This window comes from Halomonas sp. DP5N14-9 (assembly GCF_019802175.1).
Taxonomy (GTDB): Bacteria; Pseudomonadota; Gammaproteobacteria; order Pseudomonadales; family Halomonadaceae; genus Halomonas; species Halomonas litopenaei.
In genome coordinates this window covers 56,182-112,875 of the sequence record NZ_JAHVHR010000001.1, presented here as the reverse complement: position 1 = coordinate 112,875, position 56,694 = coordinate 56,182, and the positions used below count along the sequence as shown (strand labels likewise).

General features: G+C 63.8%; 52 protein-coding genes (2 of these 52 cut by a window edge). 37 read left to right on the top strand and 15 right to left on the bottom strand.

Going from position 1 to position 56,694, the window contains the following annotated elements; translation table 11 throughout:
- The 17 genes from atpB to KUW00_RS00460 all read left to right on the top strand — a co-directional run.
- Window positions 1-861, top strand: the 3' portion of a protein-coding gene (gene atpB / locus KUW00_RS00540) for a F0F1 ATP synthase subunit A (protein WP_045992713.1). The gene continues 3 nt to the left of window position 1, outside the view; the window shows 861 of its 864 coding nt (coding positions 4-864); its start codon lies off the left edge, out of view; the stop codon is at window positions 859-861.
- Window positions 862-940: 79 nt separating this feature from the next.
- Entirely contained in the window at window positions 941-1,189 is a 249-nt protein-coding gene (atpE, locus tag KUW00_RS00535) for a F0F1 ATP synthase subunit C (RefSeq protein WP_045992712.1), read from the top strand.
- Window positions 1,190-1,255: 66 nt separating this feature from the next.
- The gene (locus KUW00_RS00530; protein ID WP_045992711.1) at window positions 1,256-1,726 is read left to right on the top strand and encodes a F0F1 ATP synthase subunit B; all 471 of its coding nucleotides are present in this window, start codon (window positions 1,256-1,258) and stop codon (window positions 1,724-1,726) included.
- An 11-nt stretch (window positions 1,727-1,737) separates the two neighbouring features.
- Window positions 1,738-2,277, top strand: a complete 540-nt coding sequence (locus KUW00_RS00525; protein WP_045992710.1) for a F0F1 ATP synthase subunit delta — start codon at window positions 1,738-1,740, stop codon at window positions 2,275-2,277.
- A gap of 16 nt (window positions 2,278-2,293) precedes the next feature.
- The gene (gene atpA, locus KUW00_RS00520) at window positions 2,294-3,838 is read left to right on the top strand and encodes a F0F1 ATP synthase subunit alpha (RefSeq protein WP_045992709.1); all 1,545 of its coding nucleotides are present in this window, start codon (window positions 2,294-2,296) and stop codon (window positions 3,836-3,838) included.
- A gap of 77 nt (window positions 3,839-3,915) precedes the next feature.
- Window positions 3,916-4,797 carry a F0F1 ATP synthase subunit gamma gene (gene atpG / locus KUW00_RS00515; RefSeq protein WP_045992708.1) on the top strand — a complete coding sequence of 294 codons (882 nt, stop codon included), beginning with the start codon at window positions 3,916-3,918 and terminating at the stop codon, window positions 4,795-4,797.
- 41 nt (window positions 4,798-4,838) lie between these two features.
- On the top strand, window positions 4,839-6,215 hold the full coding sequence (gene atpD, locus KUW00_RS00510; RefSeq protein WP_045992707.1) for a F0F1 ATP synthase subunit beta: 1,377 nt from the start codon (window positions 4,839-4,841) through the stop codon (window positions 6,213-6,215).
- Window positions 6,216-6,239: 24 nt separating this feature from the next.
- Window positions 6,240-6,665 (top strand): F0F1 ATP synthase subunit epsilon, encoded by a 426-nt coding sequence (locus KUW00_RS00505; RefSeq protein ID WP_045992706.1) that lies wholly within the window; start codon window positions 6,240-6,242, stop codon window positions 6,663-6,665.
- 233 nt (window positions 6,666-6,898) lie between these two features.
- The gene (mgtE, locus tag KUW00_RS00500; RefSeq protein WP_108131960.1) at window positions 6,899-8,272 is read left to right on the top strand and encodes a magnesium transporter; all 1,374 of its coding nucleotides are present in this window, start codon (window positions 6,899-6,901) and stop codon (window positions 8,270-8,272) included.
- A 110-nt stretch (window positions 8,273-8,382) separates the two neighbouring features.
- Window positions 8,383-9,180: an undecaprenyl-diphosphate phosphatase gene (locus KUW00_RS00495; protein ID WP_124804536.1), complete on the top strand. Its 798-nt coding sequence runs from the start codon at window positions 8,383-8,385 to the stop codon at window positions 9,178-9,180.
- A gap of 20 nt (window positions 9,181-9,200) precedes the next feature.
- On the top strand, window positions 9,201-10,310 hold the full coding sequence (locus tag KUW00_RS00490) for an FAD:protein FMN transferase (protein ID WP_222516268.1): 1,110 nt from the start codon (window positions 9,201-9,203) through the stop codon (window positions 10,308-10,310).
- Between the two features lie 97 nt (window positions 10,311-10,407).
- Window positions 10,408-11,772, top strand: coding sequence for a bifunctional UDP-N-acetylglucosamine diphosphorylase/glucosamine-1-phosphate N-acetyltransferase GlmU (gene glmU, locus KUW00_RS00485; RefSeq protein WP_222567989.1), 1,365 nt, complete (start codon window positions 10,408-10,410; stop codon window positions 11,770-11,772).
- A gap of 90 nt (window positions 11,773-11,862) precedes the next feature.
- Window positions 11,863-13,701 carry a glutamine--fructose-6-phosphate transaminase (isomerizing) gene (gene glmS / locus KUW00_RS00480; RefSeq protein WP_222516270.1) on the top strand — a complete coding sequence of 613 codons (1,839 nt, stop codon included), beginning with the start codon at window positions 11,863-11,865 and terminating at the stop codon, window positions 13,699-13,701.
- A 567-nt stretch (window positions 13,702-14,268) separates the two neighbouring features.
- Window positions 14,269-15,918, top strand: coding sequence for a BCCT family transporter (locus KUW00_RS00475; RefSeq protein WP_108131965.1), 1,650 nt, complete (start codon window positions 14,269-14,271; stop codon window positions 15,916-15,918).
- A gap of 1,048 nt (window positions 15,919-16,966) precedes the next feature.
- Window positions 16,967-18,271 (top strand): DcaP family trimeric outer membrane transporter, encoded by a 1,305-nt coding sequence (locus KUW00_RS00470; protein ID WP_185696434.1) that lies wholly within the window; start codon window positions 16,967-16,969, stop codon window positions 18,269-18,271.
- A 194-nt stretch (window positions 18,272-18,465) separates the two neighbouring features.
- Complete coding sequence (locus tag KUW00_RS00465) at window positions 18,466-19,314, top strand: DUF72 domain-containing protein (RefSeq protein WP_108131967.1); 849 nt, start codon at window positions 18,466-18,468, stop codon at window positions 19,312-19,314.
- Between the two features lie 306 nt (window positions 19,315-19,620).
- Complete coding sequence (locus KUW00_RS00460; RefSeq protein ID WP_222567988.1) at window positions 19,621-20,961, top strand: sodium-dependent transporter; 1,341 nt, start codon at window positions 19,621-19,623, stop codon at window positions 20,959-20,961.
- Between the two features lie 446 nt (window positions 20,962-21,407).
- On the opposite strand, the gene KUW00_RS00455 is transcribed toward KUW00_RS00460, so the two are convergent.
- A complete protein-coding gene (locus KUW00_RS00455; protein WP_045994480.1) occupies window positions 21,408-21,620 on the bottom strand; it encodes a PA3496 family putative envelope integrity protein in 213 nt (70 codons plus the stop codon).
- 298 nt (window positions 21,621-21,918) lie between these two features.
- Here KUW00_RS00455 and hexR point away from each other — a divergent pair, with 298 nt between their 5' ends.
- The 4 genes from hexR to KUW00_RS00435 all read left to right on the top strand — a co-directional run bounded on the left by hexR (window position 21,919) and on the right by KUW00_RS00435 (window position 26,614).
- Window positions 21,919-22,779, top strand: coding sequence for a transcriptional regulator HexR (hexR, locus tag KUW00_RS00450; RefSeq protein ID WP_045994481.1), 861 nt, complete (start codon window positions 21,919-21,921; stop codon window positions 22,777-22,779).
- An 84-nt stretch (window positions 22,780-22,863) separates the two neighbouring features.
- A complete protein-coding gene (gene uvrD, locus KUW00_RS00445; RefSeq protein WP_222567987.1) occupies window positions 22,864-25,068 on the top strand; it encodes a DNA helicase II in 2,205 nt (734 codons plus the stop codon).
- Window positions 25,069-25,107: 39 nt separating this feature from the next.
- Window positions 25,108-25,323, top strand: a complete 216-nt coding sequence (locus KUW00_RS00440; RefSeq protein ID WP_261391914.1) for an aquaporin — start codon at window positions 25,108-25,110, stop codon at window positions 25,321-25,323.
- Between the two features lie 190 nt (window positions 25,324-25,513).
- The gene (locus KUW00_RS00435) at window positions 25,514-26,614 is read left to right on the top strand and encodes a TRAP transporter substrate-binding protein (RefSeq protein ID WP_045994484.1); all 1,101 of its coding nucleotides are present in this window, start codon (window positions 25,514-25,516) and stop codon (window positions 26,612-26,614) included.
- Window positions 26,615-26,822: 208 nt separating this feature from the next.
- On the opposite strand, the gene KUW00_RS00430 is transcribed toward KUW00_RS00435, so the two are convergent.
- Window positions 26,823-27,230: an acyl-CoA thioesterase gene (locus KUW00_RS00430; RefSeq protein WP_124804648.1), complete on the bottom strand. Its 408-nt coding sequence runs from the start codon at window positions 27,228-27,230 to the stop codon at window positions 26,823-26,825.
- Window positions 27,231-27,333: 103 nt separating this feature from the next.
- Here KUW00_RS00430 and KUW00_RS00425 point away from each other — a divergent pair, with 103 nt between their 5' ends.
- From KUW00_RS00425 to KUW00_RS00395, 7 genes are all read left to right on the top strand, one after another.
- Window positions 27,334-28,440: a PstS family phosphate ABC transporter substrate-binding protein gene (locus tag KUW00_RS00425; RefSeq protein ID WP_261391913.1), complete on the top strand. Its 1,107-nt coding sequence runs from the start codon at window positions 27,334-27,336 to the stop codon at window positions 28,438-28,440.
- 84 nt (window positions 28,441-28,524) lie between these two features.
- Window positions 28,525-29,733: an ABC transporter permease subunit gene (locus KUW00_RS00420; protein WP_222567986.1), complete on the top strand. Its 1,209-nt coding sequence runs from the start codon at window positions 28,525-28,527 to the stop codon at window positions 29,731-29,733.
- The gene (gene pstA, locus KUW00_RS00415) at window positions 29,730-31,295 is read left to right on the top strand and encodes a phosphate ABC transporter permease PstA (protein ID WP_261391911.1); all 1,566 of its coding nucleotides are present in this window, start codon (window positions 29,730-29,732) and stop codon (window positions 31,293-31,295) included. The genes KUW00_RS00420 and pstA overlap by 4 nt, the downstream gene beginning before the upstream one ends.
- An 86-nt stretch (window positions 31,296-31,381) precedes the next feature.
- A complete protein-coding gene (gene pstB / locus KUW00_RS00410; RefSeq protein ID WP_045994491.1) occupies window positions 31,382-32,155 on the top strand; it encodes a phosphate ABC transporter ATP-binding protein PstB in 774 nt (257 codons plus the stop codon).
- Between the two features lie 32 nt (window positions 32,156-32,187).
- Window positions 32,188-32,922, top strand: a complete 735-nt coding sequence (gene phoU / locus KUW00_RS00405) for a phosphate signaling complex protein PhoU (protein WP_108131973.1) — start codon at window positions 32,188-32,190, stop codon at window positions 32,920-32,922.
- Window positions 32,923-33,061: 139 nt separating this feature from the next.
- Window positions 33,062-33,790 carry a sulfate transporter CysZ gene (cysZ, locus tag KUW00_RS00400; RefSeq protein WP_222567985.1) on the top strand — a complete coding sequence of 243 codons (729 nt, stop codon included), beginning with the start codon at window positions 33,062-33,064 and terminating at the stop codon, window positions 33,788-33,790.
- Window positions 33,791-33,863: 73 nt separating this feature from the next.
- Entirely contained in the window at window positions 33,864-34,199 is a 336-nt protein-coding gene (locus tag KUW00_RS00395) for a YnfA family protein (RefSeq protein WP_222567984.1), read from the top strand.
- 174 nt (window positions 34,200-34,373) lie between these two features.
- Here the strand turns inward: KUW00_RS00395 and phoR are convergent, their stop codons facing one another.
- The 4 genes from phoR to KUW00_RS00375 all read right to left on the bottom strand — a co-directional run bounded on the left by phoR (window position 34,374) and on the right by KUW00_RS00375 (window position 38,362).
- Window positions 34,374-35,702 (bottom strand): phosphate regulon sensor histidine kinase PhoR, encoded by a 1,329-nt coding sequence (gene phoR / locus KUW00_RS00390; RefSeq protein WP_045991648.1) that lies wholly within the window; start codon window positions 35,700-35,702, stop codon window positions 34,374-34,376.
- A gap of 60 nt (window positions 35,703-35,762) precedes the next feature.
- Complete coding sequence (gene phoB, locus KUW00_RS00385) at window positions 35,763-36,452, bottom strand: phosphate regulon transcriptional regulator PhoB (RefSeq protein ID WP_045991649.1); 690 nt, start codon at window positions 36,450-36,452, stop codon at window positions 35,763-35,765.
- Between the two features lie 114 nt (window positions 36,453-36,566).
- Complete coding sequence (gene ubiA, locus KUW00_RS00380; RefSeq protein ID WP_108131975.1) at window positions 36,567-37,460, bottom strand: 4-hydroxybenzoate octaprenyltransferase; 894 nt, start codon at window positions 37,458-37,460, stop codon at window positions 36,567-36,569.
- A 263-nt stretch (window positions 37,461-37,723) separates the two neighbouring features.
- Entirely contained in the window at window positions 37,724-38,362 is a 639-nt protein-coding gene (locus KUW00_RS00375; RefSeq protein WP_222567983.1) for a chorismate--pyruvate lyase family protein, read from the bottom strand.
- A gap of 161 nt (window positions 38,363-38,523) precedes the next feature.
- On the opposite strand from KUW00_RS00375, the gene KUW00_RS00370 reads away from it, so the two are divergent.
- From KUW00_RS00370 to KUW00_RS00360, 3 genes are all read left to right on the top strand, one after another.
- The gene (locus KUW00_RS00370) at window positions 38,524-39,684 is read left to right on the top strand and encodes an FAD-dependent oxidoreductase (protein WP_222567982.1); all 1,161 of its coding nucleotides are present in this window, start codon (window positions 38,524-38,526) and stop codon (window positions 39,682-39,684) included.
- A gap of 342 nt (window positions 39,685-40,026) precedes the next feature.
- On the top strand, window positions 40,027-40,302 hold the full coding sequence (locus KUW00_RS00365) for an HU family DNA-binding protein (protein ID WP_045991652.1): 276 nt from the start codon (window positions 40,027-40,029) through the stop codon (window positions 40,300-40,302).
- Window positions 40,303-40,393: 91 nt separating this feature from the next.
- Window positions 40,394-40,750, top strand: coding sequence for a hypothetical protein (locus tag KUW00_RS00360; RefSeq protein WP_045991653.1), 357 nt, complete (start codon window positions 40,394-40,396; stop codon window positions 40,748-40,750).
- A 45-nt stretch (window positions 40,751-40,795) separates the two neighbouring features.
- Here KUW00_RS00360 and recG read toward each other — a convergent pair whose 3' ends face one another.
- On the bottom strand, window positions 40,796-42,877 hold the full coding sequence (gene recG / locus KUW00_RS00355; protein WP_222567981.1) for an ATP-dependent DNA helicase RecG: 2,082 nt from the start codon (window positions 42,875-42,877) through the stop codon (window positions 40,796-40,798).
- Entirely contained in the window at window positions 42,874-43,791 is a 918-nt protein-coding gene (locus KUW00_RS00350) for a hydrogen peroxide-inducible genes activator (RefSeq protein WP_108132191.1), read from the bottom strand. The genes recG and KUW00_RS00350 overlap by 4 nt, the downstream gene beginning before the upstream one ends.
- Before the next feature lie 116 nt (window positions 43,792-43,907).
- On the opposite strand from KUW00_RS00350, the gene KUW00_RS00345 reads away from it, so the two are divergent.
- Window positions 43,908-44,786 (top strand): SDR family oxidoreductase, encoded by an 879-nt coding sequence (locus KUW00_RS00345; protein WP_222567980.1) that lies wholly within the window; start codon window positions 43,908-43,910, stop codon window positions 44,784-44,786.
- 382 nt (window positions 44,787-45,168) lie between these two features.
- Here KUW00_RS00345 and KUW00_RS00340 read toward each other — a convergent pair whose 3' ends face one another.
- The 6 genes from KUW00_RS00340 to gmk form a co-directional block, all read right to left on the bottom strand.
- The gene (locus KUW00_RS00340; RefSeq protein WP_052704262.1) at window positions 45,169-45,663 is read right to left on the bottom strand and encodes an acyloxyacyl hydrolase; all 495 of its coding nucleotides are present in this window, start codon (window positions 45,661-45,663) and stop codon (window positions 45,169-45,171) included.
- 383 nt (window positions 45,664-46,046) lie between these two features.
- Window positions 46,047-46,556 carry an RNA 2',3'-cyclic phosphodiesterase gene (gene thpR, locus KUW00_RS00335; protein ID WP_124804546.1) on the bottom strand — a complete coding sequence of 170 codons (510 nt, stop codon included), beginning with the start codon at window positions 46,554-46,556 and terminating at the stop codon, window positions 46,047-46,049.
- Between the two features lie 72 nt (window positions 46,557-46,628).
- Window positions 46,629-47,018 carry a RidA family protein gene (locus tag KUW00_RS00330; protein WP_108131980.1) on the bottom strand — a complete coding sequence of 130 codons (390 nt, stop codon included), beginning with the start codon at window positions 47,016-47,018 and terminating at the stop codon, window positions 46,629-46,631.
- An 84-nt stretch (window positions 47,019-47,102) separates the two neighbouring features.
- The gene (locus tag KUW00_RS00325) at window positions 47,103-49,235 is read right to left on the bottom strand and encodes a RelA/SpoT family protein (protein WP_222567979.1); all 2,133 of its coding nucleotides are present in this window, start codon (window positions 49,233-49,235) and stop codon (window positions 47,103-47,105) included.
- A gap of 63 nt (window positions 49,236-49,298) precedes the next feature.
- Window positions 49,299-49,556, bottom strand: a complete 258-nt coding sequence (gene rpoZ / locus KUW00_RS00320) for a DNA-directed RNA polymerase subunit omega (RefSeq protein WP_045991658.1) — start codon at window positions 49,554-49,556, stop codon at window positions 49,299-49,301.
- A 243-nt stretch (window positions 49,557-49,799) separates the two neighbouring features.
- The gene (gmk, locus tag KUW00_RS00315; protein WP_045991659.1) at window positions 49,800-50,417 is read right to left on the bottom strand and encodes a guanylate kinase; all 618 of its coding nucleotides are present in this window, start codon (window positions 50,415-50,417) and stop codon (window positions 49,800-49,802) included.
- Between the two features lie 331 nt (window positions 50,418-50,748).
- Here gmk and KUW00_RS00310 point away from each other — a divergent pair, with 331 nt between their 5' ends.
- Entirely contained in the window at window positions 50,749-51,537 is a 789-nt protein-coding gene (locus KUW00_RS00310; protein WP_222567978.1) for a lysophospholipid acyltransferase family protein, read from the top strand.
- Window positions 51,530-52,486, top strand: a complete 957-nt coding sequence (locus KUW00_RS00305; protein ID WP_108131982.1) for a phosphatidate cytidylyltransferase — start codon at window positions 51,530-51,532, stop codon at window positions 52,484-52,486. Before KUW00_RS00310 ends, KUW00_RS00305 begins: the two co-directional genes overlap by 8 nt.
- 140 nt (window positions 52,487-52,626) lie before the next feature.
- Here the strand turns inward: KUW00_RS00305 and KUW00_RS00300 are convergent, their stop codons facing one another.
- Complete coding sequence (locus KUW00_RS00300) at window positions 52,627-53,847, bottom strand: MFS transporter (RefSeq protein ID WP_045991661.1); 1,221 nt, start codon at window positions 53,845-53,847, stop codon at window positions 52,627-52,629.
- 576 nt (window positions 53,848-54,423) lie between these two features.
- Here KUW00_RS00300 and KUW00_RS00295 point away from each other — a divergent pair.
- From KUW00_RS00295 to KUW00_RS00285, 3 genes are all read left to right on the top strand, one after another.
- The gene (locus tag KUW00_RS00295) at window positions 54,424-55,917 is read left to right on the top strand and encodes a M28 family metallopeptidase (RefSeq protein WP_222567977.1); all 1,494 of its coding nucleotides are present in this window, start codon (window positions 54,424-54,426) and stop codon (window positions 55,915-55,917) included.
- Window positions 55,918-56,055: 138 nt separating this feature from the next.
- Entirely contained in the window at window positions 56,056-56,361 is a 306-nt protein-coding gene (locus KUW00_RS00290; RefSeq protein WP_222567976.1) for a hypothetical protein, read from the top strand.
- A 108-nt stretch (window positions 56,362-56,469) separates the two neighbouring features.
- A protein-coding gene (locus KUW00_RS00285; RefSeq protein ID WP_222567975.1) for a zinc metalloprotease crosses the window boundary here: on the top strand, window positions 56,470-56,694 show its 5' portion. Its footprint extends 1,386 nt past the window's final position; 225 of the gene's 1,611 nt are visible here — the first part of the coding sequence; its start codon is at window positions 56,470-56,472; its stop codon lies off the right edge, out of view.

Here is a 56,694-nt window from a genome sequence, read left to right as displayed (position 1 = left end):
GCAGGCACGAATCCGACTCCGACGGAATATATCCAGCACCACCTGCAGAACCTGACCTTCGGGCTGCACCCGGACAATGGCTGGTCGATCGCCCATTCCGCCCAGGAAGCTTCCGATATGGGCTTCTGGGCCGTTCACCTCGATACCCTCGGCTGGTCCGTCGGTCTCGGTCTGATCTTCCTGTGGCTGTTCAAGAAGGCGGCCAACACCGCTACCACCGGCGTGCCTGGTGCGCTGCAGAACTTTGTCGAGCTGATGGTCGAGTTCGTCGACAACTCGGTCAAGGACACCTTCCACGGCAAGAGCAAGCTGATCGCGCCGCTGGCGCTGACCATCTTCTGCTGGGTCTTCCTGATGAACCTGATGGACCTGGTGCCGGTGGACTTCCTGCCGCTGCTGGCGGCCAAGATCGGCGCCCTGTTCGGCGCGGACCCGGCCCACGTCTACTTCAAGGTGGTGCCGACCACCGACGTCAATGCCACCCTCGGCATGGCGCTGTCCGTGTTCGGCCTGATCATCTTCTACACCATTCGTGCCAAGGGCTTCTCCGGCTTCATCGGTGAGCTTACCCTGCACCCGTTCAACTCACCCAACAAGCTGGTCCAGGCGCTGTTCATCCCGGTCAACTTCCTGCTCGAGACCGTGACCCTGATCGCCAAGCCGATCTCCCTGGCCCTGCGACTGTTCGGCAACCTCTACGCCGGTGAGCTGATCTTCATCCTGATCGCGATGATCGGCCTGTGGCAGCTGCCGCTGCACTTCACCTGGGCGGTGTTCCATATCCTGGTCATCACCCTGCAGGCCTTCATCTTCATGATGCTGACCATCGTCTACATGAGCATGGCGGTGGAGAAGCACTGACGGTTTCGCTTCAACCCTAAACCCTTAACCCTAACCCACTGATAAACCTTAGTTTCAACTAAAAACTGGAGAGACCACCATGGAAGCACAAGTTCTGGGTATGACCGCCATCGCCGTGTCCCTGCTGATCGGCCTGGGTGCACTCGGCACCGCCATCGGCTTCGGTATCCTCGGCGGCAAGTTCCTGGAAGGCGCTGCACGTCAGCCGGAAATGGTTCCGATGCTGCAGGTCAAGATGTTCATCGTCGCCGGCCTGCTGGACGCCGTGACCATGATCGGTGTTGGTATCGCGCTGTTCTTCACCTTCGCTAACCCGTTTGTCGGTTAATGTCCGACCGCTCGTCCCGAGCCGTCGATCCGTTAACCCCAAACCCGTAACGCGAGAGGTGCTGGCGTGAACCTGAACCTTACCCTAGTCGGCCAGGCTATCGCCTTTGCGTTCTTCGTCTGGTTCTGCATGAAGTTTATATGGCCGCCGGTCATGCAAGCTCTGCAGGAACGCCAGAAGAAGATCGCCGATGGTCTGGATGCTGCCAGCCGTGCGGCGCGTGATCTCGAGGTGGCCGAGAAAGAGGCCGACGAGACCCTGCGCAAGAGCAAGCAAGAGGCGGCCGAGATCCTGGAACAGGCCCAGAAACAGGCCAACCAGAAGCTCGAGCAGGCACGCGAAGACGCCCGCCTTGAAGGCGAGCGCATGATTGCCAAGGCCAAGTCCGAGATCGAGCAGGAAGTGGCACGCGCGAAGGAAGACTTGCGCGCACAGGTGTCCCGTCTGGCGGTCCTGGGCGCTGAGCGAATCCTGGAGTCCTCCATCGACGAGAAGCAGCACGCTGCCATCGTCGACAAACTCGCCAAAGAGCTCTGAGGAGGTGCCCCATGGCGGAAACGTCAACTATCGCTCGCCCGTACGCCAAGGCTGCATTTGAGCACGCCGTGGCCAAGGACGCGCTCGACGAATGGTCCGGCATGCTGGCCAGGGTCGCGCAGGTCGTCGGCGACGACGACATGCGCGCCCGGGTGCTCGGCAATCCCAAGCTGTCCAGCGCACAGAAGGCTGATGTTGTCGTCGACGTCTGTGGTGACGCCGTCAATGACGACCTCAAGAACTTCGTTCGCCTGGTCGGCCAGAAGGGTCGCCTGGCGGCGCTCGGCGCCATCGCCGAGCAGTTCGAGGTGCTCAAGGCCCAGCAGGAAAAGCGGGTAGAGGTGGAAATCGTTTCTGCCTTCCCGCTGGCCGAAGCCCAGGAACAATCGCTCGCGAGTGCACTGGCCAAGCGTCTGAACCGCGAAATCTCCATTACCACTCAGGTGGACAAGACGCTCCTGGGCGGCGTGATCCTGCGTGCCGGCGACACCGTCATCGACGGTTCGGTACGTGGTCGATTGAACCGCCTCCAGGAAGCCCTTTCCGCCTGAGTCTGAGGGACATGGCATGCAGCAACTGAATCCTTCCGAGATCAGCGACATCATCAAGCAGCGTATCGAGAAGCTTGACGTCGCATCCGAAGCCCGTAATCAGGGCACGATCGTCAGCGTATCTGACGGTATCGTGCAGATTCACGGCCTCGCCGACGCAATGTTCGGTGAGATGATCGAATTCCCCGGCGGCATCTTCGGGATGACCCTGAACCTCGAGCGCGACAACGTCGGTGCCGTGGTACTGGGTGATTACCTGCAGCTGGAAGAGGGCATGACTGCCCAGTGTACCGGTCGCATCCTCGAGGTGCCGGTGGGTCCCGAACTGCGCGGCCGTGTGGTCGACGCCCTCGGTAACCCCATCGACGGCAAGGGCGACCTGGGCACCAAGGAAACCGACGCGGTCGAGAAGGTCGCACCTGGCGTCATCACTCGTCAGTCCGTCGACGAGCCGATCCAGACCGGTTTCAAGTCCATCGATGCCATGGTGCCGATCGGCCGCGGTCAGCGTGAGCTGATCATCGGCGACCGTCAGATCGGTAAGTCGGCGATCGCCATCGACGCGATCATCAACCAGAAAGGCACCGGCGTCACCTGTGTCTACGTGGCCATCGGTCAGAAGCAGTCGACCATCGCCAACGTGGTGCGCAAGCTCGAAGAGCACGGCGCCATGGAGCACACCATCGTGGTCGCCGCCGGCGCCGCCGATCCGGCCCCGATGCAGTTCCTCGCCGCCTACTCCGGCTGCACCATGGGCGAGTACTTCCGCGACCGCGGTGAAGACGCGCTGATCGTCTATGACGATCTGTCCAAGCAGGCCGTGGCCTACCGCCAGGTGTCCCTGCTGCTGCGTCGTCCGCCGGGCCGTGAAGCCTTCCCTGGCGACGTCTTCTACCTCCACTCCCGTCTGCTCGAGCGTGCCGCGCGTGTCAACGCCGACTACGTCGAGAAGTTCACCAACGGTGAAGTGAAGGGCAAGACCGGCTCGCTGACCGCACTGCCGATCATCGAGACCCAGGCCGGCGACGTGTCTGCCTTCGTTCCGACCAACGTGATCTCGATCACCGACGGTCAGATCTTCCTCGAGACCGACCTGTTCAACTCAGGCATCCGCCCGGCCATCAACGCCGGTCTGTCGGTGTCTCGTGTGGGTGGCTCGGCACAGACCAAGATCATCAAGAAGCTCGGCGGCAGTGTGCGTCTGGCTCTGGCCCAGTACCGCGAGCTCGCGGCCTTCTCCCAGTTCGCCTCCGACCTGGACGAAGCCACCCGCAAGCAGCTCGAACACGGTCAGCGCGTCACCGAGCTGATGAAGCAGAAGCAGTACTCGCCGATGTCGGTTGCCGAGATGGCGATCTCCCTGTTTGCCGCCAACGAAGGCTTCCTGGACGACGTCGACGTCAACAAGGTGCTGGACTTCGAACATGCACTCCACGAGTACATGAAGTCCGAGCACGGCGAGTTGCTCGACAAGATCAACGAGTCTGGCGACTACAACGACGAGATCAAGGACGGCCTGAAGCAGGGTCTCGAGAAGTTCAAGTCCTCTCAGAGCTGGTAAACGTCCACTGGCCCGCCGCAAGGCGGGCCAGGTGGTCGAACAGGATTCTGAGGGTCACCGAACAAGGGTAGATCGCCATGGCAGTCGGAAAAGAGATTCGCACGCAGATTGCGAGCATCAAGAACACGCAGAAGATCACCAATGCGATGCAGATGGTGGCGGCGTCGAAGATGCGCAAGACCCAGGAACGGATGTCGGCGAGCAAGCCTTACGCCGAACAGATCCGTCACGTGGTGGGTCATCTCGCCCAGGCCAACCCGGAATACAAGCATCCGTGGATGGAAGAGCGTGAGGCCAAGCGCGTCGGTTACATCGTCGTCTCCAGCGATCGTGGTCTCTGTGGCGGCTTGAACGTCAACCTGTTCAAGGCGACGGTCAAGGACGCTCAGGCGTGGCACGAGAAGGGCGCCGAGCTCGACTTCTGTGCCCTCGGCAGCAAGGCCAGCAGCTTCTTCCGCAAGTATGGGGGAAGCCTGGTCGCCGCCAAGAGTGGCCTGGGGGAAACGCCGAGTCTTGATGATCTGATCGGCAGCGTGAAGGTGATGCTGGATGCCTACGATGAAGGCAAGCTGGATCGTCTTTACGTGGTGCACAACGAATTCGTCAATACCATGACCCAGAAGCCGGTCGTCCGTCAGCTGCTACCGCTGACCGAGGACACCGCAAAGGTCGAGGAAGACGACGAGAACAAGCGTCCCAGCAGCTGGGACTACCTGTATGAGCCGGATGCCAAGGCGCTGCTCGACAGCCTGCTCGTGCGCTACGTTGAAGCGCAGGTGTATCAGGCGGTGGTCGAGAACACAGCGTGCGAGCAGGCGGCACGCATGGTTGCCATGAAGAGCGCGACCGACAACGCGGGCAATCTGATTGACGATCTGGAGCTGGTGTACAACAAGGCCCGTCAGGCGGCCATTACCCAGGAAATCTCCGAGATCGTTGGCGGTGCCGCCGCTGTTTAAGGCATGCAGGTTTCATTTGCAGGTATTAGAGAGGAACCAAGATGAGCGGACGTATCGTACAAATCATCGGCGCGGTGATTGACGTAGAGTTTCCGCGGGACGATGTTCCCAAGGTCTACGACGCGCTGAAGGTCACCGAAAAGGAGACCATCCTCGAAGTCCAGCAGCAGCTGGGCGACGGCGTGGTGCGCTGCATCGCCATGGGCTCGACCGAAGGGCTCAAGCGCGGCATGAACACCGATAACACCGGCGCGGCCATCTCCGTCCCGGTCGGCCAGGAAACCCTGGGCCGCATCATGAACGTGCTCGGCGAGCCGATCGATGAGGCCGGTGAGATCGGCGAGCAGGAGCGCATGCCGATCCACCGCGAGGCTCCGGGCTACGCCGACCAGGCCGCCACCAACGAGCTGCTCGAGACCGGCATCAAGGTCATCGACCTGGTGTGCCCGTTCGCCAAGGGCGGCAAGGTCGGTCTGTTCGGCGGTGCCGGTGTCGGCAAGACCGTCAACATGATGGAGCTGATCCGTAACATCGCCACCGAGCACAGCGGTTACTCCGTGTTCGCCGGTGTCGGTGAGCGTACTCGTGAAGGTAACGACTTCTACCACGAGATGCAGGAGTCCAACGTTCTCGACAAGGTGGCACTGGTCTACGGCCAGATGAACGAGCCGCCCGGGAACCGCCTGCGTGTGGCCCTGACCGGTCTGACCATCGCCGAGAAGTTCCGTGACGAAGGTCGTGACGTACTGTTGTTCGTCGACAACATCTACCGTTACACCCTGGCCGGTACCGAGGTGTCCGCACTGCTGGGCCGTATGCCGTCCGCGGTGGGTTACCAGCCGACCCTGGCCGAGGAGATGGGCGTTCTGCAGGAGCGTATCACCTCCACCAAGACCGGCTCGATCACCTCCGTACAGGCCGTCTACGTGCCCGCGGATGACTTGACCGACCCGTCTCCGGCGACCACCTTCTCGCACCTGGACGCCACCGTGGTACTGGCGCGTTCCATCGCCGAGCTGGGTATCTATCCGGCCATCGACCCGCTGGACTCCACCTCTCGCCAGCTTGATCCGCTGGTGGTGGGCGACGAGCACTACAACGTCGCGCGCGGTGTTCAGGGCGTGCTCCAGCGCTACAAGGAGCTCAAGGACATCATCGCCATCCTGGGTATGGACGAGCTGTCCGACGAAGACAAGCAGATCGTGGCACGTGCGCGTAAGATCCAGCGCTTCCTGTCACAGCCGTTCTTCGTTGCCGAGGTGTTCACCGGCTCTCCCGGCAAGTACGTGTCGCTGAAGGAGACCATCCGTGGTTTCCAGGGCATCCTGGACGGCGAGTACGACGAGCTGCCCGAGCAGGCCTTCTACATGGTCGGCACCATCGACGAGGCCGTCGAGAAAGCCAACCAGATGAAGTAATCCCTCTAACCGGGAGACGTCATCATGACGAAAACCATCCAATGCGAGATCGTCAGTGCCGAAGCCTCGGTCTACTCCGGTAGTGCCGAGCAGGTGGTGGCGGCTGGCATCCTGGGGGATCTTGGCATCCTGGCCGGCCACACGCCGCTGCTGACCGAGCTGGCTCCGGGCCCTGTGCGGGTGCTCAACGAAGGCAGCGAGGAGCACTTCTACGTCTCCGGCGGCTTTATCGAAGTGCAGCCCGAGAAGGTGATCGTGCTGGCCGACACGGCGGTTCGCGCATCCGATCTGGATGAAGCGGCCGCCGAAGAGGCCCGCAAGCAGGCCATCAAGGCCATGGAGGACAAGTCGGCGGAGCTGGATTACACCCGCGCCGCGGCGGAACTCTCCGAGGCCCTGGCCCAGCTGCGTACCATCCAGCAGCTGCGCAGGAAGGCCGGCAAGGGCTAAGTTCCCTGGCGCCGATGCCCCACGCCCCCCGAATGGCTGACATTCGGGGGGCGTTTTCGTTGGTGATGACGGCAGCGAACCGCGACTGACGCTTCTGCGTTGCTTGCCTTGTGTCTAATGTTCATCCAGACATGGCATCATGTCGCCTTTTCGAGCAGCCCCGATAGGTCGTCTCTTGGGGACACTGCGCCTCAGCGATTTGCGGCAAGGACGCCGGCCATGAGGAGACGCCCATGAATCTGACCCCCAGCCTGGATGCGCACAAGCAGGTGCTGCTGCGTGCCCTCGATCCCCGCGACAGCAAGACGCTGGAAGCCCGCCTGCCCGAGATTCGCTCGGCGGATCTGGCCGAGATCCTCGAGCGACTGATCGAGGATGAGGACCGCCTGGACAGCGCCGTGGCGCTGTTGGCCTGCCTGCCGGTGGGGCGCCAGGCCAGCGTGTTTGGTCACCTGCCATTCGAGGCCCAGGATGCCATGGCGTCGCGCATCGAGGACGCCTGGCTGTCACGAATCCTCGACAAGATGGGCTCGGACGAACGTGCCGACCTGTTCAAGGTGCTGGGAGATGATCGCAAGGAGGCGCTGTTACGGCGCATGGCAAGGCGCGAGCGCGAGGCGCTCAAGCGCCTGGCGAGCTACGAGGAGGGCACCGCCGGCGCCCTGATGACCGCCGACTATGTGGCGATCCCGATGGGGCTCACCGTGTCCCGGGCGATGATGCGGGTGCGCCAGACCGCTCCCGACGCCGAGACCGTCTACCAGCTGTACGTGGTGGACGAGCACGGCCGCCTGGCCGGCACCATGTCACTGAGACAGCTGATGGTGGCACGGCCCCAGGCGATCATCGACGAGCTGATGATCCACGACGTCATCAGTATTGGTGTGGACGCCGAGCAGGAAGAGGTCGCCCGGGTGGTGGCACGCTACGACCTGCTGGCGTTGCCGGTGACGGACACCGACGAGCGACTGGTCGGCATCGTCACCCACGACGACGCCATGGACGTGGTCGAGTCCGAGGCCACCGAGGACATCCACAAGGGCATGTCGATCGGTCAGCTGGAAGGTGGCGTGTCCCGGGTGCCGCTGTGGAGCCTGTATCGCAAGCGAGTGATCTGGCTGGTATTGCTGGTGTTCGGCAACCTCTTCTCGGGAGCCGGCATCGCCCACTTCGAGGACACCATCGCGGCCCAGGTGACCCTGGTGTTCTTTCTGCCGCTGTTGATCGGCAGCGGTGGCAACGCCGGCGCCCAGGCCGCCACCCTGATGGTGCGAGGCATGGCCACCGGTGATGTCGGCATCAAGGACTGGAGCAAGCTGCTCGGCCGAGAACTGCTGGTGGCAGGCTCGCTGGGACTGACCATGGCCCTGGCGGTGGCCCCCATCGGGGTCATTAGAGGTGGTGAGGCGGTGGCCTTGGTGGTGGCCATCAGCATGATCTGCATCGTCTTGTTCGGCAGCCTGCTCGGCATGTGCCTGCCGTTCGTGCTCGATCGCCTGGGCTGGGATCCGGCCACCGCCTCGGCACCGCTGGTCACCACCCTGATCGACGCCTCCGGGGTGGTCATCTACTTCTCCATCGCCACACTGGTACTGATGGGAACTTGATCGACCGCAGCGGGTGCGGCCAGGGGCCCCCTGACAGCGGACAAGAACGCCCGTGGAGTGTATGCTCTTGCGGGCGTTTTGCCTGTTACCCCTCGCTTACGGGTCACTCCATGGATTGGCTACAGATTGTCGTTCTCTCCCTGATTCAGGGAATCACCGAATTTCTTCCGGTATCGAGCTCCGCCCACCTGATACTGGTCCCCGTGTTCAGCGACTGGCCGGACCAGGGACTGGCCTTCGACGTGGCGCTGCACCTGGGTAGCCTTGGCGCGGTGGTCATCTATTTCCGCGACGAGATCCTGCGCATGCTGACGAGCTGGTGTGCCAGCGTCGCCGGTCGCGGCACCGATCAGGACGCTCGGCTGGCCTGGTGGGTGATCCTCGCCACCGTTCCGGTGGGGCTGGCCGGACTGCTGTTCAAGGACGTCATCGAGCAGTATGCCCGCTCGCCCATGGTGCTGGCGTTCGGTCTGATCTTCTTCGGCCTGCTGCTGGGGCTTGCCGACTGGCGCTTCAGGGGCTCGCGCAGCGAGTATCAGCTGCGCTGGAGCGATGCCCTGTGGATCGGCATCGGCCAGGCGCTGGCGCTGATCCCCGGCACTTCGCGCTCCGGCATCACCATCACCGTGGCACTGATGCTGGGCATGGGGCGCGAAGCCGCGGCCCGCTTCTCGTTTCTGCTGTCGATTCCGGTGATCGTGCTGGCGGGGGGACTCGAGGCCTGCGAGCTGATTCAGACGGGTGTCGATGTGCACTGGGGTGACATGGCGCTCGGCACGCTGCTGTCCGGCGTCAGCGCCTACCTGTGCATCCATTTCTTCCTGTCGTTCATCAAGCGCATCGGCATGCAGCCCTTCGTCGTCTATCGCCTGCTGCTTGGTATCGCCCTGATCTGGCTGTTTGGCTGATATATCTGAAGAGCCCCCTCATGACTGGATTCAAGACCGCTCGGCGTGGATGGCTGACAACCTGGCTGGCGCCCCTCCTGATGGCACTGCTGGTGTCCGGTTGCAGCGAAGAGACCACTACCCGTTCGCCGATCACCTTGGAAGGCGACATCTTCGGCACCTTCTACCAGATCACCCTGGCCGACCCGCTGACACGCGAGCAGGTCGAGGAGATCGAGCAGGGCGTACTCGACGAGATGCACGCGGTCGACGCCTCCATGTCGACCTGGCGCGAGGATTCGGAGCTGTCCGCCTTCAATCAGTCACCGCTGGGGCAATGGCAGCCGATCTCCGACGAATTCATGGAGGTGCTGGCCATCAGCCAGTCGGTCAACCAGCAAAGTCACGGCGCCTTCGACGTCACCGTCGGTAGCCTGGTCAATCTGTGGAGCTTTGGCCCCGAGGCCCGGCCCCGGGAAATCCCCGAGGAAAACGTACTCGAGCAGCGCTTGTCTCAGGTCGGCATGGACGCGCTCGAGATCGACACCGCCGAGGCCCAGGCCCGTCGCCTGCGTGACGTCTACGTTGACCTGTCCGGGGTGGCCAAGGGTTTCGCCACCGACGAGGTGGCGGCCTATCTGGATCGCCAGGGTATCGCCAACTACCTGGTCAACCTTGGCGGAGAGGTCAAGGTCAAGGGACGGCGTGACGGCGGCAAGGGGCTGTGGCGCATCGGTATCGAGGTGCCCGAGAACGGTGCGCCCAAGGCTCAGCACGTGGTCGGCCTCGATGACGTCTCGGTGGCGACTTCCGGTGACTACCGTCACTACTTCGAGGCCGATGGCAAGCGCTACTCCCATACCATCGACCCCCGCACAGGGCGCCCCATCACCCATCGACTGGCCTCGGTGACGGTGGTGCATCCGTCCAATGCCTGGGCCGACGCCTGGGCCACCGCGCTGAGCGTGATGGGCGAAGAGGAAGGCATGCAGGCCGCCATCGACCAGGAGTTGCCGGTGGTGATGCTGGTGCGTCAGGGTGAGGGCTGGGAAAGTCGGGTCAGCCCCGCCTTTGTGACGCGCTTTGGGCAGGAGATGGTCGATACCCTGGGGCTGACGGTGGTGACGGATGTCGACACCCCGCTAGAATAGTAGCGCTGGCCTCTCACGACGGATCACTGAAACCGTTGGTCGGTTCGCTACTGTTGCGATATTTGCTTCGATCTTTTGTTTTAGACAAGGAGTCACGATGAGCCTCGATGTGGTGATTCTCGCCGCCGGACAGGGCACCCGCATGCGCTCGAGCCTGCCCAAGGTGCTGCATACCCTGGCGGGAAAACCGATGGTCCGTCATGTGGTCGATACCGCCCGGGGTCTCGATGCGGATCGCACCTACGTGGTCATCGGGCACGGTGGCGAGCGGGTTCGCGATGCCCTGGTCGACACCGAGGTTCGCTTTGCCCATCAAGCCGAGCAGAAGGGTACCGGTCACGCCGTCGCCCAGGCGCTGGGCCAGCTTGGCGATGGCAAGGTGCTGGTGCTCTACGGTGACGTGCCGCTGATCCGTCGGCAAACGCTGGCGGCCTTGCTGGAGCAGGTGGACGAGCGCCACATGGGACTTCTGACCGTTACCCTGGACGACCCGGCGGGATACGGCCGCATCGTGCGTGACGATCAAGGCAAGGTGGTGGCCATCGTCGAGCAGAAGGATGCCTCTGAAAGCGAGCTTGCGATCACCGAGTGCAACACCGGCATCATGGCCATGACCAGCGCCCAGCTGAAGCGCTGGTTGCCTGAGCTGTCGTCGGACAACGCCCAGGGCGAGTACTACCTGACCGATGTGATCGCCATGGCCGCCGCCGAGGGCATTGAGGTGGCCACCGCCCAGCCGGCGCGGCCGATGGAGGTCGAAGGCGTCAACAATCGCGCCCAGATGGCGCGTCTCGAGCGAGCATACCAGCGCGACATCGCCGAGGCGCTGATGGAGAAGGGCGTGGCCCTGGCCGACCCAGACCGTCTCGACGTGCGTGGCAAGCTGACTTGCGGGCACGACGTCTTCATCGACGTGGGTTGCGTGTTCGAAGGCGAGGTGGAGCTCGGCGAAGGCGTGCGCATCGGCCCCTACTCGGTGGTACGCAACAGCCATGTTGGTGCCGAAAGCGTCATCGAGGCCCACAGCATCGTCGACGGTGCAGTATTGGCCGGGCTGAACCAGATCGGTCCCTTCGCCCGGCTGCGTCCTGGCTCGCGCCTGGCGGTCAAGGCCAAGGTCGGTAACTTCGTCGAAACCAAGAACGCCGAAGTGGGCGAGGGCAGCAAGATCAACCACCTGAGCTACGTGGGTGACGCCCGCCTGGGATGCGAGGTCAATATCGGCGCAGGTACCATCACCTGCAACTATGACGGCGCCAACAAGCACCGTACCGAGATCGGTGACGCCGCCTTCATCGGCTCCAATTCGGCGCTGGTGGCTCCGGTCAGTGTCGGCGAGGGCGCCACCGTCGGTGCCGGCTCCACCATCAGCCGCGACGTCGCCGATCATAGCCTGGCGGTGACAAGGTCTCGTCAGATCGCCAAGGCCAACTGGCCGAGGCCGACCAAGGACGAGGATTGACGGATGCTTCCGCCCGATTCTGCCGTTGCGGCCCCCTCTCGATTGCTGGTCAGCGGTAGCCAATAACGAATCTCTCAAGGAGTGACCCCTATGTGTGGCATCGTCGCCGCGGTGGCCCAGCGCAACGTACAGAACATTCTGCTCGAAGGCCTCAAGCGCCTCGAGTACCGCGGCTATGACAGTGCCGGCATGGCGGTGCGCAGCCCCGAGGGAGAACTGGTGCGCCAGCGCGCGGTGGGCAAGGTGGCCGCGCTCGAGGCGCGACTGGAGGATTCGGCGCTGCCGGGGCTCAGCGGTATTGCTCACACCCGCTGGGCGACCCACGGTCGCCCCAGCGAGCCCAACGCCCATCCCCACCAGTCGCGTGATCGCCTGGCGGTGGTACATAACGGCATCATCGAGAATCACGAGCAGCTGCGTCGGGAACTCACCGATCAGGGCTATGTGTTCGAGTCCGAGACCGATACCGAGGTGATCGCCCACCTGCTGGAGCGTGAGTCCCGCCGCGACGGTGATCTGCTCAGCGCCTTCCAGCGGGTCGTCGCCGGCCTCGACGGCGCCTACGCCCTGGGGGTCATGGCGGTGGACGAGCCCGATGTGGTGGTCGGCGCGCGCAAGGGCAGCCCGCTGGTGGTCGGCGTCGGCATCGGTGAGGCCTTCCTGGCGTCTGACCCGCTGGCGCTGTTGCCGGTGACCGATCGCTTCATCTATCTGCGTGAAGGCGACGTGGTGCGGCTGTCCGCCAATGGTCGCATCGAGATCTTCGATGCCGAGGGGACCGCCGTCGAGCGTGAGGTCCAGACCTTCGAGCATGGTGACGGCGCCGCCAGCAAGGGCGAGTACCGCCACTTCATGCTCAAGGAGATCCACGAACAGCCGGCGGTGATCGCCGCGGCGCTGGAAGGCCGCCTGGGCGACCGCTCGGTGCTGGTGGAAAGCTTCGGCCCCGATGCCGAGCGACTGTTCCAGCAGGTCCGCCAGATCCATATCGTGGCCTGCGGCACCAGCTATCACGCCGGCATGGTGGCGCGCTACTGGCTCGAGCGCTACACCGGCATCCCGGTGCAGGTGGAGGTCGCCTCCGAGTATCGCTACCGCCAGGTGGTGGTGCCCCAGGGTACCCTGTTCGTGACCCTGTCCCAGTCCGGCGAGACCGCCGACACCCTGGCCGCGCTGCGGTTTGCCATGGAGCAGGACAACTACCTGGGCAGCCTGGGTATCTGCAACGTACCGGGCAGCTCGCTGGTGCGCGAGGCCGACCTGAGCCTGATGACCCAGGCCGGCCCCGAGATCGGCGTGGCCTCCACCAAGGCCTTCACCACCCAGTTGACCGCGCTGATGCTGTTCGCCCTGGCGCTTGGCCGGGTGCGGGGTATGGACGAGGACGAGCAGGCCGAGATCGTCGCCGCTCTGCGGACCCTGCCGGCGCTGTGCAGCCAGGTGCTGGGCCTGGACGAGGCCATCGAGCGGCTGTCCATGGCCTTCGCCGAGAAGCACCACGCGCTGTTCCTGGGACGTGGCGCCCACTTCCCCATCGCCCAGGAAGGCGCCTTGAAGCTCAAGGAGATTTCCTACATTCACGCCGAGGCCTACCCGGCGGGCGAGCTCAAGCACGGCCCCCTGGCGCTGGTGGACAGCGAGATGCCGGTGATCTCGGTGGCACCCAACGACGAATTGCTCGACAAGCTCAAGTCCAACCTGCAGGAGGTCAGGGCTCGAGGCGGCGAGCTGTACGTGTTCGCCGACGAGAATGTCGGCCTGAACGCCAGCGAGGGCATCCAGGTGCTGCATCTGCCCCACGTCCACGAGGCGCTGGCGCCGATCCTCTACACCCTGCCGCTGCAACTATTGTCGTACCACGTGGCGGTGCTCAAGGGGACCGATGTCGATCAGCCGCGCAACCTGGCCAAGTCGGTGACGGTGGAGTAGACATACCGTCGGGCGATAGTATGGCAGCGGTCGCAGACTCGGCGTGACGGAAGGGAAATCTTCCCATCAACTCCAGAGAAGGTGTTGATGCAGTCCGTTCTTGTTCTTGGAGGCTAAAGAGAGTGCGGTGACACCCCGGTGTCCCGCGCTCTTTTTGCCTGGGAATGGGGTCCACTTCAGTTCAAGGATGGAGAGCAAGTCACCGATCAATCAGACAGGACTGCGGCCAAATAGCCCGGCACCGGATTTGACGATATCTCGTTGCGTTCTCGGTGGTGATGATTCTGATGTGCTATACAGTCATCAAGGCGTTGAACGGAAAGCGGCGTCGCTTTCGTTGATATTTCCACGCGTTATTTGCGGTCCCCCCTGTTGTGCTGACCTGCACGGGGTAGAGGGTTTCAGGGGAGGGCTGCTGTTTCCGGTGCACATATTGACGCCGAGAGCTCAATCTTTCCGCTACTGGTAAGGGAGCCTCAGCTCTCATCGCTTGTCCTGTCACACGCAACAGCTGACGTGTGCGAGACTCACTCGGCCAGTGTGTTTCCATCCACAGGAGCATCATTCATGAGTACTCAAAGCGAGCAGGCTCCAACCCCGGTTTCGGACGACATGCAGACGGACTATACCGTCGGGCAGGACAACTTCGAGGGCAGCCTGGGGCCTATCGGCTTCGATATACATAACCGGGTCTTCGCCATCTCGGCGCTGGCCTCGATTGTCTTCATCGTGCTGACGCTGCTGTTCCCCGAGCGAGCCGGTAATCTCTTTCAGTCCATTGTCAGCTTCTCCACCGGCACCCTCGACAGCTACTTCATGATCGTGGTGGACGGCTTCATCCTGTTCTGCCTGGCACTGGTCGTGCTGCCATACGGCAAGGTCCGCCTGGGCGGCCCCGACGCCACGCCGGAGTATGGCTACCTGTCCTGGTTTGCGATGCTGTTCGCGGCCGGTATTGGCATCGGCCTGCTGTTCTTCGGCGTACTGGAACCGGTCTATCACGCCAACGTCTCCTCGCCGCTAGGCACGCCCTCGCCCTTCGGCAGCGACGGGGAACTGAACGCTGAGGCCATCGCCGACGCCACCGCCATGGGGCTGGCCGGCACCTATCTGCACTGGGGCATCCACGGCTGGGCTGTCTACGTGGTGATGGCGCTGGCGCTGTCCATCTTTACCTACAACAAGGGCCTGCCCTTCTCCATCCGTTCGGCGTTCTTCCCGCTGCTGGGTGACCGCGTCTGGGGCTGGTGGGGCCACGTCATCGACATCCTGGCGGTATTCTCGACCTTGTTTGGCCTGGCCACCTCGCTCGGCCTCGGCGCTCAGCAGGCCAACGCCGGCATGAACTTCGTCTTCGGCCTGGACGTCAGCATCACCACTCAGGTGGTCGTGATCGCAGCCGTCACCGCAGTGGCGCTGGTTTCGGTGTGGCGCGGTCTGGAAGGTGGCGTGAAGCGGCTTTCCGAGATCAACATGGGAATGGCCGTGCTGTTCTTCTTCTTCGTGCTGTTCGCCGGCCCGACCCTGGCGGCGCTCGCCGGCTTCTGGGCCGGCCTTGAGACCTACGTGACGAAGTTCATCCCGCTGTCGGCCCCCTTCGGCCGCGAGGACGACGCCTATCGCCAATCCTGGACCATCTTCTACTGGGCCTGGTGGATCAGCTGGGCGCCTTTCGTCGGCATGTTTATCGCCCGCGTCTCCCGGGGGCGCACGGTGCGTGAGTTCGTGATCTGTGTGCTGGTGATCCCGAGTCTGTTCATCTTCATCTGGATGGGCGTGTTCGGCGCCACCGCCCTCGACCAGCTATATGCCAATCCGGCCGGCAGCCTGGTCAAGGAGTACGTGATCGACAGCTACAGTCCCGAGCTGTCGCTGTTCGCCATGCTCAACGAGCTGCCGCTGTCGGGCCTGATGTCGACTCTGGGCATTATCCTGGCGCTGATCTTCTTCGTCACCTCGTCGGATTCCGGCTCGCTGGTGATCGATACCATCACCGCCGGTGGCAAGATCGATGCACCGCGCCCTCAGCGCATGTTCTGGGCCACGGTGGAAGGCCTGATTGCCATCGTACTGCTGATCGGCGGCGGACTCTCGGCGCTCCAGGCCGGAGTCACGGCCACCGCGATCCCCTTCTCGGTGGTGATGATTGTGATGTGCTACACCATCATCAAGGCGCTGAACGGCGAGCTTCGTCAGTTACGCCGTCGGGGTGGCTGAGTCCTCTCATCATGCGAAATCTGTCGGCTTTCTTTGGTTGTAGATGATCTATCTGCTGGCACAACAACGTCGACTGACCCCGTTTTGCTGCATCCAGCTTTGCCCGGCCTCACGAGGTCGGGCTTGTTCCCTTCCTGTTGTGTAGTGCTGAGGGAAGCGTAGGCTCAAGTGTCGCCGCAGATCCAGGAGGTGCGGTCGAGGACAACGCGATATTCCGTCTACCGGGGTATGGCTCCCCTTAGCTCGATAGATCAATGTTCAAGTCATTGATGGTAATTAACACAGCTTTTCTAGATAGTCGCTTGAAGAGTGACGCGATCGGAGGCGGCAGCCCAAATCCACATGAAGTAACGAAGAGCTCTTTCCAGAGTGACGTCGGCCGCGAGGTATCGCCGACGGCGCGACGAGTCAGCGTCATAGCTGCGAGGCCAAAGGTGTCCCGGCGCTGCGCCGGGAGGTCTTGAGGCGACAAAGCAGCTTTATCCGGAGTGTTGGTCCTGGGACATCGGAAACCTCGGCCTGCCAGAGGTAGTGCACCTGAATCCCGAGAGGAATGCGGCGCCCCTGGCGGCAGGGTGTTAAAGAGTCAGAATCATTTCATGTGTCATCTGTGTTGACAGGCTCCGCGCTGCCGGTCCGAGAACCAGATCACAAAAACAGCACGTTGATGCAGTGGTATTTTCTTGAGGTCGGCCAGGCGCCGCTTCTACTGCCTATCGATATATGCTGTACCGGTACTTGATAAAGAAGAAAGCTCGGAATTTTCCATATTTTCCGGTTCTAGCATTATGAATTTGTAAGATATATTTCTATTGTTTTGCTAATTCGGATACTTCTTTTTCGTGCTTCATTTGGCACAATATCAAACGCCGTTCTCGAACCTTCGTTTCTATAGTCGTTAGTTAAGCGCTTGGTTATACGTGGTCGCCATTCCTGCGAGTGGTTTGCCGGTCATGCCTGGGTCTCCGAGCGTGTAGGCGTCGGTGATTCAGTTCAGCGACAGCCGCCATGACGACCGCCACGACAACGATAATGAAGGGGGACGGCGATGAGCGGATTGCGATCCACAAGCGCCTTGCTGACGGGAACCGGCCTTTGTCTGCTGATGCCGATCGCGGCCGAGGCGCAGACGTCGATGCAGGAACTCAATGACCTGAAGGCCCAGATCGAACAGCTCAAGGCCCAACAGCAGGCGGCCATGCAATTGGTCGAACAGCAGCAGGCCCAGATCGATAACCTGATCAACCAGCAGGCCAGCATGCAACAGGACGTCGCCGACGTCAGCGAGAACGTGGTCAAGCGCACCGACAGTGGCGACTTCCTGGTGGGAGATACCACAGTGTCCTTTGGCGGCTACATCAAGGCTCAGGCGGCGTTCTCCGACAATGGACTCAGCGACGGCAAGGCCAACGAGACGGTGACGGCGGGGCTGTTGCGCGCCACCGACGATGACGCCGACAACCGCGTCAGTTTCAGTGCGCGGGAAACGCGTCTGAGCTTCGGTACCAGTACACCGCTGGGTGGCGATACCATGAAGACCTATATCGAGACGGATTTCTATGGCGCCGACGACGAAGCCAACGAATTTGTTTCGCACTCCTACGCGCCGCGGCTGCGCCACGCCTACCTGAGCTGGGGCAACTGGCTGGCCGGGCAGTACTGGTCAACCTTCATGGATCTCAAGGGGCTTGGCGAGATCGACGCCTTCAGTACCCATACCGGCTCGATCTTCGTGCGCCAGCCACAGCTTCGCTATACCTATCCGCTGGATTGGGGCAGCCTGCAGTTCGCGGTGGAGAATCCCGAGGACGGCGACGACGACCAGGACACCCCGGACATGGTGGCCCGGGTCAATGTGGACCAGGAGTGGGGGCATGTTTCAGCGGCCACCGTGGTCAGGCGCTTCAGCCTGGATGACGCCGAGGACGACGACAGTCGCTGGGGGGCCGGTTACAGCCTGACCGGACGATTCCCGGTGTTCGAAAAAGACGACCTCATGCTGCAGGCCAACTATGGCAACCTGGGACGCTACATGGCGCTGGGCGCCTACCCCAACGCCAAGGTGGAGGACGGCCAGATCAAGATGGTGGAGTCCTGGGGCGCCTCGGCCATCTATCGTCACTACTGGACCGACACGCTGCGCTCGAGCATCGCCTACTCGGCGACTGAACTCGACAGCAACGGTACCGGCGATGACACCGACAGCTACGACAGCTTCTTTCTCAACCTGATGTGGTCGCCCTTTGCCAACACCACGCTGTCGGCGGAGTACCAGCGCTACGACCTGGATGAGGTGGATGGCGATACCTTCGACCTGGACAGGGTTCAGTTCTCCGCCAAGTACGACTTCTAGTAGGCTGAAAATCCCCTGTGTCCGTCGGCTTTTCGGACAGAGTCCCGGCTGAGGGCAACAAGCTCCGGCGCTCGGCGCCGCTTGCAGCTTGTCAGCATCGCCCCGTTCGGCAACACCGGGCGGGGCGATGCTATGCTGGCGCCCCTGAAACCGTCGAGTCTGCCTTCTTGAACGATCGATCAGCGCAACCACCCATGTACATTGGTCTGCCGATGTGGGCCAATCCCGACTGGCGTGGTGGTCTCTACCCACCCCACGCCGGGCGCGAGGGTTGGCTCGACGACTACGCCGCCGTATTCAACGCCGTCGAGGGAAATACCACCTTCTACAGCGGGGCGCCCAGGCCACGGACGGTGGAAGGCTGGTCTCGCCAGGCGCCACCGGGCTTTCGCTTCTGCTTCAAGCTGCCCCAGGCGCTGACACATGCAAAACGATTGCGCCAGGTCGAGACCGATGTGGGTGACTTCGTCGAGGCCCTGTGGCCACTGAAGGACCGCCTCGGGCCGGTCATGATTCAGCTCCCCAGGGACTTTGGTCCTGAGGAGGTGCCTGCTCTGGAGAAGGTTCTACGAGATTGGCCACAAGACGTACCCTGCGCAGTAGAACTGCGCCACAGTGAATTTTTCCACAAGGGGAGCGCCGAGAGAGATATCAACGCCCTGTTGATAAGTCATGGCGCCGATCGCGTGATGCTGGATGTCAGGCCGTTGTTTTCCGGACCGCCCGAGGCCCATTCGGGATTGATCCAGGCTCGTGCGGAAAAGCCAAGACGCCCACTACACGTGATCTCTACAGCAAAATTTCCTGTGATACGTTTCATTGGCCATCTTGACAGCGCCATCAACGAGCACTATTTCACCCCCTGGATAGACCAGCTCGCCTTGTGGATAAAACAGGGGAAAACCCCTTTTCTTTTTGTGCATACGGCGGATAATCGCGAGGCTCCGGAACTGGCCAGAAACCTGTACGCCAGAGTCGCCGATAGAATGGGGTGGCAAGCATTGCCCGGGTTTCCGGGAGATCGACAGAATCAGCTGCTTTGACCATTGTTGGCTGGCGTTTGTTATTGTCATACGCTAGTTTTGTCGGCTGTTCGTCACTTGCCACGGGCCAGAGACGGTCGCCTCCTTATCCTTGGATGGTGACTCGCCTGGACCCACCGGTCTCGACCAGCGCGAACCCTGCGCTGGGGAAGAGTGGTGTGCCGGCAGTGATCCTGCTGACATCCGTCAGACCCCTTGTACATCGGTGGATCCGTGACCCGGACCATCGAGGACGTGGCGACTACAAACACAACGCCGTCATTGCATCCGATCGATCGATGACGACACGTATCCGAAGGGTGATTTATGTCCAAAACGACACACGCGCAGTGGTCATCGCGCTTTTCCTTTATCCTCGCCGCCACCGGTTCCGCTGTCGGGCTTGGTAATATCTGGAAGTTTCCCTACATGGTGGGCGAGAGCGGTGGTGCCGCCTTCGTGCTCGTCTACCTGCTGTGCATCGGCCTGATCGGCCTGCCGATCCTGGTCACCGAGTGGATGATCGGTCGGCGTGGGCAAAGCAATCCGGTCAATGCCATGGCCAGCGTCGCGGCCAAGGCCGGTCAGCCCAAGGTCTGGGCCCTGGTCGGCGTCGCCGGGGTCATCGGTGCCTTCCTGATCCTGTCGTTCTACAGCGTGATCGGTGGCTGGTCGCTGTACTACACCCTCGGCAGCGTGACCGGTGACTTCAGCGGCCAGGACGCCGACGGTATCGGCGCCTTGTTCAGCGGCATGCTGGCAAGCCCCGGTCTGCTGCTGCTGTGGCACTCCATCTTCATGCTGCTGGTCATCGGTATCGTTGCTCGCGGCGTGACCAAGGGCCTGGAAGGCGCGGTCAACGTGTTGATGCCGGCCCTGGCGCTGCTGCTGGTGGTGCTGGTGGGCTACGGCATGACCACCGGCCACTTCGGTGAGGCGTTGAACTATCTGTTCAACCCGGACTGGACAGCACTCAATGGTGAGGTGGTACTGGCAGCGCTGGGACACGCCTTCTTCACCCTGTCACTGGGCATGGGCATCATGATCGCCTACGGTTCCTACCTCGGCGAGAAGGTCGACCTGATCAAGACCGCGCGCACCGTGGTGATCATGGATACCGTGATCGCACTCGGCGCGGGCCTGGCGATCTTCCCGATCGTGTTTGCCAATCAGCTCGACCTGGCCTCCGGCCCGAGCCTGATCTTCGTCACCCTGCCGCTGGCCTTCGGCAATATGGGCGGTGGCCTGATCCTGGGTCTGATGTTCTTCCTGTTGCTGACCTTCGCCGCCCTGACCTCGGCCATTTCGCTGCTCGAGCCGGTGGTCGAGTTTGTCGAAGAGCGCACGCCGTTGTCGCGTTCCGCGTCGGCGGTGGTCTCCGGCATCGGCGCCTGGGCGCTGGGTATCGCCGCTCTGCTGTCCTTCAACGTGTGGAGTGACCCGGTACTGTTTGGCCTCGGGGTGTTCGACCTGCTGGACAAGCTGACCAGCAAGTTCATGCTGCCGTTGACCGGCCTGGGTGCGATCCTGTTCGCGGGCTGGTTCCTCAACCGCGAAGGCGTGGCCGAAGACCTCGGTCTGTCCGGTGGCAAGGAAGCCCTGTGGGTCGCCTTGACCCGCTTCGTGGCGCCCATCGGTGTGGCGGTGGTGTTCATCTCCAGCCTGTAACAGGCGTCATTGCTGCATGCCAGACCAGAGACCCGGCCTTGTGCCGGGTCTCTGCGTTGACAGGCAATGCCAGACGATCCATCGGAACCGGGCGGCAGGGAAAGACTGCCCGTACAGAGTGACCAAAGGGGGACGTCAACGAGGTGGCAGTGGGGCCTCAGCGGGAGCCCAACGAGACGTCAGTGCTTGTTCATTGATGCCTGCAGCCAAAGGCATGCATTTGGGAGAGCATGCCAGGAGGGACGCTTGGCGGTGCCTTTGACGCGCCTGGGGCTTTCAGGCGACAGACACCTGATGGCGAGTCTCGTCGGTGCGATTCTCGCAAGGGATGGGCCGGCCGTCGCTCGAGCCAGCGGCCAGGCCCCGAATTATGGTACAGACCCGCGTTGTTGGCGGTCTGGCGCACGTCGGGCCGGCGCCCACGCGTGCTGGTTCAGTCTACCGGGTCAGTGCATTTCGTCGTCGTTGCCGTCTTCCGGCAGTTCGGCGATGTCTTCGGATAGACGCTTGAATTCCCGATGAAGCTCGATGCCGCGGCGGGCTCGCAGGTTACGTTGGGCCGCGGTGCGGGAGCGCCTTTCGTGTTCGGCGACTTCCATGCTCATGAAGATGTCGAGGAGTTCACTCTTGACGGAGGATAACCTTTCGACATTACGCATGATCGATTCTCCTATGCAGTGAATGTGCCGGCATCCAGGACGCTGCGCGACACTGCCCTTTTACTATACCCCAGTTGACAAAAAGATGACGGTGTGGACGTCAATCCTGCAACGTTCTGCCAACGCTAGATAAAAATCCATCCGGTTGCGCAGGTGCGGCCTGGGGGCTCGATGCATGACGCAGCACAGGGCGCATTTGACGCCGTCATGGGGCATACTGGAACCAGACCGGATCGATAGCGACGGGCATTGCGCCCTGCCAGCTCCGGGTCCTCCCAGCCAGTCAAAGGAGTAGAGGGTGAGTCGCGCGCTGTTTGATGAAATGCGACGTCGCATGGAGCACTTCCGTCGGTCGGAGCAGAAGGTCGCACGCTTCGTATTGCGCAACCCCGACGAAGTTATCCACATGCGTATCGTCGATCTGGCCACCGAGGCCAAGGTCAGCGAGCCCACGGTGGTACGCTTCTGCCGGGCCCTGGGCTGCAACGGCTTTCAGGACTTCAAGCTGAAGTTGGCGCAGATGCTGGCGTCAGGCAGCCAGTTCGCGCAGTTCTCGATGAATGACAGCGACTCCGTGGCCGAGTTTTCCCACAGCATCTTCGATTCCACGGTGGGGACCCTGCTGTCGATCAGGGACCGGCTCGACAACGAGGCGTTGAACAAGACGATCAACGCCCTGGCCATGGCCAATCGCGTCGAGTTCTACGGCTACGGAGCCTCCGGTGCGGTAGCCTTCGATGCTCAGCACAAGTTTTTCAGGCTGCAGATTTCCACCGCCGCCTACGCCGATCCGCACATGCAGAACATGTCGGCGGTAACCCTCAAGGAAGGCGACGTGGTGGTGGCAATCTCGCAGACCGGTCGTACCCGGGCGCTGGTGGCCAGCGTCAAGCTGGCACGGGAGGCGGGCGCCACCGTGGTCGGTCTCTGTCCCAGCGGCTCCCCGCTGGCGGACGAGGTCGACCTGCCGCTGTACATCGATGTGCCCGAAGACACCGAGATCTACACGCCCATGAGTTCCCGCATTGCTCACCTGGTACTGGTCGACGTGCTGGCGGTGGGAGTGGCGAAGACCCGGGGCCCCAAGCTCGCCGAGCAGCTCAAGGCGGTAAAGCGCAGCCTCAACCCGCTGCGCTATCCGGAGTCCGATCCTTCCTGACCGAGGGCGCCCTGCCTGTCCATTTATCCAGCATCGCTGTGGTAGACTGGGCGCCCATTTTCGATCTCGAGCGGTGCCTTCTCCATGGACGACGTCACGGCGATCATCGACGGCCTCAATGCGGCGCAGCATGAGGCGGTCTGCGCTCCCCAGGGCAATATGCTGGTGCTCGCCGGCGCCGGTTCCGGCAAGACCCGCGTGCTGGTCCATCGCATCGCCTGGCTGATGCAGGCGGAAGGTCTCTCGCCCTACGCGGTGCTGGCGGTGACCTTCACCAACAAGGCCGCCAGGGAGATGCGCACTCGCCTGGAGGCGTTGCTAGGGATCTCGCTGCGCCATGTCTGGGTGGGTACCTTTCACTCCATCGCCCACCGCCTGCTGCGTACCCACTGGCAGGATGCTCGTCTGCCCCAGCACTTCCAGATCATCGACTCCGATGATCAGCTACGTCTGATCAAGCGCCTGTTGAAGGACAACAAGATCGACGACGAGCGTTTTCCGCCCCGTCAGGTGCAGTCGTTTATCAGCGGCTGCAAAGAGGAGGGATTGCGTCCTCACCAGGTCCGGATCAACGGTGACGCCTACGTGGAGCAGATGGTGGCGCTGTATGACGTCTACCAGCTGACCTGCGAACGTGGCGGCCTGGTCGACTTTGGCGAGCTGCTGCTCAGGAGCCTCGAGCTGTTGCGCGACAATCCTGCTCTGCTGGCCCACTATCAGGAGCGCTTCGCCCACGTACTGGTCGACGAGTTCCAGGATACCAACACCCTGCAGTATGCCTGGCTGAAGCTGTTGACCGGACAGCGCACGCCGATGACGGTAGTCGGCGATGACGACCAGTCGATCTACGGCTGGCGCGGGGCGCGGGTGGAGAACATTCGTCGCTTCGAGCAGGAGTTCAGCGACACCAAAACGGTGCGCCTGGAGCAGAACTATCGCTCCACCAGCGCCATCCTCGATGCCGCCAACGCCCTGATCAAGCAGAACTCGGATCGCATGGGCAAGCAACTGTGGACCGCCGGCAGTCGTGGCGAACCGATTTCGGTCTACGCCGGTTTCAACGACATGGAGGAGGCGCGCTTCATCGTCGACACCATCAAGGAAAAGGTCGACGAGGGGTTCAAGCGCCAGGAGGTGGCCATCCTCTATCGCTCCAACGCCCAGTCCCGCGTCATCGAGGAGACCCTGATCCGCCAGGGCATGCCCTACCGCATCTACGGGGGCCAGCGCTTTTACGAGCGCCTCGAGATCAAGAATGCCCTGGCCTACCTGCGGCTGCTGCTCAACCGCGACGACGATGCCTCGCTGGAGCGGGTGATCAATGTCCCTGCCCGCGGTATCGGTACCCGCACCGTGGAGGGGCTGCGCGATCGCGCCCGTCGTACCGAAGTGTCGCTGTGGCAGGCGATCCACGACACCCTGGCCGAAGGCTCGCTCAAGGGGCGTGCGGCCAACGCCGTGGGTGCCTTTGCCAATCTGATCGAAGGCCTCGACAACGACACCTCGGGGATGGCGCTTCACGAGATCATCGCCCACGTGAATCAACGCAGTGGTCTGATCGACCATCATCTGAGCGAGAAGGGGGAAAAGGGGCAGGCCCGGGTCGAGAACCTGGAAGAGCTGATCAACGCCGCCCGTGCCTTCACCCAGGGCGAGACGCTGGACAACGTCGAAGCCGGGGAGGGCATGGCCGCGCTGGAAGCCTTTCTGGCCGAAGCTGCCCTCAACGCCGGCGAGCACGAGGCCGACGAATTCGAGGACAGCGTCCATTTGATGACGCTGCACTCGGCCAAGGGACTCGAATTTCCCATCGTGTTCGTGGCCGGGGTCGAGGAAGGCCTGTTTCCCCACCGCATGTCGCTGGAAGAACCCGGGCGCCTGGAGGAGGAGCGCAGGCTCTGCTACGTAGGGGTCACGCGCGCCATGCAGAAGCTCTACCTCACCCACGCCGAGATCCGTCGCATGCACGGCAAGGAGACCTTTCAGCGCCCGTCGCGCTTTCTGCGTGAATTGCCGGAGTCGCTGCTCGAGGAAGTGCGTCTGCGTGGCCAGGTGTCACGTCCGGTCAGCGCCCGGCCAACGCCGTCGCGCTTTTCCCAGACGACCGTGGAGGCGAGCGGTGATCTACCTGCCTTGTCGCTGGGCCAGCGGGTGCGCCATCCGGTATTCGGGGAGGGGGTCATCCTCAACGCCGAAGGAGAGGGCGAGCGGGCCCGTGTCCAGGTCAGCTTCGAAGGCCACGGCGACAAGTGGCTGGTGCTGGGCTTCGCCAAGCTGGAGGCGCTGTAGCGGGGGCTCAGTCTAGTCATCAAGGCGCCGGTGACCGCCATGGGCCTGCTGACACTGATCCATCTGATCAGCATCCCGGTGACCAACACCTCGGTCAATCCGGCGCGCAGCACGGCGGTGGCGGTGTTCGTGGGTGGCTGGGCGCTGGCGCAGCTGTGGTTATTCTGGGTGGCGCCGCTGATCGGTGGTGTGCTGGGTGCGCTTGTCTACCGCCTGATCGGGTGCGCTCGACCGGTGGGAGAGCAGGCGACCTGAGGTGACTTGAGCAAGACGCAGGAAACCGGCCCGGCCATCGCCGGGCTGACCTGCATGGTGGTGGCTTGCAGGCGAATTTCGCTTTGCCGCATACTGCTTGGCGGACACCACGCCGAGCGCGGGGAATGGCGCTTCAGCGCGGCTCCCTGCGCTCCCGGCGTCGACACTACAAGCTTCAGGAGCTCGCCCCATGGAACGTCGTTCCTTCCTCAGGACAGCCGGCCTCGGCGCCGCCGGCGTAGCCGCCGCCCCCTTCGTCAATACCGCCAGCGCACAGGAAACCATCACCTGGAACATGGTGACGTCCTGGCCCAAGAACTTTCCGGCCCTCGGCACCGGAGCCAACGATCTGGCAGCGCGTATCGAGCGGATGTCCGGCGGACGCATGAAGGTCAGGGTCCATGGTGCCGGCGAGATGGTACCGCCGATGGAGGTCTTTGACGCCGTGTCCCAGGGAACCGCCGAGATGGGCCACTCCGCTTCCTACTACTGGCGGGGCAAGGTCGCGGCTTCTCAGTTCTTTACCGCCGTGCCCTTCGGCATGACCACCACCGAGACCAACGCCTGGCTGTACTACGGCGGCGGCCAGGAGCTGTGGGACGAGCTCTACGCCGACCACAACCTCAAGCCTTTCGCAGTGGGTAACACCGGCACCCAGATGGCTGGCTGGTTCAAGAAGGAAATCAACTCGCTTGAGGATATGCAGGGCCTCAAGCTGCGTCTGCCAGGGCTCGCCGGCGAGGCGATGGCCGGGATCGGCGTGACCACCCTGACCATTCCGGGTAGCGAGATCTTCACCTCCCTGCAGACCGGCGTGCTCGATGCCGCCGACTGGGTGGGGCCCTACAATGATCTGGCCTTTGGTCTGCATCAGGTGGCTGACTACTACTACACCTCGGCCTGGAATGAACCCAGCGCGGTGCTGGAAGGCACGGTCAACCTGGATGCCTGGAATGCGCTGCCCGATGACCTCAAGGCGGTGGTCAACGAAGCCGCCAAGGCCTCCAACCTGGCCATGATCAGCGAATTTGCCTTCCGCAACGCCGAGGCCTTGGACGCCTTGGTCAACGAGCATGGCGTCAAGCTGCGCTCGTTTCCGGAGGAAGTACTGGCGGCCCTGCATGACTCCTCGCAGCAGGTGCTGCAGAAGCAGGTCGACAACGACGAGGCGTCGGCGCGGATCTACGAGTCCTATCGCAATTTCCAGAGCCAGGTACGCAAGTTCTCTGACGTCGGTGAGTTCGCCTACCTGAAGGCCCGCGATAGCGTGCTTGGCCAAGGCGAGTCCTGACGCCAGGCAAGGCTCAAAAGTGGTGGCGCAGTCCCGGCGGTGACGGGCCTGGCGAGGTGATGAATGCTAGCGACGGAAAACCAGGCGCGCCACGGGCGCGCCTCTCTTGAAGGGCTATCTTGCAGGTCTAGTTCGCAGGACTAGCTTGCAGGTCTAGCTCGCACCTCTCTCTTGCCGGTCGCGTTCCCAGCTCTTGCTGAGGTATCGCTCAGGTATCGGATCGGACGCCGCGTATGCGACCGTTGTCATCCAGTGCCACCATCACATGGCGGGCCTCGGTGACCTTGTGCAGGTCGGCGTCTTCGGCGTCCTGGAGGGACCGGATCCAGACCTCCACGTCGATCTTGATGGAACTGTGGCCGATATCGCGCACCTCGGTGTAGACGCAGACCAGCGAGCCGACACGCACCGGGCACAGAAAGTCCATGCCTTCGATGGCGACGGTGGCGGTACGTCCCATCGCCTCGCGGCTGGCGGTCCATTCCGCGGCCTGATCCATCAGGCCCACCAGCCAACCTGCCGGGATATCGCCGTGGGCATTGGTATGCTGTCGTGTCGCGGCCAGCTGGAGCGTCAGCTGTCCCTTTGGCACGGGAACGTCATCGAGTTCTGTCATCATGGTGGGCGGCGCCTGGTCGTGGATGTTGTTGTGTCGTCATGGTACCCACCCGGGTCAGTCTTTCTCTACCGTTGGTGTCATGAAACGCCCAGGGGAGCGCATGTCTAGGTTGTCGCGTTGCATAGGTGCGCTCAAGCGCACGCTGTTGGCTCCCAGCCGGGAGCCGAGAACGCTGTCGATAGCGGTGTCGAGCGAGGCGCCGGCAGCGGTGTCGAGTGTGGCGCCGGCAGCGGTGTCGAGTGTGGCGCCGGGAGTGGCGCCAAGAGTGGCGTCGAGGCTTGTCTCGGGCCTGGTGCTTTCCGCCATGCTGGTGTCGGCGAAGGTTGCCGCCCATGACGTGGCCGGCTCTCTCGATGCGATTGGCTCGGATACCATGGCGGAGTTGATGCTGCGTTGGGGCGAGCAGTTCGAAGAACAGCGACCGGGGGTCAGGCTGCAGCTTCAGGTGGCCGGTTCGGCCAGTGCACCGCCTGCCCTGATCGCCGGCACCACCCTGCTGGGCCCCATGTCCAGACCCATGCAGGAGGACGAGTCCGCGGCCTTTATCGAGCGCCATGGCTACGCGCCAACGCCGGTGGTGGTCGGCAAGGATGCCCTGGTGGTGGTGGTCAATCGCCACAACCCCTTGTCTCGACTGTCTCGAGCAGAGCTCGATGCGATCTTTTCCGACACCCTCGCGTGCGGTGCCAGCGAGAGCATCGAGCGCTGGCAGCAGCTGGGGCTCGAGCACCCGGGGGGCACCATCCACCTGTATGGCCGCAACGCGGTCTCCGGCACCCATGGATTGTTTCGTCGCCGCGCCCTGTGTGACGGCGAATTCAAGGTATCGGTCATGGTGTCGGCGGGCTCTGCCGCCGTGGTGGCCGCCGTGGGGGACGATCCCGCAGGCATCGGTTACGCCGGCCTGAATCACTTGAATGCGGACGTCAAGGCGGTAGCGATCGGCAACGCCGAAGACGGGATTCTTCCGCGCCGACAATCGCTGCGAAGCGGCGGCTATCCGTTGTCACGGGACCTGTTGATCTACGTCAATCGCCCCCCCGAGGGCGAGCTTCCCGACGTCGAACGGGCCTTTCTCGACATGGTGTTGTCACCCTCGGGCCAACGGGTGGTCAAGGAGCTTGGTTTCGTGGCGCTGCCGCCGTCTGTGCTGGCCGCTCAGCGACATGCCCTGGGGCTGGCTGAACTGCCACGGGACGGGCCTTGAGAGATGCCAGGCCCCGGTCGGGTTGTCATCTGGGTGTCATGAAGTTGTCGTAATCTTTCGCTATATACCGATGGCCCAAGATCAATGTCTGACCCTTCTCCGATAACCTCACTGCACCAGACGAGACAGCGACGTGACCGCCTGGCGACCATGCTGATCACGGCCGGAGGGGTTGGCGTGCTGTTGGCGGTGGTCGCCATTGCGGTATTTCTGCTGGTCGAGGTGCTGCCGCTGTTCTGGCCGGATGGCGCTAGCTTTCCGCTGGAGGCGCTGTGGTCATCGCCAGACGTGAGCGGCGAGCCCGAATATCGCTGGCTGCCCCATCGGCTGGATGACGCCGCGATGCCCCAGGCGAGCCTGGCCCCGCTGTTGTGGGGCACCCTGGAAGCGGCCGCCTGGGCGTTGGTGGTGGCGATTCCCCTGGCGCTGGGTGCTGCGGCGCACTCCAGCCTGTACATGTCTCCCGGCCTGCGCGCACGGCTCAAGCCGACGCTGGAGCTGATGGAGGCGATGCCCAGCGTGGTGCTGGGGTTTATTGCCGGTCTGGCGCTGGGGCCCTGGGTCGAACGTCACCTGGCGCAGTCGCTGTCGATTGTGGTGGTGCTGCCCGCGGCGGTGGTGCTGCTGGCGTTGGGCTACCGGTGGTTGCCCGATCGGCTGAAGGCTGCCCTGACGTTACGTTGGGCGGCCCTGTGGTTGATCCCCTGCCTGTTGCTGCTGGTGTGGCTGGCGATGAGCGTGGCGCCGATGTGGGAAGGTTGGTGGTTCGATGGCGACCTGCGCCTGTGGGTCGAGGAGTCCTGGGGACTCGACGTGCAGGCACGCAACGCCTTGATCGTCGGGCTGGCCATGGGTTTTGCCGTGATTCCCGGCATCTACGCGCTTGCCGAGGATGCGCTGAGCGATGTGCCTCGGGAGTTGGCCGAAGGCGCCCAGGCCATGGGCGCGACCCGCTGGCAGACGCTCACCCGGGTGATGCTGCCGGTGGCGCTGCCAGGTGTCTTTTCGGCGATCATGATCGGCGCCGGGCGCGCCGTGGGCGAGACCATGATCGTGCTGATGGCCAGCGGCAACAGCGCGCTGATGACGGCGAGTCCGCTGGATGGCTTGAGGTCGCTGGCCTCGAGCATCGCTATCGAACTGCCGGAAGCGGCACCCGGGGGCAGCCACTATCGGCTGCTGCTGCTGGCGGCGCTGGCCCTGTTTGCCTTCACCTTTCTGGTCAACACCCTGGCCGAGGTGGTGCGCGTCCGCCTGAAGCGTCGTTTTACCCGGCGTAAGGGGGACGCATGAAGATTCCCGGCCACACCGCGGTGGGCATGCCCGGCAAGCGGCGCACCCGAGAGGGCCCCTGGGCCTGGTTGGCAGCGGCCTCGGTGGCGCTGTCGCTGATCATGCTGGGGGCCTTGCTGGTGCTGTTGAGCGTCAAGGGCCTGGCCAATTTCTGGCCAGCGACGGTCCACCAGTTGACCCTGAAGAGCGGTGAGATGGTGATAGGGGTTCCCCTGGAGACCCGCGAACTACCCTCCGGGCAGGGGGTGGAGCGGCGCTATCTTACCGCCAATCGTGATGACGGCGGTGGCATCTGGCGGTGGCTCGCCAATGACCAGATCACCGAAGACACCACGCCGGAGGATCTGGTGGTGCTGGAGCGGCGCCACTGGGGCACCTTCCTGGGGCGTCTGGTGGCCTTGCAGTCGGGTGATCAGCGCTTGACCGGTCCGGATGCCTGGACGGTGCTCGAGTCCCGGCTGAAGCAGATCAATGCCCTGCGCGACGAACGTTGGCGTCTGACCCACGACGAGATATTACCGCTGATCCGCAGCATGGAAGACCAGGATGGCCACCGCTCGGAGGATCGGCGTCTGGCCGACCTGCAGCGCCGGGCCAGTGAGCTTCAGCAGCGCATGCAGGGTGACCTGGTGGTGCTCGAGAATGGTCAGGGGCGCCGTCAGGAACAAGCCCTTGCCGAGATACTCGAGGCCTGGCGCCCCAACGCCATGGCCTGGCATGAAAAACTCGGCCACTGGGTGCGGGAGCTGTGGCAGTTTCTGTCCCAGGGGCCACGCGACGCCAATACCGCTGGTGGCGTCTGGCCGGCGATCTTCGGCACCATCCTGATGGTGCTGTTGATGTCGATTCTGGTCACGCCCTTCGGGGTGCTGGCGGCGGTCTATCTCAATGAGGTCGCCCACCAGGGTCGATTGACCCGACTGGTCCGGATCGGCGTGCGCAATCTGGCCGGGGTGCCGTCCATCGTCTACGGCGTGTTCGGCCTGGGGGTCTTCGTCTATGGCATCGGCGGCAGCATCGATCGCTGGTTCTTCGAATCGACGCTGCCCTCGCCGACCTTCGGCACCGGCGGGCTGCTGTGGGCCTCGCTGACCCTGGCGCTGTTGACCTTGCCGGTGGTGATCGTGGCCACCGAAGAAGGTCTTTCGCGGATCCCGCTGCACCAGCGTGAAGGCGCCCTGGCGCTTGGGGCCACGCGCTTCGAGACCTTGACACGGGTGGTGCTGCCGATGGCCACGCCGGCGATGCTGACAGGCCTGATCCTGGCGGTGGCCCGGGCCGCCGGTGAGGTGGCGCCGCTGATGCTGGTCGGGGTCGCCAAGCTGGCGCCGCAGGTGCCGCTGGACGGGGAGTTCCCCTTCCTCCACCTTGAAAGGAAGTTCATGCACCTGGGGTATCACATCTATGACGCGGCCTTTCACTCCAGCGATGTCCAGGCGGCGATGCCGCTGGTGTATGCCACAGCGCTACTGCTGGTCACGGTGATTCTGGTGCTTAACCTGACTGCAATATTCATGCGTCACTATTTGCGTAAGCGTCATGGTGCCCCGGTGCGCCGATGATGCAGGGAGAGGCAATGTCCATCGATGGCGAGCTGCCCAAGCGTCAGCTGGCCCAGGCAAGACTGGGAAATCGACGCGGGGCGGTCATGGAGTTTTCCGCGGCCGATACCTGCCTGGATATCCAGGGTTTGACCCTGGCCTATGGCGGCAAGACGGCGCTCAAGGATCTGACCCTGCGCATTCCACGCCATCGGGTCACGGCCTTTATCGGGCCGTCGGGCTGCGGCAAGTCGACGCTGTTGCGCGCCTTGAATCGTCTGCACGACCTCAATGAGGACGTCAGTCGTCACGGCCAGATTCATCTGGACGGCCACGATATCCATGACCCCAGGGTGGCGGTGGCCGAGCTCAGGCGTCGGGTGGGCATGGTGTTTCAGGCACCGAACCCCTTCCCCATGTCGATCTACGACAACGTCGCCTTTGGCCTGCGTCTGCAGGGAGGCTTGAGCAAGCGCCGCATCGACGATGTGGTCGAATGGGCACTGAAGTCGGCGGCGCTGTGGGACGAGGTCAAGGGGCGTCTACGGGCGTCGGCCTGGTCGCTCTCGGGAGGCCAGCAGCAGCGTCTGGTCATCGCCCGGACCCTGGCGGTGGAACCCGAGGTGCTGTTGCTCGACGAGCCGGCCTCGGCCCTGGATCCGATCTCGACGCTGAAGATCGAGGAGCTGATTCGCACACTCAAGCCGCATCTGACCCTGGTGCTGGTGACCCACAACATGCAGCAGGCGGCGCGGGTGTCGGACTATACGGCGTTTTTGCACAACGGTGAGCTGGTGGAGTACGGCCCGACCGACACCCTGTTCACGCATCCGCGCCTGAGGCGCACCGAAAACTACATCACTGGACGCATGGTGGGCTAGCGTCCCGTCCCATGCTTCTTCAGGAGACCTTCATGGATATCACCAGCGATACCCACAGCCAGCACATCTCGAGGCAGTTCAATCATGAGCTCGAGGAACTCAAGACCCACCTGATGGCCATGGGTGGCCTGGTGGAAAAGCAGGTGCAGGATGCCGTCAGTTCGTTGCTCGACGCCGACTCTGCACTGGCCTCTCGTGTGGTCGACAACGACCGCGCGGTCAATGACATGCAGGTCAAGATCGACGACGAGTGCACCCGCGTGCTGGCACGCCGTCAGCCGGCGGCCTCTGACCTGCGACTGGTACTGGCGGTGATTCGTGCAGCGTCGGATCTCGAGCGTATCGGTGATGAGGCCAGCAAGATCGCGCGCAACGCCATCGAACTGGTCGACGGCAACAACGGCACCCGCGGCTTCGTCGAGGTGCGCAATATCAGCGAGCACGTGCGTCACATGATGCGTGACGCCCTGACCTCCTTCGCGCGTTTCGACACCGAGCTGGCGATGCAGGTGGTGCAGGAAGACGAGCGGGTCGACAGCGAGTACCAGAGCGCCATGCGCTCGCTGATGACCTTCATGATGGAAGATGCGCGTTCGATCTCTCCGGTACTGGGCATCATGTGGATCCTGCGCGCGCTGGAGCGTGTCGGCGATCACGCCAACAACCTGGCCGAGTACGTCATCTATCTGGTCAAGGGCCTGGATATCCGTCACATCGCCCCTGACGACCTCAACCAGGAACTGCTCGACGACAGCAGCACGTCTTGACCTCGACGCCCTGAGCGGCGTCAATAGGCCGGCCCCGTCAGGGTCGTTGCCTGCACTCTGAGCATCGGGCCATCGTCGAGACGATGGCCCGATGTCGTTGGGGCACCTTCATCTTCAGCCACTGCCAAGGATCGATGTCATGCTGAATGCCCTCGAGGCGGTCCGCCGCGGAACCCGCCTGGTCTATAGCCAGGGCCTGCGTCGTTATGTGTTTCTTCCCATTCTGGTCAACCTGCTGGTCTACGCCGGCATGCTCAGCTACGTGCTCGGTGAGTTCGGTGGCTGGCTCGATAGCTGGATGGCCATGGTGCCGAGCTGGCTGGAATGGCTCGACTGGCTGATCTGGCCGTTGTTCGTGGTCAGCCTCGTGCTGATCGTGTTCTTCAGCTTTACCCTGGTCACCCACCTGATCGCCGCCCCCTTCTACGGCTTCCTGGCGGCCCGGGCCGAGGTCGAGCTGACCGGCCGCGAGCCCATCGATGATCGTGGCTGGCTCAAGACCGGTCTCGACGCCCTGGGCAGGGAGCTGTTGAAGCTGGCCTATATCCTGCCGCGCATGATCGGGCTGTTTATCCTGAGCTGGATTCCGGTGGTCAACCTGATCGCGCCGCTGTTGTGGGCGGCCTTCAGCGCCTGGGTCATGGCGATCACCTACCTCGACTACCCGATGGATAACAACAAGGTCAGCTTCGCCGATATGCGCAAGCGCCTGTCGGCGCACTGGTGGCCGAGTCTCAGCTTCGGTGGCCTGGTGACCTTGATCACCTGGATCCCGCTGGCCAACCTGTTTCTGATCCCCGGGGCCGTGGCCGGCGCGGTGCTGATGTGGGATCAGCACTATCGGCAGTTGCCGGTGGTAAGGCGTTGAGCAGCAGTTTGAGCACCGCTGTCGGCGCTGTCGATGGCCGTACGGCGTCAAAAGGGGATAGCAGGGAGTGGCCATGACGGCGCTGTTGCCAAGTCTTTTGCTCTATATCGCGGCGGCGCTGGCCGAGATCGCCGGCTGCTTTGCGGTGTGGCGCTGGTGGCGAGATGACGCCTCGGCATGGTGGCTGCTGCCCGCGATGGCGAGTCTGATGGCCTTCGCCTGGCTGCTCAGTCAGACCGATGCCGACTACGCCGGGCGTGCCTTTGCCGCTTACGGGGGCGTCTACATCGTGGCGTCGCTGGGCTGGCTGTGGTGGGTCGAGCAGCGCCTGCCGGATCGCTGGGACCTGATCGGGGGAGTGCTGTGTCTGGCGGGTGCCGCGGTCATCCTGCTGGGGCCCAGGAGCTGATGGGAGCACGCCCTGTTCGTTCTGGCGGGGCCTAGGCGCTGTCCGAAAAGTCGACGAGCGAAGGTTAGACAAGGCAAAAATCGGTGAGAAAGCGCAGTTTACGGGGTGTAAATGAGCATTTTGATCCGATTTTTAACGCCGTATTACCGAGCGCAGGCACTTTTCAGACAAGCCCTAGTGCACAGCGCCGGCGCGGCCGAGCGCCACCGGGTCGGCCGCTGCCAGCCGGCTCGAGGGAAAGATGCAGCGGAAGGTTGCGCCCTCGCCGAGTCGGGAGTCGATATCCAGGCGTGCCTCGTGGCGCAGCAGCACATGCTTGACGATGGCAAGCCCCAGGCCGGTACCACCGGTGGCGGTGCTGCGGCCCTTGTCGACCCGGTAGAAGCGTTCGGTAAGGCGTGGCAGGTGCCTCGGATCGATGCCTTCGCCGTCGTCTTCCACCTCGAGGCAGGCGCCTTCGCCGTAGGCACGCCAGCGTAGCGTGATATGGGCGCCGTCACCGGCGTAGCGCACCGCATTGAAGGCCAGGTTGGAGACCGCGCTGTGCATCTCCTTCTCGCTGCCGGTGAGACTGCGCGATTCTTCGACGACGACCTCGATCTGCTGGCGGCCGCCTGACAATGCCTCGGCGTCGCGCTTGACCGCCTGCAGCAGGGTGGTGGGGTCGAGGCGAACGTGGTCGCTGCCGCCCTGGTCGTTCTCGAGTCGTGACAGCAGCAGCAGGTCGTTGACCAGATTCTGCATGCGGCGCGTCTGGCTCTGCATCTGGGCGACCCCCTTGCCCAGGCGTTCCGGCAGCATGCCGGCCATGTCGCTGTAGGTCTCCAGGTAGCCGGTCAGCACGGTCAACGGCGTGCGCAGCTCGTGGGAGACGTTGGCGACGAAGTCGCGGCGCATCTGTTCCAGGCGATGCAGACGGGTGATATCGCGGGCCATGACCAGGCGTTCATCGTCACCGTACAGGGTGATCTGGAACTGCAGGATCATGTTCTCGTCGATGGGGGAGGGCAGGCTCAGCGGTTCGCGGTAGTCACGGGCATTGAAGTAGCCGACGAAGCGCGGGTCGCGCAGCAGGTTGGTGATGTGCTGGCCGCGGTCCAGCGCCGGCTTCAGGCCGAGCATGCGCTCGGCAGAGCTGTTCCACCACTCCAGGTCGCCGTGGCGATCGAGCATCACCACGCTGTCGCGCATCGCCTCGGACGATTCCTGGATACGCTGCAGGGTCGAGCGCAGGCGGCGCTGGGTGATCCGCTGGCCTTTCTGGTAGCGATAGAGGCGATCGAACAGCTCGCCCCACAGGCCACTGGCGGTGGGAGGTTCCTGCTGGGGGCGGTGGGTCAGCCAGTCGTGCATCGCGTGCAGGTTGCGCAGGTGATAGCTGAGCCCAAGCGCCAGGCCCAGGCCGATGCCTACGCTGGACAGCGAGAAGGGCCAGCCCAGCAAGGCGCCGAGACCCACCAGCACGGCCAGGCGCCAGACTTCTCGTCTCCACAGACGACCCACGTCAGTTCTCGGCTCCGTTCACCTCATCCCTCCTGGTGCTGCGTTGCGTCGATGGCTCGCTCAGACCTTGGCCGAAAAGCGATAACCGGTACCGCGTACGGTCTGGATCAGTTGCTGATGGGGTTCCCCCAGGGCCTTGCGCAGGCGGCGGATATGCACGTCGACGGTACGTTCTTCCACGTAGACGTTGCCACCCCAGACCTGATCGAGCAACTGGCCACGGGTGTAGGCGCGCTCCTGGTGGGTCATGAAGAACTGCAGCAGGCGATATTCGGTGGGGCCCATGTCCAGTGACTTGCCGTCGACGCTGACGCGATGGCTGACCGGGTCGAGCTTGAGGCCTTCCACCTCCACCGGGTCCTCGACGCCCCGCGGAGTGGCGCGTCGCAGCACTGCCTTGAGTCTGGCTACCAGTTCTCGCGGCGAGAATGGCTTGGTGATGTAGTCGTCGGCGCCGGCTTCGAGGCCCTGGATCTTGTTGTCCTCCTCACCCTTGGCGGTGAGCAGGATGATCGGCAGCTCTGCGGTGGTTTCCTCGCGCTTGAGCCGGCGGGCCAGTTCGATGCCGCTGGTGCCCGGCATCATCCAGTCCAGCAACAGCAGGTCGGGCTGGTCATCGACGATGATGGCGTGGGCGGCCTGAGCATTGTCCGCCTCGAGCACCCGGTAGTCGGCCATTTCCAGCGCCACCGCGATCATTTCGCGGATCGGGGCTTCGTCATCGACGATCAGTACGGTCTTGGCGGTCATCCCGGGAGCCTCTTGGTCAGGGTCTTACACTCGACGGTGACAAATGACACCACGTCAATGTGACAATTAGATGACATTGTATCCATTGTCGAGCGACCGAGACGGGCATTTCCCTCACCCGAGGGAGGGATAGAGGCTCAGTCCGAGTCCGGCGAACAGCAATAGGCCCGACCAGTGGTTGTTGAGAAAGGCCTGGAAGCAACGGTCGCGGTCACGGCTCTTGATCAGCCGCTGCTGGTGGACAAAGGTCGCGCCCATGGCCAGCCAGCCGAGCCAGAAGAAGCCGCCCAGCGCCAGCAGGCTGCCGGCCCAGGCCAGCAGCCCCAGGGTAGCCAGCTGCAATAGCGCAATGATGCGGGTGTCCCAGCGGCCGAACAGCACCGCGGTGGACTTGATGCCGATCTTGAGGTCGTCGTCGCGGTCCACCATGGCGTATTCGGTGTCGTAGGCCACCGTCCACAGCACGTTGGCGGTAAACAGCAGCCAGGCGACCATCGGGACTTCGCCGAGCACCGCGCCGAAGGCCATCGGAATGGCCCAGGAGAAGGCCGCGCCCAGCACCACCTGGGGGAAGTGGGTGTAGCGCTTCATGAAGGGATAGCTGGCGGCCAGCACCGCTCCGATCAACGACAGCCACACGGTAAAGCCGTTGGTTAGCCAGACCAGCGCGAAGGCCGATCCCAGCAGACACACGAACAGCACCTTGGCCTCCCGCTCACTGATGCGGCCGGTAGCCAGCGGTCGGTTCTTGGTGCGTTTGACGTGGCCATCGAAGTGGCGATCGGCGTAGTCGTTGACCACGCAGCCCGCCGCTCGCATCAGGTAGACGCCGGCGACGAAGATCAGCAGGGTGTCACGGCCCGGAATGCCCTCGGAGGCCACCCACAGCGCCCACAGGGTCGGCCACATCAACAGCCAGGTACCGATGGGGCGGTCCAGACGCATCAGCGCCAGAAAGTCGGGAATTCGGTTCAGGTATCCAGGGGGACGCAGCAGCGAACGATCCATCGGTCTCTCTCATGCTCTGGCGCAGGTCAGGCGAAAATGAGGCGTAAGCCGGGCAAAAGTCGCTTCTCGGAGAAACATCGCCGAGAAGCCTTGGCGCAGCCTAGCGCGAGCCGACGGCCATGACCAGCAAGGCGAGCCCAGCCAGGCTCGACCGGCACGACAAGACCAGTAGGCCATCATCATTCGTACAGGGCTTCGGCGGGCTACCGTCAGCCCACGCCATGGTTGGCGCCTCGGTGTCCGAAGAGGGCGACAACAGGGAGTCAGCCGGTGGCCGAGGCGGCTAGCGACAACGCCCGGCCCATGGCCGGCATAAAGCTCTCCTGCACCAGCAGCACCCAGCCGCTGTGACGAAATACCGAGCGGCGTTGCCACAGCCCGGTATAGCCGTGGATCGGCCTCGAGTTACGGCCGATCTGAATGGCGCTGCGCTCGAGATCGGGCTGGCGAAACAGCCAGCTGCCGAGAGAGGTCTCGCCGAGGCCTTCGAAGGGAGCGTCGTGACGCTCGACGATCGGTGCCACGCTGCGCGCCACCACCCAGGGCTCCTCGTCCACGCACAGGGCGACCTCGCGCAGCCAGGCCTGCTCGTCGCTGGCCAGACCCAGCACGTGGGCCTCGTCCGGCCACGGCAGGCCCTTGGCCTCCGCCAGCAGGCGTACGCGAAAGTGCCCGGCGCCTGCCGCCTCGATCAGGCGTTCTGTCAGGGAGTCCCGCGAGGCCAGCCAGGCGTGCCAGTCAGCGGGCACCGCGATGCCACCGGAGGCCAGCGACACCCAGCCGGGGTCGACGATATCGGCCGCGTCGGCATTCGGCGAAGCGGCTGTGGCTGGCGCGGGATTACCCGGTTCGGACCCCGAGCGCTCCCCCAGGGAGCGGAATGTGGAAGGAAGCTGTGTCATGCGGCCTCGGCAGGGCTGTCGTCACCGGAGGGCGGTGCTCCGGTCGGTCGGCGCATAGTGTACCATGTGGCCCAGCACTCACCCGCTGGTGTGGCCCCGTGCGGGCCGGCCCAGCTTCAACAGCGACCGCCCGGCGGTCGTCGGCAGAGTCGAAGGAAGCGATGCAAGGACCCTTGACCATCATCGGTACCGGCATGGCGGGCATAGGCCTGGCACGCCAGGTGCGGGCGCTGGACGCCCACCGACCGATCACCCTGATCAGCGCCGACTCAGGCGATGACTATTCCAAACCGCTGCTGTCCACCGGCTTCGCCAAGGGCCTGGCGGCGGACCGGCTGGCCGCGCGCTCGGCGCTGGAACTGGCCGATCAACTGGGCGCGGTGGTACGTCCCCACACCAGGGTCGATGTCATCGATCTGGCGTCGCGCACCCTGAGCCTGGGCCAGGAACGCCTGCCCTGGTCGGATCTGGTGATGGCCACCGGTGCCAGCCCCGTGGCGCCCTTCGAGATTCCCGATGCCCTGGCCGGACGGGTGTTCTCGATCAATGATCTCGACGACTATCGGCGTTTTTCGGCAGGCCTCGAGGCGCTGGGGCGCCCGGCTCGGGTGGCCATCGTCGGCCTCGGACTGGTCGGCTGTGAATTTGCCAACGATCTGCACGCCGGTGGTCATCGCGTCTGCCTGGTCGGCCCTGAACCCTCGTTGCTGCCCAGATTGCTGCCCCGGCGACTGGGTCAGACCCTGAGCCAGGCCTTCATCGAGGCCGGCATCGACGTCATCCATGGCCGTCTGGTGAGCAGGCTCGAAGGTGCCGGTGGTGACATCGGTGTGCACCTCGACGACGGCCATGAGCTGGAGGCGGATATGGTGCTGGTGGCCACCGGTCTGAAGCCGCGCTCTCGGCTGGCGCGAGAGGCCGGTATCGCGACAGATAATGATGCCATCGCTGTCGATCGCTACCTTAAAAGCTCCGATCCTCGTGTTCATGCGCTGGGTGATGTGGCCTCGGTGGACGGTGTCAATGCCATGTACGTGCAGCCGCTGCAGGCTTCGGCCAAGGCGCTGGCTGCGACCCTGTGTGGTCGTCCCACCCAGGTGCGTTACGGGCCCTGGCCGGTGCTGGTCAAGACGCCGCTGCTGCCGGTGGTGGCGCTGCCGCCGATGACCGACAAGGTGCATTGGCGAATCGAGGCCGACGGCGAGGATATCAGCGCCCTGGCCGAGGATGACGAAGGGCGTCTGCAGGGCTTTGCGTTGACGGGAAAATGCGTTCGTCGGAAAGTCGAACTGGCGCGGGCGGCACCGCCGTTGCTAGGCTAGGTTCGTCAACGGCGCGGGTTGTACGCGATACAGCCGTCGTTGAAGGTGCCACCGAGGCAGGGCAATTCTATCGGGGACGACCGCCACGACGTGTGGCTGGCCGGTGTCGTATCGCCGATTTCGTACCGATGGAAGAGGCAAGGTCCCGTCGGCGGTGGCTCTCGCTAGTCGAAAGACAGTCAGGAAGCGCTGAGCGCACCGTGATGTTCATCGTCGTGGTCAACGATCCTGTTGTCACGGCGCAGGGCCGGGGACTGCCCGTGTGGACACTCGGACAGTGTTTCCATAACAATGATGCCGGTGTCACGGCACCGGAGTATCAAGCCAAACCAGGAGGGCTGTATGCGCAAGCCAGAACTCGCCGCGGCGATTGCCGAGCGTGCCGATCTATCCAAGGACAAGGCCAGCCAGGTGTTGAACGTCATCCTCGACGAAATCACCGGTAGCGTGTCTTCCGGCCAGGACGTGTCGTTGATCGGCTTCGGCACCTTCACCGTGCGCGAGCGTGCCGCCCGCACCGGCAAGAACCCTCAGACGGGCCAGCCGCTGAAGATTCCCGCCAGCAAGACAGTCGCCTTCAAGCCCGGCAAGGGGCTCAAGGACGCAGTCGCCCGCTGAGGTGACGACTACCACCGCCTGTCCTCCAGGCGGTGGATCGATATCGCGGCCCGGTAGCGGGCCGCGCCTACCCGTCGACCGGTGAGGCAACATGACCCTGAGACTGATGCTGTGGCTGCTGGGCGTCATGCTCAAGCGGGCCTTCAAGCGCAAGGCGCGATTCCGCGAACGTCTGCAAGACCGGGGTGGGCTCGACTGGGGCATCGCCACTGAAGATCTGTCCATCGCGCGCCACTATCGCATGCGTCCCACGGGGATCGAGAGTCAGCGCGGACTGCCGGTGGATCTCGATCTGGAACTACGCTTCCAGGACAGTCAGACCGCGATCAAGGTACTCCGGCGCCCCTCCCAGCGCACCTTCCTCGATGCCATGATGGCCGGCCAGCTGCGACTGGTGGGCGACGCCCAGGATCTTGATCGGCTGCAGCGTCTGCTCAAGCACCTGTGAGGCACACCTGATCCATACCCGGCCCACACCTGGTCTACACCCGGTTCACACCTGGCCATAGCGGCCGGCTTCCTCGCCCAGCCAGCGCCTGATCAGTGGCCTGCTGGCCTCTGCTGCCTGCTCGAGCAGGGCATCGGCCAGTGGAGTGATGCGCGGCAACAGGTCGGCATCACGCTCCAGGTCGGCGATCTTCATCTGGGCCAGCCCCGTCTGGCGGGTGCCCAGCACCTCTCCGGGGCCACGAATCTCGAGGTCCCGCTCGGCGATGCGGAAGCCGTCGGTGGTCTCGCGCATGACCGACAGGCGCTGTTTGGAGGACTCCGATAGCGGCGGATGGTAGAGCAGCACGCAGTAGCTCTCGGTACTGCCGCGCCCCACCCGGCCACGCAGCTGATGCAGCTGCGATAGCCCCAGACGTTCGGGGTTCTCGATGATCATCAGGCTGGCGTTGGGCACGTCGACACCGACCTCGATGACCGTAGTGGCAACCAGCAGGTCCAGCTCGCCGCTCTTGAAGGCGGCCATCGTCTCGGCCTTCTCGGCCGCCTTCATGCGCCCGTGGACCAGGCCGACGGCCAGGCCCGGCAGAGCCTCGGTCAGCTCCTCGTGGGTCACCTCGGCGGCCTGGCAGGTCATCGCCTCGGACTCCTCGATCAGGGTGCAGACCCAGTAGGCCTGGCGGCCCTCGTCGCAGGCCGAGCGGATGCGCTGAATCACCTCGGGCCGGCGTTCGTCCGGCACCACAGCGGTGGTCACCGGGGTACGCCCGGGCGGCAGCCCATCGATCACCGAGACGTCCAGGTCGGCGTAGGCGCTCATCGCCAGGGTGCGAGGAATCGGGGTGGCGGTCATCACCAGCTGATGGGGCGTCAGCCCGCCCTGTTCGCCCTTCTCGCGTAGCGCCAGACGCTGATGCACGCCAAAACGGTGCTGTTCGTCGATGATCGCCAGGCCCAGACGAGAGAACACCACATCATCCTGGAAGATGGCGTGGGTGCCGACGATCATGCGCGCTCGACCGTCGGCGATGGCGGCCTTGGTGTCCAGGCGCGCCTTGCCCTTGAGCTTGCCCGACAGCCAGGCCACGTCGATGTCCAGCGGCGCAAACCAGTCGCGGAAGGCGCGGTAGTGCTGCTCGGCCAGCAGTTCGGTGGGGGCCATGATGGCGGCCTGGCAGCCGCCGGCGATGGCCGTCAGTGCCGCCATCGCCGCCACCACGGTCTTGCCCGAACCGACGTCGCCCTGGACCAGACGCAGCATTGGCGCGGGCCTGGCCAGGTCGGCTCCGATCTCGTCGAGCACGCGACGCTGGGCGCCGGTCAACGAAAACGGCAGCTGGGCCAGAAAGCGAGTCTTCAGGCTGCGACCGCTGGGCAGCTCCGGCGCGCCGTCCGACTGAATGCGCAGGCGCACCTCGCGCAGGCTCAACTGGTGGGCCAGCAGCTCTTCCATGGCCAATCGCCGGGTGGCCGGGTGATGCCCGTCGCTTAGCGCCTCGACGTCGCTGTCGGGGGGCGGATGGTGCAGGGTGGCGAGGCTATCGTGCAGCGAGGCCAGGCCGAAGCGCTGACGCAGGTTTTCCGGCAGGTAGTCCGGCAGCGCCTCGGGGGTTTCTTCGAGCAGCGTCATGGCCTGATCGATCAGCGCCCGCAGACGTGCCTGGGCAAGCCCCTCGGTGGTGGGGTAGATCGGTGTCAGGTGGTCTTCCACCGGCGGTTCACTGCCACCGATCAGACGATATTCCGGGTGGTAGATCTCCAGACCGGTCGCGCCGGCGCGGGCCTCGCCAAAGGCACGCACCCGCACGCCGGGGCGAAACTGCTGCTGCTGCGCCGGCGAGAAGTGGAAGAAGCGCAGGCTGAGGATGCCGCTGCCGTCACGTAGTCGTACCAGCAGGCTGCGGCGGCGACCGCGGACCACGTCGGCGGCGGATACCTCGCCCTCGACCACCGCCTCGTGTCCCCCTCGCAGGGTGGCGATAGGGGTGATCCGGGTGCGGTCCTGGTAGCGCAACGGCAGGTGAAACAGCAGGTCCTCGATTCGCTCCACCTTGAGCCGGGCCAGCTTCAGGGCCAGCGCCTCGCCGACCCCCTTGAGCGTCGTGACCGGGTCCGCCAGCCCGCTCACGGAGTCTCCGATTCGGCGGCGCGGCAGCGCGCGATGGCTTCGGTCACCGCATCGATGGCCTTGGGCCGGGGAAAGCTGGCGCGCCAGGCGATCGCCACGGTACGTCCGGGGGGATCCGTGAAGGGGCGGCTGATCAGCATGCCGCTCTCGTAGTGGCTGGTGCCGATGGCCGAGCGTGGCAGCACCGTGATGCCGAGTCCCGAGGCCACCATATGGCGGATGGTCTCGAGTGATCCGCCTTCGGCGGTGAGGGTATTGTTGGGGCTGTTGAGCTTGTGGCTGATCGCCGGGCACGCCTCGAGGATCTGGTCGCGGAAGCAGTGGCCTTCGCCCAGCAACAGCAGGCGTTCATCGAGGAGGTCTTCCTTGGCGATGGTCTCGCGCTCGGCCCAGGGATGCTCCGCCGGCAGCAGCACCTCGAAGTCTTCCTTATAGAGCGGCTTGGTGACGACGTCGGTCTCGGTGAACGGCAGCGCCACGATGATGGCGTCGAGCTCGCCATTTCTGAGCTTGCGGCGCAGCCCGCCGGTAAAGCCTTCCTCGATGTACAGCGGCATCTGGGGCGCGCCGCGGGTCAGCTCCGGGATCAGGTGCGGGAACAGATAGGGCCCGATGGTATAGATCGCACCGATACGCAAGGGGCTTGCCAACTGGTCCCGGCCGGCGGTGGCCAGTTCCTTGATGGCGCTGCTTTGCTCCAGTACGCGCTGGGCCTGTTCCACGATCTTTTCGCCGAGGGGTGTGACCTGTACCGTGGACTTGGAGCGCTCGAACAGGGCAACCTCCAGCTCCTCTTCCAGCTTCTTCACCGCCACCGAGAGGGTCGGCTGGGAGACGAAACAGCGCTCGGCGGCGCGGCCAAAGTGGCGCTCCTGAGCCAAGGTTACGATATAGCGGAGTTCTGTTAGAGTCATGATGGTGCCGATCGGCATCCTCTATCCGGGGTATTGATCGAGGCGCCAGACGCTGGACGCGCGGGTCTCCGGGCCGGAGCCTCATAGGGATTTTATATCAGGGGGACGCGGTAAAGGTGAAGACAACGACACTGATTGTTGGTTGTGGCGACATTGGCATAACGCTGGGACGCGAGCTGCTCGCCAGTGGACACCGGGTGATCGGCGCGCGTCGCCGGCCCGAGTGCCTGGCGGATTCGGGTATCGAAGGCGTCAAGGTCGATCTTGCCGACCCCGAGACGCTGGCTGAACTGCCCGATGCCGACATCCTGGTCTACGTGGTCAGCGCCGACCGCTTCGAGGAGGAAGCCTATCGCGCCGCCTACCCCGAGGGCCTGAAGGCGGTACTGGCGACCATGGCCACCCGTGACAAGGCGCCTCGCCACGTGTTCTTCGTGTCCTCCACCAGCGTCTACGCCCAGCGCGACGGCGAGGTGGTGGACGAGACCAGCCCGGCAGAACCCACCGGTTTCTCCGGTGTGCTGATGCGAGAGGCCGAGCAGGCGTTGATCGAACATGATCTGCCCGGCAGCGTGGTGCGTTTCTCCGGCATTTACGGCCCTGGGCGTGATCGCCTGATCCGCCAGGTGGGCGAGGGCCGCATCGCGCCGGCGTCACCGACTATGTACTCCAACCGCATCCACCGCGATGACTGCGCCGGGGTGCTGGCCCATCTGATCGGCAAGGCGCTGGAGGGAGCCACCCTCGAGCCCCTGTACCTGGCCAGTGACACCGAGCCGGCCCCGCTCAACGAGGTAATGACCTGGCTGGCGAAACAGCTCAAGGTGGAATGTACCGAAACCATTCAGTCACCGCTGCGTCGCAGGGCCAGCAAGCGCTGCGACTCCAGCCTGCTGATCGACAGCGGGTATCGCTTCCGTTACCCGACCTTCCGTGACGGCTATACCCAGGTGCTGAAGGAAGGCGGTTTTCTCAAGGCCGGCGTGGTGGAGTAAGGCCGGCGTCGAGCACCGGATCGACGAGGGTTTCAAAAGGACCGACAGCGCAAGGTCCGACAGCGCATGGCCGGCAATGGAAAACTGCCGGCCAGTTAGCAGAAAAAGCCCGCAACAAGGTTGCGGGCTTTTTCTTATCGACTTTTTCTTGCGGACTTTTCTTGCAGGCTTTTTCTTGCGGACTTTTTTTGCGGTAGTGGCAGCGCGGGGGCGATCGCTTGCCCCGCCTCGTTCAGGACGAACGGGGAGTCATCGCTAAAAATGGCATGACAAGATCGTGCAGCGCACGTCTTGTCCGATAAAAGCGTATTCGTTTTGGTGTCTCGAGTGCGCCGAATGCATCGCCAGGGTCTGACCCTTGTCGGTCACATCCCGCAAGGCTTCAGTAGGCAAGGCGCCAGTTGAGCGCATACAGCTCGAAGCCATCGTTGGGCTCCTTGATACTGGCGTTGGAGTAGTGGGTGGCACTGATCGAAAGATCGCCGTAGGGGCCCATCCGTAGACCCAGGGCGAGACGATCCTCGAACTGGAAGGAGCTCCCCAGATCACGGTCCTCGATATGGGTATCGATAAAGGCCGAGGCACCGATGCCACCTTCCACGAAGACGTGGTCCCAGCTGTAGCGCAGCGCAGGACGCAGGTAGAAGGCCTGGTTGGCGCTACGGTCGTCGCCTTCGAACAGGATCACCCCGGTGCCCAGGCGCAGGTCCAGTGAGGGATGATAGCGACTCAGGTCGAAGGTCCAGTCATAGCCCAGATCCAGTGCCCCGGTGCCCTCGCTGGTGGAGCCGAGGCCGAGGGTGGGGCCTGCCGTGGCGGTAGAGGCGAGTCCCATGAGCAGGCAGCAGGCCAGCGGGCGGGCGAGTGAGGTAGTCATGGCGATTCCCCTATCCTTGTTGTGTCCTCGGGTCGTGAATCCCGCTGGCCCGAGCGCTGTTCGTTATTGTCTTTTGCAAATGGCTTTCGACACCGGCATTCGCACTCGTGCCACTGTCGCGTCTTGCCCGGATATCGATGATGCAGATGTGCTGCAATACGCTAGTCCCGGGTCCCACCATCGTTCGTGATTCAGGTCACATTCTTCTGCATAGCCGTGAGGTTTCTGCACAGCGGAAAAGCTCTTGTCGATAGGCCAACCCCAGGTAGATCGGTCAACAGGCAGACCCTCCGGGTGTACGAAAGGTGGTGTTCCTGTGCCTGGCCGGAGCCTACGCTCAAGGGTGCCACTATCGGTCAGATGGCAGAGCTACCCATACCGAGTTATCGACTGGTTGCGAGCGTGGTATATCGGCTGCCTTCATGACTAATTGATGACTGTATTAGTTGAATTGAAGTATAAGGCCAGCAGAAACAATCTTCTGATAAAGGTTGTGCTGATTGAGTCATCGCACTACGCAGTAACGATACATGGGGACGAAATTGCTGCGGTTGGTGGGGCAGGCCCCATCGGGTGAGCTGTTGCGACAGGTCGCTCTGCAGCTTGAGAAGGGAGTCGGGGGGAGAGGAAGGACCGATCCAGGCGATGCCGGGCCGGTGGAAGTAGCCTACGTGGTCGAGGGTCAGCCGACCGGGCGCACAGGGGTAGCGCTGGACCCAGCGACGCAGCTTCAAGGCGGTGGTGTCGCTCTGCTCACCGAGGAAGGCCAGCGTCAGATGAAGGTTGTCGTCGGGGATGCGGCGCCCGCCCAGTTCGGCGTGCAGCCGGTCGGCCAGCCCGCCGAGGCGTTGGCGCAGCGCAGTCGGCGGCGTGAGCGCAAGAAACAGTCGCATCCCCGGATTGCCCAGGCAGGGAGCGAGGCCGGAAATCCAGACGCCTCGGACCCTGACCTCAGGCTCCGTCCATCAGTCGCCGATGACCATCACCGCCTCGGCTTCGAACTGGGCGCCCTTGGGCAGGGCCTTGACGCCGACCGCGGCACGCGCCGGGTACGGCTTGGTGAAGACCTCTTCCATCACCTTGTTGACGGTGGCGAAGTTGTCCAGGTCGACCAGGTAGAGGTTGAGCTTGACGATGTCCTGCAGCGAGCCTGCGGCCTCTTCACACACCGCCTTGAGGTTGGTGAAGACCTGGCGCGCCTGGGCCTCGAAGTCGTCGGAAACCAGCTCCATGGTGGCCGGGTCCAGCGGAATCTGGCCAGACATGTAGACGGTGTTGCCGGCCTTGATGGCCTGGGCGTAGGGGCCGATGGCGGCGGGCGCCTGGTCGGTGTTGATGACAGCCTTGTTGCTCATTGTTGACTCCTGATGTCGTGTCAGCGGCAAATAGCAACACCACCACCAGGGCCGTCATCGGGATGACGGCCCTGGCGTCGGGGCTCAATTGCCAAGTCGAGAGATCTTGCCGATATGCGAAAGGTTACGCAGTCGTTTGATGATGCGTGCCAGATGGGTCCGATTACGCACAGAAAGTGTCAGATTGACGATCGAGAGACGGGCGTCACGCTCCTCGATGCCGATGCGCTCGATATTGGCGTCGGCGTCGGTGATCAGGCCGGCCAGCTCGGCCACCAGGCCGCGACGACTTTCGACCTCGAGGCGCAGCGCCACGGGGAAGTCCTCGTCGATGGTGTCCGACCAGTTGAGCGTCAGCAGTTTCTCCGGGTCGCTCTTCAATTCCTGGAGGTTGCGGCACTCGGAGCGGTGTACCACGATGCCCTTGCCCACCGACAGATGGCCGATGATCGGGTCTCCCGGCAACGGGTGGCAGCAGCGGGCAAACTTGATCACCATGCCTTCGACACCGCTGATGGTGACCCTGGAGCTGTCCTCGGCGGCCTCGCTATGGGCGATTCGCTCGCCACGGTGCAGTTCCACCAGACGACGGGCGATCACCTGGGTCATGCGATTGCCAAGGCCAATGGCTTCGAGCAGGGCGGATTCGCTCTGCAGCTCCATCTCCTTGAGCAGCCGTGCCATGACGTCTTCGCCGACGTCCTCCAGATGCACGCCGAACTCGCCCAGCGCCTTGGTCAGCAGGCGGCGTCCCAGCTGTACCGCTTCGGTATGCTGCTGATGCTTGAGCGCATGGCGGATGGCCGAACGCGCCTTGGCGGTAACGACGAAATTGAGCCAGGCGAGGTTCGGCTTGCCGCCCGGAGAGGTGATGATCTCCAGCGTCTGGCCGCTCTCCAGGCGCGATGACAGCGGGGCCAGATGGCGGTCGATGCGACAGGCGATGCAGGTGTTGCCGATCTCGGTGTGCACGGCGTAGGCGAAGTCGATCACGGTGGCGCCCTGCGGCAGCTCCATGATGTCGCCTTTCGGCGTGAACACGTAGATATCATCGGGGAACAGGTCGTTCTTGACGTGTTCGATGAACTCCAGCGAATCGCCGGCATGGCGCTGCATCTCGAGCAGCCCCTTGACCCATTCCCGGGCCCTGGCGCGGCTGCCTTCGGCGATCGGGTGGGAGGTCTGCCCGGCCTTGTACAGCCAGTGGGCGGCGATACCGTTGTTGGCCATCGCCTCCATTTCCCGGGTACGGATCTGGACCTCGATGGGCATGCCGCTGTTGCCGAACAGGGTGGTATGCAGGCTCTGGTAGCCGTTGGCCTTGGGGATGGCGATGTAGTCCTTGAAGCGCCCCGGGACCGGCTTGTAGAGATTGTGCACCATACCGAGGATGCGATAGCAGCTGTCGACGTCGTCGGCGATGATGCGAAAGCCGAACACGTCCATGATTTCGGCGAAGGACTTTCGCTGGTCGCGCATCTTGCGATAGATCGACAGCAGGTGCTTCTGGCGGCCGATCACCGTGCCCTTGAGCTCGTGCTCGTCGAGCCGGGTCTGCAGCGCGTTCTGCACCTGACGGATGGCCGAGCGACGGTTGCCTCTGGCGCTGGCCACGGCGCGCTTGATGCGTTCGGCGCGCATCGGGTGGATGGCCTGGAACGACAGGTCCTCCAGCTCGACCCTGATGGTATTGATGCCTAGGCGGCTGGCCACCCGGGCATAGATCTCGAGCGTCTCCCGGGCGATGCGGCGCTTCTTGTCCGGGCGCAGCGCGCCCAGGGTACGCATGTTGTGCAGCCGGTCGGCCAGCTTGACGATGATTACCCGGATATCCCGGGACATCGCCATGACCATCTTCTGGAAGTTTTCCGCCTGGGCGACGGCCTTGTCCTCGAAGGTGATCTGGGTGAGCTTCGAGACGCCGTCGACCAGTTCGGCCACGGCTTCGCCGAACTGCCCGGCGAGGGCATCCTTGGAGCCCCCGGTATCCTCGATGACGTCGTGCAGCATGGCCGCCATCAGGCTCTGATGGTCCATGTGCATGTTGGCGAGGATGTTGGCCACCGCCAGCGGGTGGGTCACATAGGGTTCGCCGGAGCGACGACGCTGGCCGTCGTGGGCCTGTTCGGCATAATAGAAGGCACGCCTGACCTGCTGGATTTCCTCGGCGGGCAGATAGCCTCCGAGTCGGTCAGACAGATCGTCGATCGTGAACATGTGGCGTGCCCTGACTGCGTGATGAGAGGTCCGAAGGGCGACTCGCGGCCGCCTTCGGCACGATCATTCCTCGGAGGGCGAGGCCTGGTACTCGGGACGGAAGCGGCTGGGCGCCTCGACCGGCTCGTCCAGCACGCTGTGGTCGATCAGGCCCTCGGCGATCTCGCGCAGAGCCATGACCGTGGGCTTGTCGTTTTCCCAGGGAAGCAGCGCGTCGCGTGAGCCACGGGCCAGCTGCCGGGAGCGCTGGGTGGAAATCATCACCAGCTTGAAACGGTTCTCGACGTGTTCCAGACAATCTTCGACAGTAACTCGCGCCATTGGGCCCTTCCTGATCTGACAGACGGTGTGTCGGGCAGGTGCTGGCCTTTCGCGGTCGGCGAGACGGACTGTGCCCCCGTCGACGATTGCGCCCGGGGGTTGCACCTGCGAAGTGACAGGCTAGATTACTCGAGTCACGCCGCCTGTGACAAGACGCCGGGGTCTGGTTGCAGCGCCGAAAAGCGAGCCGTGGGAGGCGTGGGTTGCCCGCGCTCCTCGGCGACTTGCCTTTGAAAGCGTGTTCTAGTCGGACAGAAGCGCCTCGAGCAGCGGGGCATGGCGCTGTCCAAGGCGCGGTGTGGCCAGGCGCTGGCTCACTACCAGGGCGCGCAGCTCGTCCAGTGCGGTGGTGAAGTCGTCGTTGATGACCAGGAAGTCGTATTCGCTGTAGTGGGACATTTCGCTGACCGCCTCACGCATGCGCGCGCTGACCACCTGATGGTCGTCGGTGCCGCGGCTCGACAGGCGGCGTTCAAGCTCTTCCCGCGAAGGCGGCAGGATGAACACCGAGACAGCCTCTGGCATCTGCTCGCGAACCTGGCGGGCGCCTTGCCAGTCGATCTCCAGGATCACGTCCTGACCGGCGGCCAGCAGTGTCTCCACGGCGCTGCGCGAGGTGCCGTAGCAGTTGTCGAAGACCCGAGCGTGCTCGAAGAAGTCACCCTGCTCGATCATCGCCTCGAAGGTGGCCATGTCGACGAAGTGGTAGTTCACGCCGTCGACCTCGCCCGGGCGCATGGGGCGGGTAGTGTGGGAGACCGAGACCTGAATGCCGTCGAGACCCTCGATCAATTCACGCACCAGGCTGGTCTTGCCGGCGCCGGAAGGGGCAGAAACGATAAACAGCGTACCTTGGGACATGGGCGGGGTCTTCACTTGGAGGCCTTGGGGATCGTGCGCCGTTCGCGGGCGACTTCGCGGGCGACAAGGTGGCGAAGTATGGCACAGTTGGGCCTGGGCCTGCATCCGCCCAGGCTGACCCGCGACGTCGCTCGGTGGGGCCATCGCTCCCCCTGGACTCTCCGTGAATTCCCCCTGAACTCCCGTGAAAAAGCGCCGTGGAGAGGGAAACGGGACCGCCTGGGCGTGCGGCGAGATCGGACAAAGGCAAGCCGATGGCGGCGGTGGATCCGGGGAGCGTCATTCAGCCGGGGCGGAACAACGTCCGAGCATGGGCAAGGGAGCATAAGACATGAAAGGAATAGCCTGGCGGGCGGCGTTGACGGGGGTGCTGATCCGGCTGGTGGCACGGCTGGTGACGGCGCCCAGGCCGATCTGGTCGGGGGTCGCGCCGGTGGCACGTCAGCGGCTGTACTTTGCCAATCACTCGAGTCATGGCGACTTCGTGCTGATCTGGACCACCCTGCCACCGCGCCTGCGGGCGCGCACCCGCCCCGTGGCGGGCGCCGATTACTGGCTGGCGTCACGGCTGCGGCGCTTTCTGATCCACGACGTCTTCAAGGGGGTGCTGGTCGACCGCCAGCGCAAGCCCGGCCAACCTGACCCCCTGGCGGTGCTGCGTGAGGCGCTCGACGGCGGCGACTCGCTGATCCTGTTTCCCGAGGGCACCCGCAATACCGATGACAAGGGCCTTTTGCCGTTCAAACCGGGGCTCTACCACCTGGCCTGCGACTATCCCGAGGTAGAACTGGTGCCGGTATGGATCGACAACCTCAATCGGGTGCTGCCCAAGGGCGAGGTGGTACCGCTGCCGCTGCTATGCACGCTCAACTACGGCGAGCCGCTGGCTCGGATAGAGGGCGAGGACAAGGCCGATTTTCTCGCCCGGGCGAAGCGGGCGCTGCAGGCGCTGGCGCCGGCCGGGGCCAGCGTTCCCAGCGACCCCTTGTCACCCGTCACCGCGCCACCCGACACCGCGCATCCAGGTTCTACCACCCCTGGCGCTACCACCCCAGCTACCAGCACCCCAGGCTCCGCTACCGAGGCATCTGGCCCCAGGGAGGGGGCGCCGAATGACTGATATCGTGATTCCCGCCGGTCTCGGCACCCTGCTCGCCGCCATCGTCGGGATCTTGCTGGTGGCCAGTAGCGTTGGCTTCGTACTGGCCCGCCGCTATTCGCCCGAGGGCGAAAACGAGGTGATCGAGAACCTCAACCAGCGCATCCGCTCCTGGTGGATCATGACGCTGTTGATGGGTATCGCCCTGCTAGGCGGCAGGACCGGGGTGGTGCTGCTGTTTGCCTTCGCCTCGTTTTCCGCGTTGCGCGAGTTCATCGGCCTGGTGCCGTCACGACGGGCCGACCACTGGGCGCTGGCGCTGGTGTTCTTCGTGGTGCTGCCGGTGCAGTACCTGTTCATCTGGCACCAGTACTACGGCATGTACTCGATCTTCATTCCGGTCTATGCGTTCCTGCTGTTGCCGGTGGTGGCGGCCCTGAGAGGGGATAGTCAGGGCTTTCTCGAGCGGGTCAGCGAGGTCCAGTGGGCGCTGATGGTGTGCGTCTTCTGCGTATCCCACGTGCCTGCGCTGTTGAGCCTGGACATCCCCGGCTACGAGGGGCGCAACGTGCTGCTGATCGCCTTTCTGATCGTGGTGGTGCAGCTCAGCGATGTCCTGCAGTACGTCTGGGGCAAGCTGCTCGGACGCCGGCGTATCGCCCCCAGGCTATCGCCCTCCAAGACCTTGGAAGGCTTCCTCGGCGGGGTGGCCAGTGCCACCCTGGTCGGGGCCGGATTGGCCTGGATGACCCCCTTTTCCATGGGCCAGGCGGCGCTGCTGGCGCTGATGATCGCGCTGCTCGGCTTCGTCGGAGGGCTGGTGATGTCGGCGATCAAGCGCGATCGCGGGATCAAGGACTGGGGTCACCTGATCGAGGGACATGGCGGCTTTATCGATCGTCTGGATTCGGTGATCTTCTCGGCACCGATCTTCTTCCACGTGGTGCGCTACTTCTGGTCGGTGGCATGAGGCCCTGGTGGCGTCACAGCGCAATGCATGGACTGGTGGGCTTCATCGCCATGGGCGGTTGGACCGCCTGGGCAAGGGCGCGGAGCCTGTCATTGCGCTTTCCGCTCAACGAAGGCGGTGCCTGAGTCCGGGGCGGACGATCAGCTCTCGCTGGCGCAGTCGGTGGCCGCGGCGCGGCGTCTGTCGCTGCGCTTCTCGGCGCGCAGGCCGATATAGAACACCACCAGGCCGCCAAGGGCGAGCCCGGCGCCGACCAGGCCACTGGAGGACCAGGGCGCACCGGCCTTGATGGTGACCCCGGCCAGATAGGCGCCCAGCGCATTGGCGCAGTTGAAGGCGGCGTGATTCATCGAGGCGGCCATGGTCTGGGCGTCGCCGGCCACGTCCATCAGGCGTGTCTGCAGCGCCGGACCCAGCGCCATGCTGGTGCCGACCAGACCGACGAACAGGATGCCGGTGTAGAGGTTGTCGGCGGCAAAGTAGAAGGCGCCCTGGACCACCAGGCACCACAGCAGGATGCGTGGCACCGCCTTCATCAGGTTCTTGTCTGCTGCCCGGGCGCCCACCAGATTGCCGATGATGCCGCCGATGCCGAAGATCGCCAGCACCCAGGGGCCGACCATCTCGGGCATGTCGGCCTGGGCGCGCAGGGTCGGTACCACATAGCTGAACACCGAGAACATGCCGCCAAAGCCGATGCTGGCCACGCCCAGGGTGTAGAGCACCCGCTGTTTGACCAGGGCGGTCAGTTCGCGCTTGGGGCTGGCCTTGACGTCATGCGGCTGGCGCGGCACGAACAGCTTGATCAGGCCCATGGTGACAAAGGCCACGACGCCCACCGCGAAGAAGGCGAACTGCCAGCCGAACCACTGGCCGGCCCAGGTGGCCAGCGGCGCGCCAATCACGATGGCGCTGGTCAGCCCCAGCATGACCCGGCTGATGGCTCGGGCGCGTTCTTCCACCGGTACCGCTGCTGCGGCCACCAGGGCGGCCACGCCGAAGTAGGCGCCGTGGGGCAGGCCGGCAAGAAAACGCAGACCGACAAAGGGCCAGAAGCTGGTCGCCAGGGCGCTGGCGATGTTGCCCACGGCGAACACCAGCATCAGGCAGATCAGTAGGGTGCGCCGGGGCACCCGCGCGGCTAGTGCCGAGATCAGTGGCGCACCGACCACTACCCCCAGGGCATAGGCGGAGATGGCGTAGCCGACGTCGGCGGCGCTGACCGACAGGTCCTGGGCGACACGCTCCATCAAGCCCATGATCACGAACTCGCTGGTACCGATGCCAAAGCCACCGAGGGCCAGGGCGAGCTCCGCCAGGCGAGGATGACGAGCTCTGAGATGGGTGATGGAGATTGCCATCGGGCCTCCTGGAAAACGAAAACGATCCCGATGGGTGTTGAGATCGTAAATTTACGACAAAAGTATAAGGCATCCGAAAGGTGGGTTCTAGCGCCGAAAACGTCAATCTTGTCGATTAGATAGGGCTAAAATGCGGGTAAGTGACGGTTATGTGTCGTCGAGCCGGGGCGCTCTCCAGCGCCACGGCGAGCTATCGTGTTGTTAATTTTACCACTGTGAAAAAGCGCTCAGCTTTAGCGCATTTCTGTTGAAGAAGTTTCACCTATACGCAGTGTACTGTTTTTCTGTGCTCTTTTTTTGACACGACCAGCAGGCTGATCTCTTCAATATTTTCCACTGCGCTTAATATTTACCTGAAAATCAATAGCCTGACGTGAATGTGCCGGCAGGTGATCGTACCGATGTCGAGGTGCTATTGTCGTGACGAGTGATGGCGGCGAGTGAGGAACGAACTACCTTAGTAGTTCAGTACCACCCGACTAAGTCCGTTGAGCCCCATTCCTCGGTTCAGCGGCGGTCGTCGTGGCGACGCCGAAACCGATGGTTCGGCGCACGCGTTGACGGCAGGGAGTCGACATGAAAGTCGAACTGCATCAGGCAAGGAGCGGCGACGCGACGCTGACCGAGCGCGTCGAGAAAGCCGGTGGCTGGCTGGTGGAGGCTGGACGCAAACGGCTGCTGGTCGCCGCCAACGCCCGCTGGCGGGCCGTCCGCGAGGCCACCAGCCTGCATGACGCCGATGACACGATGGTCCAGGACCTGGGCCAGGGAAGGCTGCACGGTGTCTGCCAGAAGGGCCGGCTGTTCCAGCAGGCCCATCCCGAGGTCCCGGTGCTGCTGGATGCGGGGCGCTATCTGGTGGTGGACCTGCCCAGGTCCGAGGCCAACAGGATCAACAAGCCCCTTGAGCAAAGTGAAGCGCCCTGCTTCCGCCTGTTCCCTTTAAGCGAATCGACCCGTCTGTTTCGCCAGGTTGCGCCTCGTCGCGACGCCGCAGGATCCCGGGCCGTCGACGCTGTCGTCGCGTCGGCCTCTCAGGCCCGCTACGTCACCCTGCTGAGTCAGCTGGTGTCCTATCCGACGCGCCTATCATCGAGCGCCGAGTACGCCCAGGCGGTGGACTGGGCCGAGTCTCAGCTGACCACGGCGGGGCTGGCCGTGGATCGCCAGCAGGTATCGCTGCCCGGCGGCGCCAGCAGCATCAACCTGCTGGCGCGGCTGCCGGGGCAGGCCGCCAGCCCCCGTCACTGGCTGGTGGTCGCTCACCTGGACAGCGTCAACCATCAGGGCGGTCCGTCCGCACCGGCGCCGGGCGCCGACGACAACGCCAGTGGCTCGGCGGCGCTGATGCTGATGGCCGAGGTGCTGGCCGGGCAGCGTTTCGATGATGACCTGAGCTTTGTGCTGTTCGGCGGCGAGGAGCAGGGGCTGCACGGTAGCCGCCAGTTCGTGGCGGGACTCTCCGCTGCCGAGCGGGGGCGCATCGCCGGGGTGCTCAATATGGACATGATCGGCTCGATCAACGCCACACCGGCGGCGGTACTGCTGGAAGGCGCGCCCCTCAGCCAGGACATGATTGATGGCCTGAGTGCGGCGGGAGGCCGCTTCACCGATCTCGAACTGCAGGTCTCGCTCAACCCCTTTGCCAGTGATCATGTGCCCTTTATCGACGACGGCATCCCCGCCGTGCTGACCATCGAAGGGGCCGACGGCGCCAATGACGCCATCCACGGACCGAACGATGTACTGGCCACGGTGGATCCGTCCTACGCCATGAAGATCGTGGCAATGAACCTGGGGTTTGTGGCCACCAGCGCTGGCCTGCACGCGGTTGACGCCCCGCCCCTGCCGGAATGCCACTGTCGTGGCGACGAGCGCCACCACCTGGGCGACCCCTGGCGCCAGCTCGAGGCCCACCATGAAGCACTGCTGGCCCAGTATCGTCGCTGGCAGGGACAAGGTGTCTGGTCGGCACAGTTGGACGCCGGCTGGCGTCAGGCCTGGCAGCGGTTGGAGTTGCTGCGCTCGCGCAGGGAATGGGAGCGACGGTCTCGGTCAACAGGCCGTTGAACGAGCCAGTGGCAAGGCCGCTCACCCAGCCACTCACTCAGCCATTCACCCAGCCAGTGATCGAGTGACGCCCCGGCGAGACGAGAACAGGCAAGACAAGATCAGGTAAAGCAAGACAAGACCGATCAGGAGGATGTGATGCCAAAGGAACTGTGCGGAGACTGGATCGAGATGCGCGAGGAAGGCATCGGCGACTGCACGGTGCTGCGGCACCCGGATTCGCCGGCTGTCACCCCCTCGCGGATGCCGCGAAGGCGCCTGTGTCTGCACCAGGACGGCGCCGTCGAGCTCCACACCGGAGACGCCGCCGACCGCCTTGCCTGCGATGCCCGTGGCCAGTGGCGGCGTGATGGCGATCAACTGCACCTGACACTGCCCGGTTGGGACGGTGACTACGATATCGATGCGCTGGAGGACGATCTTCTGATCATTACCCGTCATTGAGGCCTCCAACGCCGCCAATACCGTGCGTTGTGGGGCCACTTGAGGCCAGTTGCTGGCCATTGAACCTGTACTCACGACGCCGACCGGCTGGCCGGCGGGGAGGCTTGCATGTCCGATAACACCACCCATCCGGAACGGTGTCGCTGTTGTGGCACCATGGCGGTTCACCGGCGACTGCTGGACCAGGACCCCGGTTATGCCAGGCGGCGATCGCGCATCGAGGAACACGCCTTTCGCGCCATGCGTGGCACCATCGTCCAGCGTCCGGGGTGCACCCGCATCCCGGTGGTCGTCCACGTGGTCTACAACACCGACGAGCAGAATATCTCGCGG

Excerpts from the sequence above, each read along its gene's own strand:
- atpE (WP_045992712.1), top strand. The coding sequence starts at position 941 with ATGGAAGCACAAGTTCTGGGTATGACCGCCATCGCCGTGTCCCTGCTG.
- KUW00_RS00525 (WP_045992710.1), top strand. The coding sequence starts at position 1,738 with ATGGCGGAAACGTCAACTATCGCTCGCCCGTACGCCAAGGCTGCATTT.
- atpA (WP_045992709.1), top strand. The coding sequence starts at position 2,294 with ATGCAGCAACTGAATCCTTCCGAGATCAGCGACATCATCAAGCAGCGT.
- atpG (WP_045992708.1), top strand. The coding sequence starts at position 3,916 with ATGGCAGTCGGAAAAGAGATTCGCACGCAGATTGCGAGCATCAAGAAC.
- atpD (WP_045992707.1), top strand. The coding sequence starts at position 4,839 with ATGAGCGGACGTATCGTACAAATCATCGGCGCGGTGATTGACGTAGAG.
- KUW00_RS00505 (WP_045992706.1), top strand. The coding sequence starts at position 6,240 with ATGACGAAAACCATCCAATGCGAGATCGTCAGTGCCGAAGCCTCGGTC.
- mgtE (WP_108131960.1), top strand. The coding sequence starts at position 6,899 with ATGAATCTGACCCCCAGCCTGGATGCGCACAAGCAGGTGCTGCTGCGT.
- KUW00_RS00495 (WP_124804536.1), top strand. The coding sequence starts at position 8,383 with ATGGATTGGCTACAGATTGTCGTTCTCTCCCTGATTCAGGGAATCACC.
- KUW00_RS00490 (WP_222516268.1), top strand. The coding sequence starts at position 9,201 with ATGACTGGATTCAAGACCGCTCGGCGTGGATGGCTGACAACCTGGCTG.
- glmU (WP_222567989.1), top strand. The coding sequence starts at position 10,408 with ATGAGCCTCGATGTGGTGATTCTCGCCGCCGGACAGGGCACCCGCATG.
- glmS (WP_222516270.1), top strand. The coding sequence starts at position 11,863 with ATGTGTGGCATCGTCGCCGCGGTGGCCCAGCGCAACGTACAGAACATT.
- KUW00_RS00475 (WP_108131965.1), top strand. The coding sequence starts at position 14,269 with ATGAGTACTCAAAGCGAGCAGGCTCCAACCCCGGTTTCGGACGACATG.
- KUW00_RS00470 (WP_185696434.1), top strand. The coding sequence starts at position 16,967 with ATGAGCGGATTGCGATCCACAAGCGCCTTGCTGACGGGAACCGGCCTT.
- KUW00_RS00465 (WP_108131967.1), top strand. The coding sequence starts at position 18,466 with ATGTACATTGGTCTGCCGATGTGGGCCAATCCCGACTGGCGTGGTGGT.
- KUW00_RS00460 (WP_222567988.1), top strand. The coding sequence starts at position 19,621 with ATGTCCAAAACGACACACGCGCAGTGGTCATCGCGCTTTTCCTTTATC.
- KUW00_RS00455 (WP_045994480.1), bottom strand. The coding sequence starts at position 21,620 with ATGCGTAATGTCGAAAGGTTATCCTCCGTCAAGAGTGAACTCCTCGAC.
- uvrD (WP_222567987.1), top strand. The coding sequence starts at position 22,864 with ATGGACGACGTCACGGCGATCATCGACGGCCTCAATGCGGCGCAGCAT.
- KUW00_RS00440 (WP_261391914.1), top strand. The coding sequence starts at position 25,108 with ATGGGCCTGCTGACACTGATCCATCTGATCAGCATCCCGGTGACCAAC.
- KUW00_RS00435 (WP_045994484.1), top strand. The coding sequence starts at position 25,514 with ATGGAACGTCGTTCCTTCCTCAGGACAGCCGGCCTCGGCGCCGCCGGC.
- KUW00_RS00430 (WP_124804648.1), bottom strand. The coding sequence starts at position 27,230 with ATGACAGAACTCGATGACGTTCCCGTGCCAAAGGGACAGCTGACGCTC.
- KUW00_RS00425 (WP_261391913.1), top strand. The coding sequence starts at position 27,334 with ATGTCTAGGTTGTCGCGTTGCATAGGTGCGCTCAAGCGCACGCTGTTG.
- KUW00_RS00420 (WP_222567986.1), top strand. The coding sequence starts at position 28,525 with ATGTCTGACCCTTCTCCGATAACCTCACTGCACCAGACGAGACAGCGA.
- pstA (WP_261391911.1), top strand. The coding sequence starts at position 29,730 with ATGAAGATTCCCGGCCACACCGCGGTGGGCATGCCCGGCAAGCGGCGC.
- pstB (WP_045994491.1), top strand. The coding sequence starts at position 31,382 with ATGGAGTTTTCCGCGGCCGATACCTGCCTGGATATCCAGGGTTTGACC.
- phoU (WP_108131973.1), top strand. The coding sequence starts at position 32,188 with ATGGATATCACCAGCGATACCCACAGCCAGCACATCTCGAGGCAGTTC.
- cysZ (WP_222567985.1), top strand. The coding sequence starts at position 33,062 with ATGCTGAATGCCCTCGAGGCGGTCCGCCGCGGAACCCGCCTGGTCTAT.
- KUW00_RS00395 (WP_222567984.1), top strand. The coding sequence starts at position 33,864 with ATGACGGCGCTGTTGCCAAGTCTTTTGCTCTATATCGCGGCGGCGCTG.
- phoB (WP_045991649.1), bottom strand. The coding sequence starts at position 36,452 with ATGACCGCCAAGACCGTACTGATCGTCGATGACGAAGCCCCGATCCGC.
- ubiA (WP_108131975.1), bottom strand. The coding sequence starts at position 37,460 with ATGGATCGTTCGCTGCTGCGTCCCCCTGGATACCTGAACCGAATTCCC.
- KUW00_RS00375 (WP_222567983.1), bottom strand. The coding sequence starts at position 38,362 with ATGACACAGCTTCCTTCCACATTCCGCTCCCTGGGGGAGCGCTCGGGG.
- KUW00_RS00370 (WP_222567982.1), top strand. The coding sequence starts at position 38,524 with ATGCAAGGACCCTTGACCATCATCGGTACCGGCATGGCGGGCATAGGC.
- KUW00_RS00365 (WP_045991652.1), top strand. The coding sequence starts at position 40,027 with ATGCGCAAGCCAGAACTCGCCGCGGCGATTGCCGAGCGTGCCGATCTA.
- KUW00_RS00360 (WP_045991653.1), top strand. The coding sequence starts at position 40,394 with ATGACCCTGAGACTGATGCTGTGGCTGCTGGGCGTCATGCTCAAGCGG.
- KUW00_RS00350 (WP_108132191.1), bottom strand. The coding sequence starts at position 43,791 with ATGACTCTAACAGAACTCCGCTATATCGTAACCTTGGCTCAGGAGCGC.
- KUW00_RS00340 (WP_052704262.1), bottom strand. The coding sequence starts at position 45,663 with ATGACTACCTCACTCGCCCGCCCGCTGGCCTGCTGCCTGCTCATGGGA.
- thpR (WP_124804546.1), bottom strand. The coding sequence starts at position 46,556 with ATGCGACTGTTTCTTGCGCTCACGCCGCCGACTGCGCTGCGCCAACGC.
- KUW00_RS00330 (WP_108131980.1), bottom strand. The coding sequence starts at position 47,018 with ATGAGCAACAAGGCTGTCATCAACACCGACCAGGCGCCCGCCGCCATC.
- KUW00_RS00325 (WP_222567979.1), bottom strand. The coding sequence starts at position 49,235 with ATGTTCACGATCGACGATCTGTCTGACCGACTCGGAGGCTATCTGCCC.
- rpoZ (WP_045991658.1), bottom strand. The coding sequence starts at position 49,556 with ATGGCGCGAGTTACTGTCGAAGATTGTCTGGAACACGTCGAGAACCGT.
- gmk (WP_045991659.1), bottom strand. The coding sequence starts at position 50,417 with ATGTCCCAAGGTACGCTGTTTATCGTTTCTGCCCCTTCCGGCGCCGGC.
- KUW00_RS00310 (WP_222567978.1), top strand. The coding sequence starts at position 50,749 with ATGAAAGGAATAGCCTGGCGGGCGGCGTTGACGGGGGTGCTGATCCGG.
- KUW00_RS00305 (WP_108131982.1), top strand. The coding sequence starts at position 51,530 with ATGACTGATATCGTGATTCCCGCCGGTCTCGGCACCCTGCTCGCCGCC.
- KUW00_RS00300 (WP_045991661.1), bottom strand. The coding sequence starts at position 53,847 with ATGGCAATCTCCATCACCCATCTCAGAGCTCGTCATCCTCGCCTGGCG.
- KUW00_RS00295 (WP_222567977.1), top strand. The coding sequence starts at position 54,424 with ATGAAAGTCGAACTGCATCAGGCAAGGAGCGGCGACGCGACGCTGACC.
- KUW00_RS00290 (WP_222567976.1), top strand. The coding sequence starts at position 56,056 with ATGCCAAAGGAACTGTGCGGAGACTGGATCGAGATGCGCGAGGAAGGC.